Source organism: Micromonospora sp. LOL_014 (assembly GCF_048060245.1).
Taxonomy (GTDB): Bacteria; Actinomycetota; Actinomycetes; order Mycobacteriales; family Micromonosporaceae; genus Micromonospora_E.
The window spans coordinates 1-55,151 of sequence record NZ_JBHMIP010000029.1 but is presented as its reverse complement, the minus strand read 5'-3'; the positions used below and the strand labels follow the sequence as shown (position 1 = coordinate 55,151).

At 71.3% G+C, this 55,151-nt stretch carries 59 protein-coding genes, 1 pseudogene and 1 riboswitch (1 of these 61 running past the window's edge); of the genes and pseudogenes, 27 read left to right on the top strand and 33 right to left on the bottom strand.

Features of this window, described 5'->3' with window-relative positions; genetic code table 11:
* On the top strand, positions 1-441 hold the 3' portion of the coding sequence (locus tag ACFHW1_RS23315) for an SDR family NAD(P)-dependent oxidoreductase (protein ID WP_416555928.1). It extends 288 nt beyond the left edge of the window; the window shows 441 of its 729 coding nt (coding positions 289-729); its start codon lies off the left edge, out of view; the stop codon is at positions 439-441.
* A gap of 379 nt (positions 442-820) precedes the next feature.
* Complete coding sequence (locus tag ACFHW1_RS23310; protein ID WP_416555927.1) at positions 821-1,819, top strand: tyrosine-type recombinase/integrase; 999 nt, start codon at positions 821-823, stop codon at positions 1,817-1,819.
* 46 nt (positions 1,820-1,865) lie between these two features.
* Here the strand turns inward: ACFHW1_RS23310 and ACFHW1_RS23305 are convergent, their stop codons facing one another.
* Positions 1,866-2,660 (bottom strand): endonuclease/exonuclease/phosphatase family protein, encoded by a 795-nt coding sequence (locus tag ACFHW1_RS23305; RefSeq protein WP_416568657.1) that lies wholly within the window; start codon positions 2,658-2,660, stop codon positions 1,866-1,868.
* Here ACFHW1_RS23305 and ACFHW1_RS23300 point away from each other — a divergent pair.
* The 4 genes from ACFHW1_RS23300 to ACFHW1_RS23285 all read left to right on the top strand — a co-directional run bounded on the left by ACFHW1_RS23300 (position 2,653) and on the right by ACFHW1_RS23285 (position 7,419).
* Complete coding sequence (locus ACFHW1_RS23300; RefSeq protein WP_416591348.1) at positions 2,653-2,793, top strand: hypothetical protein; 141 nt, start codon at positions 2,653-2,655, stop codon at positions 2,791-2,793. The two genes, ACFHW1_RS23305 and ACFHW1_RS23300, sit on opposite strands and share 8 nt — an antisense overlap.
* Positions 2,794-2,864: 71 nt before the next feature.
* A complete protein-coding gene (locus ACFHW1_RS23295; RefSeq protein ID WP_416591347.1) occupies positions 2,865-4,493 on the top strand; it encodes an IucA/IucC family protein in 1,629 nt (542 codons plus the stop codon).
* Positions 4,490-6,235 carry an IucA/IucC family protein gene (locus tag ACFHW1_RS23290; protein WP_416555923.1) on the top strand — a complete coding sequence of 582 codons (1,746 nt, stop codon included), beginning with the start codon at positions 4,490-4,492 and terminating at the stop codon, positions 6,233-6,235. The genes ACFHW1_RS23295 and ACFHW1_RS23290 overlap by 4 nt, the downstream gene beginning before the upstream one ends.
* Positions 6,232-7,419, top strand: a complete 1,188-nt coding sequence (locus ACFHW1_RS23285) for an alanine racemase (RefSeq protein ID WP_416555922.1) — start codon at positions 6,232-6,234, stop codon at positions 7,417-7,419. Before ACFHW1_RS23290 ends, ACFHW1_RS23285 begins: the two co-directional genes overlap by 4 nt.
* 37 nt (positions 7,420-7,456) lie before the next feature.
* Here the strand turns inward: ACFHW1_RS23285 and def are convergent, their stop codons facing one another.
* Positions 7,457-7,966, bottom strand: a complete 510-nt coding sequence (gene def / locus ACFHW1_RS23280) for a peptide deformylase (RefSeq protein WP_416555921.1) — start codon at positions 7,964-7,966, stop codon at positions 7,457-7,459.
* A 276-nt stretch (positions 7,967-8,242) separates the two neighbouring features.
* Here def and ACFHW1_RS23275 point away from each other — a divergent pair, with 276 nt between their 5' ends.
* A complete protein-coding gene (locus ACFHW1_RS23275; RefSeq protein WP_278174506.1) occupies positions 8,243-8,443 on the top strand; it encodes a DUF5999 family protein in 201 nt (66 codons plus the stop codon).
* A gap of 48 nt (positions 8,444-8,491) precedes the next feature.
* On the opposite strand, the gene gcvP is transcribed toward ACFHW1_RS23275, so the two are convergent.
* The 11 genes from gcvP to ACFHW1_RS23220 all read right to left on the bottom strand — a co-directional run bounded on the left by gcvP (position 8,492) and on the right by ACFHW1_RS23220 (position 18,104).
* Positions 8,492-11,317, bottom strand: coding sequence for an aminomethyl-transferring glycine dehydrogenase (gene gcvP, locus ACFHW1_RS23270; protein ID WP_416555920.1), 2,826 nt, complete (start codon positions 11,315-11,317; stop codon positions 8,492-8,494).
* 68 nt (positions 11,318-11,385) lie between these two features.
* Positions 11,386-11,483, bottom strand: a riboswitch (glycine riboswitch).
* Positions 11,484-11,592: 109 nt separating this feature from the next.
* On the bottom strand, positions 11,593-12,162 hold the full coding sequence (locus ACFHW1_RS23265; RefSeq protein ID WP_416555919.1) for a MerR family transcriptional regulator: 570 nt from the start codon (positions 12,160-12,162) through the stop codon (positions 11,593-11,595).
* A 157-nt stretch (positions 12,163-12,319) separates the two neighbouring features.
* Complete coding sequence (locus tag ACFHW1_RS23260) at positions 12,320-12,784, bottom strand: bifunctional nuclease family protein (RefSeq protein WP_123604662.1); 465 nt, start codon at positions 12,782-12,784, stop codon at positions 12,320-12,322.
* Positions 12,785-12,876: 92 nt separating this feature from the next.
* Positions 12,877-13,578, bottom strand: a complete 702-nt coding sequence (locus tag ACFHW1_RS23255; RefSeq protein ID WP_416568688.1) for a MerR family transcriptional regulator — start codon at positions 13,576-13,578, stop codon at positions 12,877-12,879.
* Between the two features lie 123 nt (positions 13,579-13,701).
* On the bottom strand, positions 13,702-14,154 hold the full coding sequence (locus ACFHW1_RS23250; RefSeq protein ID WP_123601610.1) for an FHA domain-containing protein: 453 nt from the start codon (positions 14,152-14,154) through the stop codon (positions 13,702-13,704).
* Between the two features lie 218 nt (positions 14,155-14,372).
* Positions 14,373-14,753, bottom strand: coding sequence for a glycine cleavage system protein GcvH (gene gcvH, locus ACFHW1_RS23245; protein ID WP_416555918.1), 381 nt, complete (start codon positions 14,751-14,753; stop codon positions 14,373-14,375).
* A gap of 69 nt (positions 14,754-14,822) precedes the next feature.
* Positions 14,823-15,704 carry a DUF881 domain-containing protein gene (locus tag ACFHW1_RS23240; protein ID WP_416555917.1) on the bottom strand — a complete coding sequence of 294 codons (882 nt, stop codon included), beginning with the start codon at positions 15,702-15,704 and terminating at the stop codon, positions 14,823-14,825.
* Positions 15,705-15,714: 10 nt separating this feature from the next.
* The gene (locus tag ACFHW1_RS23235) at positions 15,715-16,047 is read right to left on the bottom strand and encodes a small basic family protein (protein WP_416555916.1); all 333 of its coding nucleotides are present in this window, start codon (positions 16,045-16,047) and stop codon (positions 15,715-15,717) included.
* Positions 16,044-16,958: a DUF881 domain-containing protein gene (locus ACFHW1_RS23230; RefSeq protein ID WP_416555915.1), complete on the bottom strand. Its 915-nt coding sequence runs from the start codon at positions 16,956-16,958 to the stop codon at positions 16,044-16,046. Before ACFHW1_RS23230 ends, ACFHW1_RS23235 begins: the two co-directional genes overlap by 4 nt.
* The gene (locus tag ACFHW1_RS23225; protein ID WP_416555988.1) at positions 16,955-17,587 is read right to left on the bottom strand and encodes a CDP-alcohol phosphatidyltransferase family protein; all 633 of its coding nucleotides are present in this window, start codon (positions 17,585-17,587) and stop codon (positions 16,955-16,957) included. Before ACFHW1_RS23225 ends, ACFHW1_RS23230 begins: the two co-directional genes overlap by 4 nt.
* Positions 17,588-17,705: 118 nt before the next feature.
* Complete coding sequence (locus ACFHW1_RS23220) at positions 17,706-18,104, bottom strand: hypothetical protein (RefSeq protein WP_416555914.1); 399 nt, start codon at positions 18,102-18,104, stop codon at positions 17,706-17,708.
* A 107-nt stretch (positions 18,105-18,211) separates the two neighbouring features.
* On the opposite strand from ACFHW1_RS23220, the gene ACFHW1_RS23215 reads away from it, so the two are divergent.
* The 4 genes from ACFHW1_RS23215 (at position 18,212) to ACFHW1_RS23200 (ending at position 22,426) form a co-directional block, all read left to right on the top strand.
* The gene (locus tag ACFHW1_RS23215; protein WP_416555913.1) at positions 18,212-18,778 is read left to right on the top strand and encodes a hypothetical protein; all 567 of its coding nucleotides are present in this window, start codon (positions 18,212-18,214) and stop codon (positions 18,776-18,778) included.
* 209 nt (positions 18,779-18,987) lie between these two features.
* A complete protein-coding gene (locus ACFHW1_RS23210; protein WP_416568653.1) occupies positions 18,988-20,196 on the top strand; it encodes a cytochrome P450 in 1,209 nt (402 codons plus the stop codon).
* A 98-nt stretch (positions 20,197-20,294) separates the two neighbouring features.
* On the top strand, positions 20,295-20,522 hold the full coding sequence (locus ACFHW1_RS23205; protein ID WP_416555911.1) for a ferredoxin: 228 nt from the start codon (positions 20,295-20,297) through the stop codon (positions 20,520-20,522).
* 323 nt (positions 20,523-20,845) lie between these two features.
* Positions 20,846-22,426, top strand: a complete 1,581-nt coding sequence (locus tag ACFHW1_RS23200; protein WP_416555987.1) for a copper resistance CopC/CopD family protein — start codon at positions 20,846-20,848, stop codon at positions 22,424-22,426.
* Positions 22,427-22,471: 45 nt separating this feature from the next.
* Here the strand turns inward: ACFHW1_RS23200 and ACFHW1_RS23195 are convergent, their stop codons facing one another.
* Genes ACFHW1_RS23195 through ACFHW1_RS23185 form a run of 3 tightly spaced genes read right to left on the bottom strand, consistent with a single transcriptional unit; the run spans position 22,472 to position 24,120 of the window.
* Positions 22,472-23,347, bottom strand: a complete 876-nt coding sequence (locus tag ACFHW1_RS23195; RefSeq protein WP_416555910.1) for a DUF1775 domain-containing protein — start codon at positions 23,345-23,347, stop codon at positions 22,472-22,474.
* 33 nt (positions 23,348-23,380) lie between these two features.
* Complete coding sequence (locus tag ACFHW1_RS23190) at positions 23,381-23,893, bottom strand: MSMEG_6728 family protein (protein WP_416555909.1); 513 nt, start codon at positions 23,891-23,893, stop codon at positions 23,381-23,383.
* A 23-nt stretch (positions 23,894-23,916) separates the two neighbouring features.
* Positions 23,917-24,120, bottom strand: a complete 204-nt coding sequence (locus ACFHW1_RS23185; RefSeq protein ID WP_416568651.1) for a hypothetical protein — start codon at positions 24,118-24,120, stop codon at positions 23,917-23,919.
* 202 nt (positions 24,121-24,322) lie between these two features.
* On the opposite strand from ACFHW1_RS23185, the gene ACFHW1_RS23180 reads away from it, so the two are divergent.
* Together ACFHW1_RS23180 and ACFHW1_RS23175 are read left to right on the top strand one after the other, a co-directional pair.
* Positions 24,323-24,985, top strand: coding sequence for a DUF4142 domain-containing protein (locus ACFHW1_RS23180; RefSeq protein WP_416616060.1), 663 nt, complete (start codon positions 24,323-24,325; stop codon positions 24,983-24,985).
* Positions 24,986-25,229: 244 nt separating this feature from the next.
* The gene (locus ACFHW1_RS23175) at positions 25,230-25,580 is read left to right on the top strand and encodes an STAS domain-containing protein (protein WP_416555906.1); all 351 of its coding nucleotides are present in this window, start codon (positions 25,230-25,232) and stop codon (positions 25,578-25,580) included.
* An 8-nt stretch (positions 25,581-25,588) separates the two neighbouring features.
* Here the strand turns inward: ACFHW1_RS23175 and ACFHW1_RS23170 are convergent, their stop codons facing one another.
* Entirely contained in the window at positions 25,589-26,140 is a 552-nt protein-coding gene (locus ACFHW1_RS23170) for a hypothetical protein (protein WP_416555905.1), read from the bottom strand.
* Between the two features lie 321 nt (positions 26,141-26,461).
* Between ACFHW1_RS23170 and ACFHW1_RS23165 the strand changes: the two genes are divergently transcribed.
* From ACFHW1_RS23165 to ACFHW1_RS23155, 3 genes are read left to right on the top strand one after another with little or no spacing between them, the layout of a single operon-like run.
* The gene (locus tag ACFHW1_RS23165; protein ID WP_416568649.1) at positions 26,462-28,246 is read left to right on the top strand and encodes an N-acetylglutaminylglutamine amidotransferase; all 1,785 of its coding nucleotides are present in this window, start codon (positions 26,462-26,464) and stop codon (positions 28,244-28,246) included.
* Positions 28,233-30,044, top strand: coding sequence for an N-acetylglutaminylglutamine synthetase (ngg, locus tag ACFHW1_RS23160; protein ID WP_416555903.1), 1,812 nt, complete (start codon positions 28,233-28,235; stop codon positions 30,042-30,044). The genes ACFHW1_RS23165 and ngg overlap by 14 nt, the downstream gene beginning before the upstream one ends.
* Positions 30,045-30,066: 22 nt before the next feature.
* Positions 30,067-31,257, top strand: coding sequence for an osmoprotectant NAGGN system M42 family peptidase (locus ACFHW1_RS23155; RefSeq protein WP_416555902.1), 1,191 nt, complete (start codon positions 30,067-30,069; stop codon positions 31,255-31,257).
* Between the two features lie 20 nt (positions 31,258-31,277).
* Here ACFHW1_RS23155 and ACFHW1_RS23150 read toward each other — a convergent pair whose 3' ends face one another.
* Positions 31,278-32,345 carry an enoyl-CoA hydratase gene (locus tag ACFHW1_RS23150; protein ID WP_416568648.1) on the bottom strand — a complete coding sequence of 356 codons (1,068 nt, stop codon included), beginning with the start codon at positions 32,343-32,345 and terminating at the stop codon, positions 31,278-31,280.
* Between ACFHW1_RS23150 and ACFHW1_RS23145 the strand changes: the two genes are divergently transcribed.
* From ACFHW1_RS23145 to ACFHW1_RS23135, 3 genes are read left to right on the top strand one after another with little or no spacing between them, the layout of a single operon-like run.
* Positions 32,331-32,666 (top strand): hypothetical protein, encoded by a 336-nt coding sequence (locus ACFHW1_RS23145; RefSeq protein ID WP_416555900.1) that lies wholly within the window; start codon positions 32,331-32,333, stop codon positions 32,664-32,666. The two genes, ACFHW1_RS23150 and ACFHW1_RS23145, sit on opposite strands and share 15 nt — an antisense overlap.
* Positions 32,663-33,748 carry an S-(hydroxymethyl)mycothiol dehydrogenase gene (locus ACFHW1_RS23140; protein ID WP_416555899.1) on the top strand — a complete coding sequence of 362 codons (1,086 nt, stop codon included), beginning with the start codon at positions 32,663-32,665 and terminating at the stop codon, positions 33,746-33,748. The genes ACFHW1_RS23145 and ACFHW1_RS23140 overlap by 4 nt, the downstream gene beginning before the upstream one ends.
* Positions 33,748-34,377: an MBL fold metallo-hydrolase gene (locus ACFHW1_RS23135; RefSeq protein ID WP_416555898.1), complete on the top strand. Its 630-nt coding sequence runs from the start codon at positions 33,748-33,750 to the stop codon at positions 34,375-34,377. The genes ACFHW1_RS23140 and ACFHW1_RS23135 overlap by 1 nt, the downstream gene beginning before the upstream one ends.
* 44 nt (positions 34,378-34,421) lie before the next feature.
* Here ACFHW1_RS23135 and ACFHW1_RS23130 read toward each other — a convergent pair whose 3' ends face one another.
* The 3 genes from ACFHW1_RS23130 to ACFHW1_RS23120 all read right to left on the bottom strand — a co-directional run bounded on the left by ACFHW1_RS23130 (position 34,422) and on the right by ACFHW1_RS23120 (position 35,730).
* Positions 34,422-34,691: a hypothetical protein gene (locus tag ACFHW1_RS23130; protein ID WP_416555986.1), complete on the bottom strand. Its 270-nt coding sequence runs from the start codon at positions 34,689-34,691 to the stop codon at positions 34,422-34,424.
* Positions 34,692-34,737: 46 nt separating this feature from the next.
* The gene (locus tag ACFHW1_RS23125) at positions 34,738-35,028 is read right to left on the bottom strand and encodes a hypothetical protein (RefSeq protein WP_416555897.1); all 291 of its coding nucleotides are present in this window, start codon (positions 35,026-35,028) and stop codon (positions 34,738-34,740) included.
* A 120-nt stretch (positions 35,029-35,148) separates the two neighbouring features.
* Positions 35,149-35,730, bottom strand: a complete 582-nt coding sequence (locus tag ACFHW1_RS23120) for a sigma-70 family RNA polymerase sigma factor (protein ID WP_416555896.1) — start codon at positions 35,728-35,730, stop codon at positions 35,149-35,151.
* 126 nt (positions 35,731-35,856) lie between these two features.
* On the opposite strand from ACFHW1_RS23120, the gene ACFHW1_RS23115 reads away from it, so the two are divergent.
* The 4 genes from ACFHW1_RS23115 (at position 35,857) to ACFHW1_RS23100 (ending at position 39,186) form a co-directional block, all read left to right on the top strand.
* Positions 35,857-36,603, top strand: a complete 747-nt coding sequence (locus tag ACFHW1_RS23115; RefSeq protein ID WP_416555895.1) for a zf-HC2 domain-containing protein — start codon at positions 35,857-35,859, stop codon at positions 36,601-36,603.
* Positions 36,604-36,750: 147 nt separating this feature from the next.
* Complete coding sequence (locus ACFHW1_RS23110; RefSeq protein ID WP_416555894.1) at positions 36,751-37,002, top strand: helix-turn-helix domain-containing protein; 252 nt, start codon at positions 36,751-36,753, stop codon at positions 37,000-37,002.
* 210 nt (positions 37,003-37,212) lie between these two features.
* Complete coding sequence (locus ACFHW1_RS23105) at positions 37,213-37,797, top strand: TetR/AcrR family transcriptional regulator (protein WP_158632114.1); 585 nt, start codon at positions 37,213-37,215, stop codon at positions 37,795-37,797.
* A gap of 1,137 nt (positions 37,798-38,934) precedes the next feature.
* Positions 38,935-39,186 carry a hypothetical protein gene (locus ACFHW1_RS23100; RefSeq protein WP_416568644.1) on the top strand — a complete coding sequence of 84 codons (252 nt, stop codon included), beginning with the start codon at positions 38,935-38,937 and terminating at the stop codon, positions 39,184-39,186.
* Here the strand turns inward: ACFHW1_RS23100 and ACFHW1_RS23095 are convergent.
* On the bottom strand, positions 39,177-39,545 hold the full coding sequence (locus tag ACFHW1_RS23095) for a hypothetical protein (protein ID WP_416568643.1): 369 nt from the start codon (positions 39,543-39,545) through the stop codon (positions 39,177-39,179). The genes ACFHW1_RS23100 and ACFHW1_RS23095 overlap by 10 nt on opposite strands.
* Positions 39,546-39,611: 66 nt before the next feature.
* On the bottom strand, positions 39,612-40,094 hold the full coding sequence (locus ACFHW1_RS23090; RefSeq protein ID WP_416555891.1) for a DUF1707 SHOCT-like domain-containing protein: 483 nt from the start codon (positions 40,092-40,094) through the stop codon (positions 39,612-39,614).
* 175 nt (positions 40,095-40,269) lie between these two features.
* Between ACFHW1_RS23090 and ACFHW1_RS23085 the strand changes: the two genes are divergently transcribed.
* Positions 40,270-42,030, top strand: coding sequence for a hypothetical protein (locus tag ACFHW1_RS23085; protein WP_416555890.1), 1,761 nt, complete (start codon positions 40,270-40,272; stop codon positions 42,028-42,030).
* Positions 42,031-42,076: 46 nt separating this feature from the next.
* On the opposite strand, the gene ACFHW1_RS23080 is transcribed toward ACFHW1_RS23085, so the two are convergent.
* Entirely contained in the window at positions 42,077-42,790 is a 714-nt protein-coding gene (locus ACFHW1_RS23080) for a GNAT family N-acetyltransferase (protein ID WP_416555889.1), read from the bottom strand.
* A gap of 86 nt (positions 42,791-42,876) precedes the next feature.
* Entirely contained in the window at positions 42,877-43,011 is a 135-nt protein-coding gene (locus tag ACFHW1_RS23075; protein ID WP_416555888.1) for a hypothetical protein, read from the bottom strand.
* 138 nt (positions 43,012-43,149) lie between these two features.
* Between ACFHW1_RS23075 and ACFHW1_RS23070 the strand changes: the two genes are divergently transcribed.
* The gene (locus tag ACFHW1_RS23070) at positions 43,150-44,412 is read left to right on the top strand and encodes a nucleotide sugar dehydrogenase (RefSeq protein ID WP_416616058.1); all 1,263 of its coding nucleotides are present in this window, start codon (positions 43,150-43,152) and stop codon (positions 44,410-44,412) included.
* A gap of 42 nt (positions 44,413-44,454) precedes the next feature.
* On the opposite strand, the gene ACFHW1_RS23065 is transcribed toward ACFHW1_RS23070, so the two are convergent.
* The 4 genes from ACFHW1_RS23065 to ACFHW1_RS23050 are packed head-to-tail and all read right to left on the bottom strand — an operon-like array spanning position 44,455 to position 48,777.
* Complete coding sequence (locus tag ACFHW1_RS23065) at positions 44,455-45,705, bottom strand: glycosyltransferase family 4 protein (RefSeq protein WP_416555886.1); 1,251 nt, start codon at positions 45,703-45,705, stop codon at positions 44,455-44,457.
* An 8-nt stretch (positions 45,706-45,713) separates the two neighbouring features.
* Complete coding sequence (locus tag ACFHW1_RS23060) at positions 45,714-46,910, bottom strand: glycosyltransferase (protein WP_416555885.1); 1,197 nt, start codon at positions 46,908-46,910, stop codon at positions 45,714-45,716.
* Between the two features lie 53 nt (positions 46,911-46,963).
* Complete coding sequence (locus ACFHW1_RS23055; RefSeq protein ID WP_416555884.1) at positions 46,964-47,626, bottom strand: NeuD/PglB/VioB family sugar acetyltransferase; 663 nt, start codon at positions 47,624-47,626, stop codon at positions 46,964-46,966.
* On the bottom strand, positions 47,623-48,777 hold the full coding sequence (locus ACFHW1_RS23050; RefSeq protein WP_416555883.1) for a DegT/DnrJ/EryC1/StrS family aminotransferase: 1,155 nt from the start codon (positions 48,775-48,777) through the stop codon (positions 47,623-47,625). The genes ACFHW1_RS23055 and ACFHW1_RS23050 overlap by 4 nt, the downstream gene beginning before the upstream one ends.
* 129 nt (positions 48,778-48,906) lie before the next feature.
* Here ACFHW1_RS23050 and ACFHW1_RS23045 point away from each other — a divergent pair, with 129 nt between their 5' ends.
* Positions 48,907-49,497 (top strand): low molecular weight phosphatase family protein, encoded by a 591-nt coding sequence (locus ACFHW1_RS23045; protein ID WP_416555882.1) that lies wholly within the window; start codon positions 48,907-48,909, stop codon positions 49,495-49,497.
* Here ACFHW1_RS23045 and ACFHW1_RS23040 read toward each other — a convergent pair.
* The gene (locus tag ACFHW1_RS23040) at positions 49,484-50,989 is read right to left on the bottom strand and encodes a polysaccharide biosynthesis tyrosine autokinase (RefSeq protein ID WP_416555881.1); all 1,506 of its coding nucleotides are present in this window, start codon (positions 50,987-50,989) and stop codon (positions 49,484-49,486) included. The two genes, ACFHW1_RS23045 and ACFHW1_RS23040, sit on opposite strands and share 14 nt — an antisense overlap.
* A 149-nt stretch (positions 50,990-51,138) precedes the next feature.
* On the opposite strand from ACFHW1_RS23040, the gene ACFHW1_RS23035 reads away from it, so the two are divergent.
* Positions 51,139-53,094, top strand: a complete 1,956-nt coding sequence (locus tag ACFHW1_RS23035; protein ID WP_416555880.1) for a polysaccharide biosynthesis protein — start codon at positions 51,139-51,141, stop codon at positions 53,092-53,094.
* A 356-nt stretch (positions 53,095-53,450) separates the two neighbouring features.
* On the opposite strand, the gene ACFHW1_RS23030 is transcribed toward ACFHW1_RS23035, so the two are convergent.
* The 3 genes and pseudogenes from ACFHW1_RS23030 to ACFHW1_RS23020 form a co-directional block, all read right to left on the bottom strand.
* Complete coding sequence (locus tag ACFHW1_RS23030) at positions 53,451-54,611, bottom strand: alanine racemase (protein WP_416616056.1); 1,161 nt, start codon at positions 54,609-54,611, stop codon at positions 53,451-53,453.
* Between the two features lie 98 nt (positions 54,612-54,709).
* Entirely contained in the window at positions 54,710-54,976 is a 267-nt protein-coding gene (locus ACFHW1_RS23025) for a hypothetical protein (RefSeq protein WP_416591328.1), read from the bottom strand.
* Between the two features lie 89 nt (positions 54,977-55,065).
* Positions 55,066-55,151 (bottom strand): annotated as a pseudogene (locus tag ACFHW1_RS23020) (RidA family protein); the annotation flags it as partial.

The window sequence follows — 55,151 nt, the reverse complement described above, 5'->3', positions numbered from 1 at the left end:
GTCGAGCTCACCGTCGAGGATCTGCGCCGCGTCGTCGACGTCAACCTCGTCGGCTACGTCCTCTGCGCCCAGCAGGCAGCCCGCCGGATGACCAGCGGCGGTGTCATCGTCAACGTGTCGTCGGCAGCCGCCACCCTCGGCAGCCCCGGCGAGTACGTGCACTACGCCGCCGTCAAGGCCGCCACCGACACGCTCACCGTCGGCCTGGCCAAGGAGCTCGGACCCCGGGGCATCCGGGTCAACGGTGTCGCGCCGGGCACCGTGCTGACCGGCATCCACGCCCTGTCCGGTGAACCGGGCCGTCCGGCCCGGGTGGCACCGACCGTGCCGTTGCGCCGGGCGGGGCGGCCCGAGGAGATCGCCGGCGCCGTCGGCTGGCTGCTCAGCGCCGAGGCGTCGTACACCACCGGGACAGTGCTGCGGGTCGCCGGCGGACTGTGAGTAGGCGTCCGCGCGTGGACACCGGGGTCTGCCCGGACGGCTGTTCCGGGACATTGCCGATATCAGTTCGATAATGAACATTATGTCAACTAGAGGCCTGGGTGAAGGCGACTGGCCGGCTCGGTTCGGCCCGAAGTGACCTCGCCGGGGGTCGGTGAATTCTTTCCCGCACCTCCCGTCACCGGACGTCCGACGACGCGACCGGCGCGCCGTCGGCGACACGTCCGCTTTCAGCCTCGCATCCGAGGTGTCGCCTGACCCGTACGGGGCGCTGGCGGATGCCGGGACGCTCGATCCGCTCCTTTGGTCGACATCCCCTGCCGGCCACAGCCCTCGGACAGCTCTGGCGGCAATCCGAGAAACATGCATAATATCCCTTATGCACCAATTTGTGGATCTGGTGGCGGTACGGCTCGTCGAGGACTTCCTCGCCGACCGCGCCTCCCGCAAACCCTCCCCGCACACCCTGGACGCCTACCGCCGCGACCTCGTCGCCGTCCTACGCCTGATCGGCGACTCCACCGAACCGACTCCCCTGCCCTGGACCGACGTACCGCTGGACGCGCTCGACCAACGACGGCTCCGCGCCGCGTTCGCCCGGTTCGCGGCCCCCCGCTCCCCCGCGTCGGTGCACCGGGCCTGGTCGACGTGGAACTCGTGGTTCAACTTCCTGGTCGCCGATGGCATCGCCGCCGGAAACCCGATGCCCGCCGTGGGCCGCCCCCGGGCCCCGGTGCCACTACCGAAGCCGCTGCGGGGCGAGGAGACGCCGGAGACGTTGCTGGCTGCCGCCGCGCGGACCGACCCCGGCCAGCGCGACCCGTGGCCGGAGCGTGACCTGCTGGTGGTCGCCCTCGCCCTGTGCGCCGGTCTGCGGCTCGGCGAACTGCTAGGGCTGCGGGTCGGCTCGGTCGCGGGACGTCCCGGTGAACGCCGGATCGAGGTAGCCGGCAAGGGCGGTCGGCTGCGGACCGTCCCGGTGGAGGCGGCCGTCGACGTCGTCGTCGACGGCTACCTGGCCAGCCGGCGGCGACGGTTCGGCCCCCGGTCGGTACGCCCCGGAGGTCCGCTGCTGGTCGACCGGCGCGGTGCCGCCCTACGACGCGGCGGCCTTCAGTACCTGGTGCGGTCGTGTTTCCGGCGGGCCGGGATCACCGAGCGGGTGCCGCGGGGGGCGCAGCTGCACGCGCTGCGACACACGTTCGCCACCCGGTTGGCCGAGGACGGGGCGAACGCCGCCGAGATCATGCGGCTGCTGGGCCATGCGAGCCTCACGGCCAGCCAGAACTACATCGAGGTGACGGCCGACCAGCAGCGGGCGGCGGCGCGGGCCAACCGGTCGAACCGGTCGCTGCGCCAAGTCGTCGGGCCGGCCTGAACCGGCGGTGACGGCGCTGGCCCCGAACCGGTCGGGGCCAGCGCCGTCACCGGGTGCCGGTCGAGACGGTGACGGTCAGTGGGCGGTGGTCGGAGACGGCGACGTCCGGTGCGGCGACGGCGGTCACGGCGGTCAGCGCGGGCGGCGCGTCACGCGGATCGAGCAGGATGTGGTCGAGTTGGATCCGGGGCCGGGCGGCCGGGTAGGTGGGCAGCCGGCCCAGTGGCCGCCAGCCGGTGGCCGCGGCGGCCACCCCGGCCGGCATGTTGAGGTCGCCGAGGAGGAGCCGCGGTGGCGGCATGGCCCGCAGGGCACGGGTGACGATCCGCAGCTGACGCAGGTTCCAGCCGGGTACGAACGACAGGTGGGTGGCGGCGACGGTGACCGGGCCGTGCGGGGTGTCGAGGACGGCGGCGAGCAGCACCCGTGGTTCGTCGCGTAGGAGCAGCAGCCGGGGGCCGGGGCCGCCGACGGCGACCGGAGCGGGTACGGGGGCCGGGCCGAGCCGGAGGGTCCGCCAGTGCCGGGCCGGGTACCGGCTGATCAGGCTGACCCCGTAGCGGGGTTCGTCGTGTCCGTCGTGGTCGTGACGGGGCACCCGGTAGGTGCTGCCGGGGGTGCCGACGAGGGCGGCGGCGAACCGGTGGGTGCCGGCGGTGAGCGCGGCGGCGGCCAGCGCGGTCAGGTCGAGGTGCCCGCTGCGGGGTTGGGCGTGGTCGACTTCCTGCAGGGCGCAGATGTCGGCGTCGAGGTCGACGATGGTGGCGGTGATCCGGTCGGGGTCGACGTGCCCGTCGTGGGGTGAGCGCCCGTGCAGCAGGTTGTAGGTGGCCATGCGCACACGGGCACCTTACGGGGTGCGGGTGGTGTGGCAGGGTGGCGGGATGGTGGTGAAGGCGTTGTGCTGCAGCGCGCTGGTGTTCCTGGCGGCGGGCTGGTGCGGGGTGTGGCTGCGGCGGCGTCGGGGGCGGTGAGGCGTGCCGGCCGTGCTGGTGGTGTGCCGGTCGGCTGTGGGCGGTGCAGGCCGAGGTCCGTGGGAGGTGCGGTGTCGACGGTGGAGTGTCCGGACGTGGCGGCGACGGTGGCGGCGGTGCGGCGGCGGCGGCCGGAGCTGGTGGATGCGGTGACGGCGGCGGTGCCGGGGGCACGGGCGGCGGTGCTGGCACGGTTGTGGGGTGCGTTGGGGCGTGAACCGGTGCCGGAGGTGACGGACCGTCGGGTGGTTGACGGACGGCTGGTGCTGGGGTTGGTCGACGGGCGGCGGGTGGTGGGACCGGCGGAGGCGGCGGAGTTGTTCGCGGCGGCGGGCCCGGGGCTGGGGGTGTCGGTGGTGGGGCCGGCCGGTGACCGGGCGGTGGCGGATCCGGCGGAGTTGTTGTCGGTGCTGGGGTGGCCCGGTGGTGGGGCGGTCGCCGGCGAGCTGGCGAACAGTGTGGCGAATCTGGCGTTGGCGCGGGGTGCGCGGGCGGTGGCGGGTGGTGGCGGGGGTCTGGTCCGGTCGGCGCACGGCTGGGAGCAGGCGGTCGTGGACGGGCATCCGGTGCATCCGGGGTGCCGGACCCGGGTGGGGATGTCGACGGAGGAGGTGCTGGCGTACGCGCCGGAGCATCGGCCGGTGGTGGAGGTTGAGTTGGTGGCGGTGCCGGGTGACCGGTGGGTGAGTTCGGGTTCGGGGTTGCCGCCGCTGCTGCCGGTGCATCCGTGGCAGCGGGATCATGTGCTGGGCGGGTACGGGTGGTTGCGGCCTACCGGCCGGGTGGTGCGGGTGCGGCCGTTGTTGTCGTTGCGGACGGTGGAGCCGGTGTCATCGGGTGGGGGCTGGCAGTGGAAGACGGCGGTGGATGTGCAGATGACCAGCGCGGTCCGGACGGTGTCGGAGGCGGCGGTGCGTAACGGTCCGGTGGTGACGGCGTTGGTGGCGCGGTTGGCGCGGCATGTGCCGGGGTTGTGGGTGTTACCGGAGGTGGCTGCGGGGGCTGTGGTGGTCGATGGGAGGTTGTGTCGGTCGTTGGCGGTGGTGCGACGGCGGGTGCCGCAGGTGGGCCCGGGGGTGCAGGTGATGCCGTTGGCGGCGTTGGCGGCGCCGGTGGCGGTGCCGGGTGGTCCGTCGGTGGCGGCGGGTCTGGTGCGGGCGGGGTACGGCGGTGATCCGGTGGCGTTCGTGTCGCGGTTGGCGCGGGTGGTGCTGGGGCCGGTGGTGAAGTTGCTGGGTCGAGGGGTGGGGCTGGAGGCGCACGGGCAGAACGTTTTGCTGGTGTGGCGTGGGGGTCGGCTGGTGCGGGTGTGGTATCGGGACGTGGGTGGGGTGCGGTTGGATGTGCGGCGGCTGGCTGCGGCGGGGGTGCCGGTGCCGGCGGTGTACGGCGATGTGGTGGCCGAGGATTCGGCGGAGGTGGCGGTGACGGCGGTGGCGGCGGTGGGAACGGCGTTGGGTGAGCCGGTGGCGGTGCTGGCCCGGGAGTTCGGGGTGGAGCCGCACGTGTTGTGGCGGGCGGTGGCGGTGGTGGCGCGGGACGTGGTGGCGGGGTTGCCGGCGGCGGTGCGGGGGTCGGTGGCATCGGCGGTGCTGGGTGGGCGGTGGCCGGTGAAGGCGATGTTGTCGATGCGGTTGGCGTCGGATCCGTTGACGCCGCGGTGGGCGTGGGTGGCGAGTCCGTTGGCGGGTGCGTGGTGAGCGGGGCTGGGTCGGCGGTGGGGGTGCTGTCCGGCGGCCGGTCGTGTGGTTGCGGGTTGGGTGTGGTCGGGGTGGACGCGGCGGTGACGGCGGCGGCGGCCGGGTTGGGGCGGGTGGCGCCGGACCTGGTGACGGGGTTCGGGGAGGCGGTGCCGTGGGCGGCGGGGGTGGTCGGTGGACGGCTGGTGGACGCGTTGTGCCGGGAGGATGTGGGTGGGGTGCGCCAGGCGTGGCGGGGCGCGGGCCGGTGGCACGGGTTCGACCGGTTCGTGGCCGACGCGGGGTCGGTGGCGGATCCGTTGGCGGTGTTGCCGGTGTCGGTGTTGGCGCGGCGGCGGGGGTGGGCGTTGGCGGCGGAGTTGACCGACGCGGTGGTGAATTTGGCGGTGGCGGCGACGCGGCCCGGTCCGGCGCGGGGTCCGGATGATCCGGACGGCTGGGGGGTGTGGGCCGAGCGGCTGGCGGTGACGGGGCACAACCTGCACCCGTGTGGGCGTACCCGGTTGGGGTGGTCGGTGGCGGATGTGGTGGCCCACGATGTGGAGTCGCCGGCGACGGGGGTCGGGTTCGTGGCGGTGCGCCGGGATCTGCATGTGGGTGAGGACGTGGCGGCGGAGTTGGCGCGCTGGTATCCGCAGGTGCCGGTGGCGCAGCCGGGCTGGGTGGTGCAGCCGGTGCATGTGTGGCAGCGGTCGGTGGTGTCGTCGCGGTACGCGGATCTGCTGGACCGGGGGGTGGTGCGGTTGTTGCCGGCGGTGGTGCCGGCGGTGCCGACGGCGGCGGTGCGAACGGTGCTGTTGCCGGCGGGGCGCGACGGTGCGCGCCGGTATCTGAAGTTGTCGGTGGACATTCAGGTGACGTCGACGCGGCGGACGATCTCGATGGCGAGTGTGCGTAACGGTCCGGCGTTGTCGACGGTGTTGGCGTCGTTGGTGGCGGCCGACGAGGTGGCGGCGCGGCGGCTGGTGTTGTTGCCGGAGGTGGCGGGTGCGGCGGTGCGGGTGGGGTCGGGGCGGGACATGTCGGTGATCGTGCGGGGCGGGTTGGCGGGGCGGCTGGTGCCGGGTGAGGTGGCGGTGCCGGGGGTGGCGTTGGTGACGTCGGCGCAGTTGGCGCGGCGGGTGGCGGATTTCGGTGGGGTGCGGGGGCTGGTGGGGGCGGTGGCCGGGTTGGGGTTCCTGGGGGCGTACGCGCGGGTGGTGTTGCCGCCGTTGCTGCGGTTGGCGAGCCGGTTCGGGGTGGCGTTGGAGGCGCATCTGCAGAACTGTCTGCCGACGTTCCGTGACGGGGTGCCGTATCGGTTGGTGGTGCGCGACTTCGCGGGGCTGCGGTTGTTGTTGCCGCGGTTGGCGCAGGCGGGGGTCGAGGTGGGGTTGGCGCCGGGTTCGGTGGTGGGTACCGACGACGCGGCGGTGATGCGGGCGAAGTTGGGGTACACGGCGTTGCAGGCGCATCTGGGTGAGGTGGTGTTGGGGTTGGTCACCGGGTGGGGGGTCGACGAGGCGGCGGCGTGGCGGGTGGTGCGGGAGGTGGTGGACGAGGTGTACGAGGGTCTGCGGTCGGCTGGTGGGGTCGAAGCCGGGTGGGCGGCCGACGATCATCGGGCGTGGACGGCGCCGATGGTGGCGCACAAGGCGTTGGTGCGGATGCGGTTGTCCGGTGCCGGGGACGTGTACGTGCCGGTGCGGAACCCGGTCGGTGATGCCGGGTTCGACGGCGGTCCGCCGGTGGGGGCGCGGTGACGGTGCCGGCTGTGGTGGTGCCGCCGCGGGTGGCGGCGGTGGTGGCGGAGTTGGCCGCCGGTGACGAACCGGTGTGTGCCTACGTGTACGACCGGGCGGTGTTGCGGGAGGCGGCGGCGCAGGTGCGGGCGGCGTTGCCGGCGGGTTCGGTGCTGCTGTACGCGATGAAGGCGAACGGGCATCCGGCGGTGGTGGCGGAGTTGGCGGCGGCGGTGGACGGGGTCGAGGTGGCGTCGGGTGGCGAGTTGGCGGCGGCGGTGGCGGCGGGTGCCGGTCAGCTGGTGTTCGGTGGGCCGGCGAAGACGGACGGGCAGTTGGCGGCGGCGGTGGCGGCGGGTGCGGTGGTGAACGTGGAGAGTGTGTTGGAGTTGCGGCGGCTGGATCTGGTGGCGCGGGCGGCGGGAGTACCGGCGGTGGCGGCGCTGCGGGTGAACCGGCCGGGTGGCGGGTTGGCGGGTAGTCACCGGATGGTGGGTGCGGCGACGCAGTTCGGGGTTGACGAGGCCGATCTGGGTGCGGTGGTGCAGGTGGCGGCGGAGCTGCCGGGGGTGCGGCTGGTGGGGTTCAGTCTGCACGCGGTGTCGAACAATGTGGATGCGGTGGCGCATGCGGGGTTCGTGGTGGATGCGGTGGGCTGGGCGGTGGCGGCGGCGCGGCGGTGGCGGGTGGGGTTGGAGTATGTGAATGTGGGCGGCGGGTTCGGGGTGGACTACCGGGGTGGGCGGCGGTTCGATGTGGCGGCGTTGCGGGCCGGGTTGGCGGGGTTGGTGGTGCCGTCGGGGGTACGGCTGGTGTTCGAGCCGGGTCGGCTGCTGGTGGCGGACGCCGGCTGGTATGTGGCGCAGGTGGTGGATCTGAAGCGGACGCAGGGCCGGTGGTTCGCGGTGGTGCGGGGCGGTACGCACCATTTCCGGTTGCCGGCGGCGTGGGGGTACGACCATCCGTTCGGGGTGGTGCCGGTGGACCGGTGGCCGTATCCGTTCGCCCGGCCGCAGGTGGCGGCGGTGGCGGTGGATGTGTCGGGTGAGTTGTGTACGCCGCGCGACGTGCTGTGCCGGGGGCAGGTGGTGGGGCGGCTGCGGGTGGGTGACGTGGTGGTGTTCGGCCGGGCCGGCGCGTACGGGTGGGACATTTCGCATCATGATTTCCTGCGGCATCCGTACCCGCGGATGGTGGTGGTGTGACGGGGCCGGCCGCCCGGCGCCGGGGTCGGGCGGGGGGTCAGCGGCGGGCCCAGTGGGCAGCGCGGATTTCACGTAGCGCCCGGCGTCGGGCGTCGCCGCGCAGGGTGTCGACGTAGAGGCGGCCGTCGAGGTGATCGGTTTCGTGTTGCAGGGCGCGGGCGAGGAATCCGCTGCCGGTGACGGTGACGGGTTGGCCGTGCTGGTCGACGCCGTGGACAGTGGCGTGGCGGGCCCGGGTGGTCGGGAAGTACAGGCCGGGGATGGACAGGCAGCCTTCGTCGTCGGTGTCGTCGGGTGACAGCTCGCCGGCGGGTGGTTCGAGCCGGGGGTTGACGACGTGGCCGCGGTGGCCGTCGGCGTCGTAGACGAACACGCGGGCGCTGACGCCGATCTGCGGGGCGGCGACCCCGGCGCGGCCGGGGGCGCCGAGCAGGGTGTCCATCAGGTCGGTGACCAGTGCGCGCAGGGTGTCGTCGAAGTCGGTGACCGGTTCGGCGGGGGTGCGCAGCGCGGCGTCGCCGATGATCCGGATCGGGCGCATGGTCATGGCGGTCAGGCTACCTGGGCGTGGTGCGGGTTGCCGGATGGCGGGCCGGGTGTGCGGGTGGTGCGAGTCGTTCAGGGCAGGCAGTGGGCGGCGGCCGGGGCCTAGGATGTGTGGGAGCGTTTCCACGCCGACCGGTCGGACATGCCTCGGCCGAAGGGAGGATTCTTGGTTCCGCAGGCCGTCACCTGCTCGGAACGGTGTCGTTCGGCTTGGTAACGTTCATCACTGGTCATGTGAACCATGACACAGCACCCCCCACAGTTCCCGGAGATCCCGATGTGCCAGCACCAACCGATCTGTCCCTCGGCTGACGCCGTCGACCGGGAAGCGGCCCGCGTCGTCGCCTGCTTCCGCGAACAGGGCTGGAGCCTGCTCTGCAACGGTGTCATCGTGTTCGAGGACACCGGCGAGCTGCTTCCCGACGGCAGCAGCATCGCCCCGCACCGCGGCCCCGCCCGGCACGCTCTCGCCGCCTGACCGGCAGCAGCCACCGCAGGCTCACCGTCGAGCCGACCCGACCTGTCCTCAGCCGGCGGCGAACGCCTCCGGCGGAGGACACGCGCACACCAGATTCCGGTCCCCGTAGGCGCTGTCGACCCGCCGTACCGGTGGCCAGTACTTCCCGGTCCGCTGCCCCGGCCCCGCCGGGTACGCGGCCACCGACCGCGGATACGGCAGCGCCCATTCGTCGGCGGTGACCAGCGCCGCCGGGTGCGGTGCCTGCCGCAGCGGGCTGTCCGCCACCGGCCACCGGCCGGCCGCGACGTCGTCGATCTCCGACCGGATCGTGATCATAGCGTCACAGAACCGGTCCAGTTCGGCCAGGTCCTCGCTCTCGGTCGGCTCCACCATCAGCGTGCCGGACACCGGAAACGACATCGTCGGCGCGTGGAACCCGTAGTCGATCAGCCGTTTCGCCACGTCCTCGACGGTCACCCCGGTCGCCCGGGTCAACGCCCGCAGGTCCAGCACACACTCGTGCGCCACCAGGCCCTTGTTACCGGCGTACAGGACCGGAAAATGCGGCCGCAGCCGCGCCGCCACATAGTTGGCCGCCAGCACCGCCGCCCCGGTCGCCCGCACCAAACCGTCGGCACCCATCAGCCGCAGATACGCCCACGGGATCGGCAAAATCCCGGCCGAACCGTACCGGGCACCCGACACCACCGGCCGGTCAGCATCGCCGCCGACCGGATCACCCGGCAGGAACGGCGCCAGATGCGCCCGCACCGCGACCGGACCCACCCCCGGCCCGCCACCGCCGTGCGGAATGCAGAACGTCTTGTGCAGATTCAGGTGCGACACGTCCGCCCCGAACCGACCCGGCCGGGCGAACCCCAGCAACGCGTTCAGGTTCGCCCCGTCGACATACACCTGCCCGCCGGCGTCGTGCACCCGGGCACACAACTCGGCGATACCGTCCTCGTACACGCCGTGCGTCGACGGATACGTCACCATCATCGCCGCCAGGTCGGCACCGTGTACGGCGATCAGCCGCGCCGCGTCGTCGACGTCGACGTTGCCGTCGGCGTCGCAGCCGACCACCACCACCCGCATGCCCGCCATCACCGCGCTCGCCGCGTTCGTGCCGTGCGCCGACGACGGAATCAGACACACGTCCCGCCGCGTCTGCCCCCGGGACCGGTGGAAGCCGCGGATCGCCAACAAACCAGCCAACTCCCCCTGCGACCCGGCGTTGGGCTGCACACTGACCGCGTCGTAGCCGGTCACCTCTGCCAGCCAACGCTCCAACTCGCCGATCAGCTGCCGGTAGCCGGCCGTCTGCCCGGCCGGCGCCAGCGGGTGCACGTCGGCGAACCCAGGCCAACTGACCGGCTCCATCTGCACCGCCGCGTTCAGCTTCATCGTGCACGACCCCAACGGGATCATCCCCCGGTCCAGGGCGTAGTCGACGTCGGCGAGCCGCCGCAGATACCGCAGCATCGCCGTCTCGCTGCGGTACGCGTGGAACACCTCGTGGGTGAGGAACTCCCCGGTGCGCCGCCACCCGGCCGGAATCAGCACCGGCGCCTCCCCCGCGTACGCGGGCACCCCGAACGCCGCCCACACCACCGCCAGGTGCTCCTCGGTGGTGGTCTCGTCGCATGCCACCGCCACTGTGTCGGCGTCCACCAGCCGCAGGTTCACCCCCCGGTCCGCCGCCCGCGCCACCACCGCGGCGGCCCTACCCGGCACCACCGCGGTCACCGTGTCGAACAACGGCCCGTCCGCAACGGCGACCCCGCCGGCGGCCAACCCGGCCCGCAACCGGGCCGCCATCGCATGGGTACGCTGCGCGATCGCCGTCAACCCCTGCGGGCCGTGGTACACCGCGTACATGGCGGCCGTCACCGCCAACAGCACCTGCGCCGTGCAGATGTTGCTGGTTGCCCGCTCCCGGCGGATGTGCTGTTCCCGGGTCTGCAACGCCAGCCGGTACGCCCGGTCACCGGCCACGTCCCGCGACACCCCGACCAGCCGGCCCGGCAGCATCCGTTCCAGACCGGAACGCACCGCCAGGTAACCGGCGTGCGGACCGCCGAACCCCATCGGCACCCCGAACCGTTGCGTGGTGCCGACCGCCACGTCCGCACCGTACGCCCCCGGTGGCCGCAGCAGTGTCAACGCCAACAGGTCCGCCGCCACCGTCACCAGCGCCCCTGCCGCGTGCGCCACCGCCACCAGCGGGGCGTCGTCCCGCAGCCGCCCCGACACGCCCGGGAACTGCAGGTGCAGCCCGAAGAACTCGTCCGGCAGGCCGGCCCGCACGTCACACACCCGCACCTGCACACCCAGCGGCTCCGCCCGGGTCCGCAGCACCGCCACCGTCTGCGGCAACGTGTCGGCGTCCACCACGTACACGTCGCTGCGTGCCTTCGACGCCCGCCGTGCCAACGTCATCGCCTCCGCCGCAGCGGTCGCCTCGTCCAGCATCGACGCGTTCGCCGTGGCCAGCCCGGTCAGATCCGACACCATCGTCTGATACGTCAGCAGCGCCTCCAACCGGCCCTGGCTGATCTCCGGCTGGTACGGGGTGTAAGCGGTGTACCAGGCAGGATTCTCCAGCACGTTGCGGCGGATCACCGCCGGTGTGTGGGTGCCGTGGTAGCCGGTCCCGATCATCGACACCGCCGCCGTGTTCGCGTCGGCCAGCCGCCGCAACGCGGCCGTCATCTCCGGCTCGCTGACCGGCTCCGGCAAGTCCAGCTGGCCCCGCCAGCGGATCACCTCAGGAATCGCGGCATCCATCAGATCAGCGACGCTGGAGTAACCGACGACATCCAGCATCCGCTGCTGGGCGACCGGATCGACGCCGACGTGACGGTCGACAAACAGGGACGAGGCACTCACCAGGCGGCTCCCGGGACGAGGTCGGCAGGCAACCTCCCCCTCTGTCGGCGCCGCCGCCTCCAGAGTCGCCAACCCGTGTGGTCCTTCTGCCTGAGAGGTTCCGGGGAGGATTTGCCCCTTCGGCGCCGCCCACCGGGTAGCGGACGGTCTCTCCCACACGGGATGTACGGCGGTCTACACGCTACCGGCAGCACCCGCCCTGCCGGGCGGTGACGTCGATCACGAAGCCAGCTTCGCCCGTGTCGCCCCGGCCGCCGCAGCTGCGGCGCGCGAATTCAGCCGGCGCGGCGGCGCGCCCGGCGCGCCGCCAACTCGTCGCCTCCGGCCACCGGCACCACCACCTCCGGCTCGGAAGTCACCGCCGGCTCCGCCGGAAGCTGCGACAACGATCCCTGGATCTCCTTGAACGCCCCGCCGATCGCGATCCCGAACACCCCCTGGCCGCCCTGCAACAGGTCGACGACCTCCTCGGGGGACCGGCACTCGTACACCGTCGTCCCGTCCGAGATCAGGGTGATCCCCGCCAGGTCCCCGACCCCGCGGGACCGCAACGTCTCGATCGCCCGACGGATGTTCTGCAGCGACACACCGGCGTCCAGCAGCCGCTTGACCACCTTCAGCACCACCAGGTCGCGGAACGAGTACAGCCGCTGCGAACCCGAACCTGTCGCGTCACGCACGCTCGGCACCACCAGCGACGTCCGCGCCCAGTAGTCCAACTGCCGGTAACTGATCCCCACCGCGTGGCAGGCGGTCACTCCGCGATAGCCGACGGCGTCGGCGTCCGATCCGGCACCGTCCACGTCACCAGACGACCCCGGCTCCGGCTCTCGCTGTGCGGGCATACGGAAACCTCCCCGTCAGGGCGGCCCACACCAGGACGGAACATGAGCCGATCGACAGGACCAGCGTAACGCCGGCAGCGGGCCGTACCAGGCAACCCGGGCCGCGACACGCCGCGTACGGGCTGCCACGCCACGGGATGACACCCGCCGGCAGCGGTCAGCCCGCGAAATCCTCTGGACGCACCTGGTCCAGAAACTCCCGGAACTTCTCGACCTCGTCCTCCTGCTCATCCGGAATCAGGATGCCCGCCTCGGACAGCACCTGCTCAGCACAACGAATCGGAGCACCGACCCGCAACGCCAATGCGATCGAATCACTCGGCCGAGCCGAAACCCGCACACTGTCACCGATGACCAGGTCCGCGTAGAAGACGTTGTCCTTCAACTCGGTGATCTCCACCGCCTGCAGCGGCGCCCGCACAGCGGCCAGCACGTCCCGCAACAGATCATGCGTCAACGGCCGCGCCGGCTTCACGCCCTGCTGCTCGTACGCGATCGCCGTGGCCTCCACCGCACCGATCCAGATCGGCAGGTAACGGTCCCCGTCCACCTCACGCAGCAGCACGATCGGCTGGTTGGTGGGCAACTCCACCCGCACCCCGACCACGCTCAGCTCACGCACCGCCGCCTCCGTGTCGTCGTCACCAAACCCGCTCCGGCCCTCCCTGCACGGTACACGGACCACAGCGCCACCGTCCGGTCCCGCCAGTCACCTCACCGGCCGAGCGCCCCCCGCAGACCTGCCCGCACCAGCGCTGCGTGAAGCTGCTGCGACAACCCGATCAGCTCCCGCGCCGTCTCCGCCGCCCGAGCCCGGGCAGCCGGATCACTCTGCCGCGCCAACGGCGCCACCAACTGGGCGAACAGACCCGACTCGCGGTCCGCCGCCGCCCGTACCGCCCGCAGATGACGCACCTCGAGGCCATGCCGCAGCAGCCCCGCCACCGCCGTGGCGATCACCAGCGCATCGGCGTCGTACCAGCCCGGCGCCACCGCGACCACCAGACCCAGCCGCTCCACCTCGGTCAACGTCACCGACTCGAGACCACTGCGGGACAGCAGCTCCGTGCGGCTCAACCGGGACTGCGCCAGCTGCCCCTGCGCCGGCACCGGCGACCGGCCCGGCACCTCACCGGACGGACCGACCGCCACCAACGTCGGACGCGACCGGCCCGCCGCCGACTCGGCGTCCCGCGCCGCCAGCTGCTCACGAATCACCCGCAGCGGAAGATACTGGTCCCGCTGCGCCGTCAGGACGAAACGCAACCGATCCAGATCGTCCCAGCTGTACTTGCGGTAACCCGACGGCGACCGCCGCGGCTCCACCAGGCCCTCGGCCTCCAGGAACCGCAACTTCGAAATCGTCGTGTCCGGAAACTCCGGGCGGAGCTGGGCCAGCACCTCGCCGATACTCATCAACGACGAACCGGCCACGTCCTCCCGGGCCGCCGCCTGCTCACTCACCACGACACCCCCGGCTCACCGACCGGCGTCACCCACACACCGCGCACGAAGCCACCTCCGTCCGCGCCCCGGACGTCAACCGCGGCCGGCCTCCTCGTCCGGCCGCGGACCGGCGATGAAGACCAGCCGGAACTTACCGATCTGGACCTCGTCACCGTTGCTCAGGGTCGCCGCCTCCACCCGCTCACGATTGACATAGGTGCCGTTCAGGCTACCCACATCGCGCACCGTGAAGGTACCGCCGTCACGGTGGAACTCCGCATGCCGCCGCGACACCGTCACGTCGTCCAGGAAAATGTCACTGTCCGGATGCCGGCCGCTCGTCGTCACATCGTGGTCCAGCAGGAACCGGGCCCCCGCATTCGGGCCCCGCCGCACCACCAGCAACGCCATCCCCGGCGGCAACGAACCCGACATCCGGCTCGGCACCACGTCGGCGTCCGGCCCCTCCAGCACTTCGTCGAGCGAACCGAGGTTCAACGTCGACGTGACGTCGAGCGGGGGGAACTCGTCGTCTGGGCGCGTCATGGACCACCTCACGGATCTGTTCGGTCGGCGTCGGGTGTGTCGGGTCGGCCACCAGACCTTGAACGATCGCAAGGCGCAAGCTCCCCCGTGCCAGGACGGCAATTTCCGCAACGCTCAACTGTTGTTGGCTTCTCGGTCGACTGGGCGAGCCTAGCCAGCGCCGAAAACAAGGGTCAACAAGACTCGCGGGCACACGATACCTCGCCGACGCCGCCGGGTCAGCGCTCGGTGAGCTCCCGGTACGCCGCGGCGTCGAGCAACCCGCTCACCGCCTGCGGATCAACCGGCGACAACTGCACCAGCCAACCGGCGCCGTACGGGTCGGCATTGACCGTCTCCGGTGCGTCCACCAGCGCCTCGTTACGGGCCACCACCGTGCCGGTCAACGGCGCGTAGATCTCCGACACGCTCTTCGTCGACTCGATCTCACCGCACGGCTCGCCCGCCGACACCTCGGCGCCGACCGCGGGCAGCTCGACGAACACGATGTCGCCCAACGCCTCCTGCGCGAAATGGGTCACACCCACCCGCACAGGACCGGCGGCGTCACCCGCCACCCACTCATGCTCCGCGGTATACCGCAGATCCTCTGGAATCACGGCCGGTCCTTCGGTCTGTGCACCACTCACCACCACTGACAACCCGCCCACCGACGACACCCCGTCCGATCAGGAGACCGGGCGGGCGTACCGCAGCTGACTCGGATCACTCAAGGCCGACACCTCGACCACGTCGCGCTCCTCGACGATCACCGTACCGCCGTCACCGGACACCGAAGCCACCACCCCACCCGGAATGTTCAACGCCGTCCGCATCGTCGACGGCTCACCGATCACCAGCACCTCGTACGGACCGGTCAACCGTACGCCGTCCACCTCCACGCCGCCGTCGACGTCCAGCAGGTAGCTGCTCGCCACGATCCGCACCGACTGCCCGTCCCCGCCGCTGACCTGCATCACCTCGGCACCCGCACCCCGCAGCTCCTGCACCGCGTCCAACAGCTCCGACGCCCGGATCGGCTCCCGACCGGCGACGAACCGCACCCGCAGGCCCGGCCCCTGCGCCGGCAGACTGCCGCCCAGTACCCCCAGCTCGTCCGCCCGACGCGACGCTTCCTCCAACGCCGCCGCCCGGCCCTCGGCACCAGAGGTCAACTGCCGCTGACTCGCCTCCAGCTCCGCGATGTCCTGCCGCAGCCGCTCCTCCCGGGCCTCCAGGTCCGACAGAATCCGTACCAGATCCTCCTGGCGGGCCGCCGCCAACGTCGGATCCGTCGACGTGCTGCGAACCTGAACGGCCAGGGTGAACCCGAGCAGCACCAGCAGACCCACGATCATCAGCCCGGCAGTGGACACCCGCCGGGAACCCCGACCCGCGCCGGCACCCGACGACCCGTCCTCACCACCGTCGACCCCAGCGCCTGGACCGTCCGGAGCTGGCACCCCGGCGGTGTCCAGCGGCTCACCGGACCCGGCCGGAACCCGCCCACCCGCACCCGGCGACCGCGCCGCGTCCGGCCAGCCCGTACCGGTACTCCTACGTTGCACCATCAGCCACGCCTCACGCCCGGAACAGGTGCCGTCGGATCGCCGCCACGTTGCCGAAGATCCGCACCCCGAGCACCACCACCACGCCGGTGGACAACTGCCCGCCCACCCCCAACTGATCGCCCAGATACACGATCAGACCCGCCACCAGAACATTCGAGATGAACGAGATCACGAACTGCTTGTCGTCGAAGATCCCGTCCAAACTGGCCCGGACCCCGCCGAACACCGCGTCCAACGCCGCCACCACCGCGATCGGCAGGTACGGCTGCAGCACCGCCGGCACCACCGGGTCGAAGTAGATCCCCAGCAGCATTCCGACGAGTAGCGCCAACACGGCGATCATCGAGGGCCTCCTCCCGAGGCGGTCACGGACGGGTCGGCGCCACCCGTCCCGGATGGGCTGGCCGACGGCGCACGGGCGTACCGCAGCTGCGGCCCACTCGCCGCCGGCAACATCAGATCATCAGCCGAACGGACCCCGAACGACAACCCGTGATCAGCCGAGACCGCCCGCAGCACCGCGGCTGCCTGGCTGGTCCTGAACGCGTCGGCCATCGACTCCGGGCCGATCGCCGACACCTCGTATGGGCCGGTCACCGGCCGGAAATCGACCAGGATGGCGCTGCCCGCCGCCCGGATCGTCGAGGTCGCGGTCAGCCGTCTGCCGTTGACCGCGACCGCCTCGGCGCCGACGCTCCACAAGGCGTTGGCCACGTCCTGCAGATCCCGGTCCAATACCCGACCCAACTCACTGACCGAGCCCTCACCGGTCACCGGATCCACCATCTCCGGCGCGTCCGCCAACTCGACGACCACTCCGTCCCCGGTCACCCGGGCCAGCCCGGCGGCGGCTTCCAGGTCACGCAGGTCCGCCGCCCGGGCCCCGTCCAGCACCGTGTCGCGCTCCCGGGCCACCTCGTCCCGCAACGCGTCCACGCGGTTCTGCAACTCGTCGGTCTCCGCCTGGCGCTGGGTCACCTGCTCCACCAGGCCGGCCCGTGCCTGCGACCGGCTCGGTTCGTCCGCCACCGTCTTCTGGTAGGCGAGCACCACCAGGAAGCCGACCGCAGCCATCGACAAGGCCATCGCCGCCCGTGCCGTCACCCGCCGCCAGCCCTGCGGTGGTCCGGTCGCCGACCGGCGAGCCGCCGCGTCGGTGTAGCCGGGATCCAGCGGCGCCCGGAACAGTTCGGTCAGAAAGTCCGGCGCGTATCCACGGTGCGGGCCGGACTCGCGGCGGTCCGCCTCGCTCATGCCCGCTCCGTTTCTGCCCCGGCGGCCCGGACCAACGCTGCGGCCTGCCGTACGTACAGCAAGCCCGCGATCCAGTACAGCACCAGACCCCACCAGGCCAGACCCCATCCGACCGCAGCCGCCACCGACGCCGCCGCAGTGAATCCCAACACTGCCGACAGCAACAGAATGGGAAACGCCGCCAAAAGTACGAAGGTTGCGGTCTTTCCTACATAGTGCACCTGCGGCGGTCCGTAGCCAAATCGGCGCAACACGACAAGGCAGCCGGCCAGTAGCACTTCGCGACTGAGCAACGCCACTGTGAACTGCCAGGGCATCACCTCGCGGGCGGTGAACGCCAGCAACGTGGCCAGGATGTACAGCCGGTCGGCGAGTGGATCCAGCAGTTCACCGAGCCGGGACACCTGACGGATCCGGCGCGCGACAAACCCGTCCACCCAGTCGCTGGTCCCGCCGACGGCCAGGACCAGTAGCGCCGCGATATCAGCACGATGCACCAGAAAAAGGTACAGAAACAGAGGTACGCCCAATAAACGGACAAAGCTGATCAGATTAGGAATGGTGAAGACCTGGCTCGCCACATCGGTCCGCGTCGACGCGGACTGCGCGGACGGACGCGACACCGACACTTCCTCTCCCCCGCTCCGACCGGCCTGTCCCACCGGACCGGAATCGAGCGGCGGCGAACGAGCCCGACGGTCCCCCAAGGGGCACTGTCACCTGGCGAGCGCCACTATAACGCGCCCCTCACCCATCACCTGCCGACTCACCGTGGCCGCCCCCGCCGACGGCCACCCGGCGACGCATGAACGACTGCCAGTAACCGATCATCCGCTCCACCCCGTCCACCCCGTCCACCAGTTCAGCCAGCCACCGGGCCCGCTCCGGGCTCCACAAGCCGTCGCTGACGATCCAGCCCTGGCCACCCAGTTCGTTGAGCACCTCCAGCCGTCGGCCGGTCAACACCTGGCACCGGTGCCCTGCGCCGTCAGCGACCACGGTGACCGTCGGCCCGGCGGCCGGCTGCCTACCCCCTTCGGCAGGTGCCACCGTCTGCACGAAGTACAGGTACCCGTACTCCCAACGATCGTCGAGCGGTGACCCGACGCCCACCGTCGGTGCCACCGCCTGCCGCTGCTCGGCCACCCGGCCCGGCTACCCGCGCGTACCGGGTGGCAAACCCCTGCCCACCCGGTACGACATCCCCGCTACCTGCGACCCCTTGCCATGGGACGGCAGTCGATCATGCTTGGATGATGGGCATGCCGGCCCACCACGAACCAGACGCCCGGCGTGACCGGTCCACGGCCGACGCCTCGCCCGGCGAAATCTCCCGCCGTCGTACGCAGCGGACCCGGTGGTACCCGGTCGACCAGCTCAGCCCGCTCGCCCGAGCGCTGCTCAGCGACGACCTCGGCGGTCGCGACGTGGTGCCGCAGCACGTCGCCGACCGGGTCAACGCGGAGGCTGACCAGTGGGCCAGCCATGGATTCACCGAGCAGACCGTCCGTCCCTGGCGGGACCTGCCCCCGGCCGCCGCCGGGCACCTCGCCGGCCGGCAGGTCGACCCGAGGGTGCTCGATCTGCCCGTCGCCGTCGTCGCCGGAACCCCGCCGGTGCCGTTGCGGATCGCGATCGTCACCGGCCGGCTGCCTGCTGAACGGGCCTACGAGCTGTTGGTGCTCACCGGCGAACACCAGCCGGCAGAGTCCCCGGTGAGCAATCCCCCGCCGACGACCCCCGAGCCTCCCCGGGCCCGACCGGTGACCCCGGTGCTGTTCTCCCATGCCCAGCCTGACGATGCCGCCGGGCGGAGCTGACCAGGTACTGCTGCGGTGTTGGTGACTTCGTTGGTGCTGTCTCATGTGTGCGGGGTCGGCATATTTCCTTGAGGAGGCTAGGACGCTAGGTTGAGTCATGCGACAACATCGCCGCCGGGCTGCGATCAATCGAGAGACTTCTCTAGTATCGGAATGTCCCGTGCCGGTCGTCGTCTTCGGTGGGCGCCCGGCTGCCAGGAGGTGAAACCATGTCCGAGCTCCGGGCCGCCGAACCCCGCAGCTACCCCTTCTCCGCGCCCGACCGTCTCCACCTCGACGACACCTACCGGCAGCTACAGCAGGACCGGACGCTGGTCCGGGTCCAGCTGCCGTTCGGGGAACCGGCCTGGCTGGCCACCCGGCACGCCGACGTCCGGTTCGTCCTCGGCGACGCCCGGTTCTCCCGCGCCGCCAGCGTCGGCCGCGACGAACCACGGATCACCCCCCGACAGATCGAGGGCGGAATTCTGTCGATGGACCCGCCGGAACACACTCGGTTACGGCGCCTGGTCGCCAAGGCGTTCACCGCCCGGCGGGTCGAACAGCTCCGACCGCAAACCCGGCAATTCGCCGACGAACTGCTGACCGACATGATCGCCGACGGGCCGCCAGCGGACCTCGTCGAACACTTCGCCACCCCGCTGCCGGTCCGGGTCATCTGCGAGCTCCTCGGTGTGCCCTACGCCGACCGGGAACACTTCCATACCTGGAGCGAAGCCGTCGTCTCCACCACGTCGCTCTCCCCCGACCAGGTACGGGGGTATCTCGAGAACCTGCACGGCTACATCGCCGGACTGGTCGAACAGCGCCGCCGGCACCCGACCGACGACCTACTCGGCGCCATGGTCCAGGCCCGGGACACCGACGCAAGCCGGCTCACCGAGGCCGAACTCGTGCAGCTCGCCGCCGGGCTGCTGGCCGCAGGCCATGAGACCACCGTGACCCAGATCCCCAACTTCGTCTACGTCCTGCTCACCCAGCCGGACCAGTTCGCCGCCCTGCGCGCCGACCCGGCCCTGGTACCGGGCGCCGTCGAGGAGCTGACCCGGTACGTCCCGCTCGGCGCCGCATCCTCATTCGCTCGGTATGCCGCCGTGGACGTCGAGGTCGGCGGAGTGCTCGTTCGGGCCGGTGAACCCGTCATCGGATCGTTGTCGGCGGCCAACCGCGACCCCGAGGTCTTCACCGACCCGGACCGGCTGGACCTGACCCGGACCAGCAACCCGCACGTCGGCTTCGGTCACGGCGTACACCACTGTCTCGGCGCCCAACTGGCCAGGATGGAGCTGCAGGTGGCAGTGGAGGCGGTGGTGCGGCGGCTGCCGCAGCTACGGCTGGCCGTACCCGAGGATCAGCTGGTGTGGAAGACCGGCCTGCTGGTGCGCGGGCTGAGCGCGATGCCGGTGACCTGGGGATGATCCTCCTTCCCGGGCCCGACGCGGGCCGTGCCGTCCATCGAAGATGAGTCGTCCCAGTCCCCTGCGGCCGATGCCATGGCTGTTCTCCGGAGGTGACGATGAACAAGCGGTCCTGGCAGGTCAGCGTCGACGGGCAACGGTGCGTCGGGACCGGCATCTGCGCCGGTACCGCCCCGGGACATTTCAGCCTGGTCGACGGGGTGTCCCGGCCGGCCGCGTCCGACATCGACCCGGCTGACACCGTCGTCGACGCTGCTGAGTCATGCCCGGTCGAGGCGATTCTGGTCCGCGACTTCGACGGCACCCCGCTGGCACCGCTGCCCTGACCCCGGCGGGTCGGGCCCGATCGACGGCCATCCGGATCTGACCGGAGGGCGGACCGGACGACCACCGGCGGTCGGCTTGCACACATCCGGCCCGGTCGACAACGATTCATCCCGGCACGCACGCGTCCGTTCCTGGCGCTCGGCCCACGAAACGACCGACGGCACCGGCGGTCGGTACGCCCACGACCCGCCCGGAGTCAATCGCGATGAACCGTTGCCCCGGTCGCACCGAACTACCAGGAGTGAGACAACGACGAGCCGCCCGGCGGGCCCGGCACGCCGCAGCCGGCGTCGCGGCACTGCTACTCGGCGGCATACTGGTGATGGTCGCCCCCGCCGGCCCGGCGGCCGCACACGCGGTGCTGGTCACGGCGGAGCCAGCCCCCGGATCGGTGCTGGGCAACTCGCCCCGGGAAGTGGTGCTGACGTTCAGCGAACCGGTCCGCCCGGTCACCGGGCGCCTGCAGGTGCTGGCGCCGGACGGTAAACGGATCGACGACGGAACGCCACAAACCAACGGGACCACCGTCACCGTCCCGGTCCGGGTCGCCGACCGCCCGCTCGGCACCTACCTGGTCAGCTACCGGGTGATCTCGGCGGACAGCCACCCGGTGGGCAGCGGTTACACGTACTCGGTGGGAGCGCCGTCCGCGACCGTGCCCGAGCCCCGCGACGGCGGACAGCGGCTGCCGGTCGCGATCGCCGTGACCACCGCGAAGTACGTCGGCTACGCCGGGGTGCTGCTCGCCGTCGGGCCCGCGCTGCTGCTGGCGCTGCTGTGGCCGCCCCGGCTGAGCCGCCGGCCCGGCAAGCTCATGGTCGGCACCGGGCTGGGGCTTGTCGGTCTGGCCACAGTGGCCGGACTGTACCTGCAGGCACCGTACTCGACCGGCAGTGGACTGCTGGAGGTCTCCGCCGGGGACCTGGCCGCCGTCGTGGACAGCGGGTACGGGCTGGCGCTGCTCGGCCGGCTGGTGGTCCTGGCCGCGGTGGCGGCACTGGTGTCACCGGCCCTCGCCGGGGTCGGTGGCACCCGTCGCGGGCTGGCCCTCGTCGGGCTGGGCGTGGCCGGCCTGGTCACCTGGCCGCTGACCGGTCACGCGGTGGCGGCGCCGCTACCGCCGGTCAGTATCGCCGCCGACACCGTGCACATCGCGGCGGTCGGGGTGTGGATCGGCGGGCTGGTGACCCTCGGCGCGGTCCTGCTGCGCCGCACCCACCCCCGTGTGCTGGGCCGGATCCTGCCGGTCTGGTCCCGGTGGGCGACGGTGGCGGTCAGCTGGCTGCTGCTGGCCGGTGCCGTCCAGGCGCTGATGGAGACCCGCGACCCGACCGCACTGGTCACCACCGCGTACGGACGGTTGGTACTGGTGAAGATCGCGCTGGTGGCGGTTCTGCTGCTGACCGCCGGGTACGCGCGACGGCTGGTCGGGCGTTGGCGGGCGTCGCAGGTGCGGCGACTCACCGGCCTGGTCGGTGTCGAGGTCGCGGTGGCCGTGGTGGCGCTCGGGGCCAGCGCGGTACTGGTGCAGACGACACCGGCCCGTACCGCCGTCGTCGAGGCCCAGGCCCTCGGGCAGGACACCTTCGCCCAGACGCTGACCAGCTCGCTGTACACCCTCCAGTTCGACATCTACCCGGTACAACTCGGCGAGCACAACACGGTGCACGCCTACGTGTACACGCCGGAGGGCGCGCCGGTACGGGTCGAGGAGTGGACGATGACCACCTCGCTGCCGGCACAGGACGTCGAACCGGTGACCACCCTGCTACTGGGGGTGGACGACAATCACGCGGTCGGCGCGGTCGCGTTCCCGGTGCCGGGCGAGTGGGAGCTGCGCTTCACCATCCGGCTGTCCGACATCGACCAGGCGACCGTGCGTACCACCGTGCCGGTGCGCTGAGCGGCGGCGGGCCGGCGTGCGGTAGGGAGACCGGGACGGCAGCGGTCACTGTTCGGTGAGCCGCCAGGGGGTCGTGCCGCCGGTGACGACCAGTTCGCCCTCGTCGTCGGCGGTGCCGGTCGGGTCCGCCGGGACGCTGCGGTGGTGGCGGCGGCTGCGCCACCAGACGACGGCCGCGCCGATCGCCGCTCCGCCGGCCAGGCCGGCCAGCAGCAGTCCCATCCCAGTGCCGGCGGCGGCGTCCGAGCCCCCGGCGGCGGCCGGTGCCGGGGGGTCCTGGGCGGCGGCCGGTGCCGGGCCGCCGTGCTGGGCTCCGTGACCGGCCGCCGCCGGGTCGGCCGGCCCGAGGGTCAGCACCGGGCCGGGCCGCTGCGCGGCCGGGCCGCCCCAGCGGACCGCGGTGCCGTCGGAGTAGGTCTGGGTCACCGCGAAGTCGATCCGGTCCGCGTCCGGCAGCGGGCCGACCGACACGGTCAGCAGCACCGGCGCCGGTTCGTCGGCGGGTGGGGCGACCAACTGCCAGATGATGCTCTCGGCGGCCTCGGTCATCAGGCCACCGTGCAGGCCGGGCAGCGGCTCCGGCAGGGTCCGGTTGATGATCCGGGGTGCCCAGTCGTCGACCGACATCGGGTAGACCTCGGCGATCGGCAGGTCCGCCGGCAGGTCGAGGCGCACCTCGGTGGTGTGTGTGTCCGGCCGTTCCTGCGGCAGTTCGAAGGTGAGTTGGATGCCGGCTCCACGAGGTGCCTGAGTCGGTTCCAGGCCGATGCCGGCCGCAGCCACTGCCGGACCGGACAGCGCGACCGCCAGCACCGGACCGGACAGCACCGCGCCAATCCGGACGGCGTTCGCGCGCAGACAGTTGACCATGAGCCTCGCCTCCCGTACGTCGGCGGCCGCTGCCGCCGGATCCTGATCCACCGGTAAGGGGTTCGGCGGACGAGGCCGAACGGTTCAATCCGACCACGGACCCTTTTCGCCGGACGGGGCGGGGGCGATCGGCGGCGGTACCGCCGGTGGGCACGGCCACACGTACGGTACGGGGGCGAGGTCGCCGAACCGGGGACGGTAGTGGTCGGGGTCCTTGTGTACCAGCGCGGCGCGGTGCGACAGGTGCAGGTCGGCTCGGCCGAGCCAGGCCGGCAGTGCGGTGGCGGCGCCGAGTTCGGCCTGGTCGCGGACCAGGGTGCGGCCGGTCGCGGCGGTGAATTCGCGGCGCAGGGTGTCGGCGACGGTGTCGGCCCGGCCAGCCCGGGTCCATTCGACGCAGACCGTCAGCCCGTACCGGACCAGTGCCTCCAGGTGGCCGTGCCACATCCGGACCGCCGGATGGTGACGCCAGCCGTACCCGGGCACGGTCAGGCCGCGCAGCACCTGCAACGCTTCGACGCGCTGTTTGCCTAGTCGTCGGGCGTCGAGCACGGCGGCGCTGGCCGCGAAGTCCGGGTACGGCAGGAACGTCTGCATGGTGCCGGGGTCGACCGGAGTGGTCAGTCCGGTTGGTCGTCGGATTCGCTGTCGTCGGCGGCGGCCGGCGGGTGAGGACCGTACGGCGAGACCTGACCGGCCGGGACGGGCCGGTTGCCGCCGCCACGGCGCCCGGGCCGGCGGTCGGCTCCGTCGGGACCCTTGCTCTCCTGGACCAGCGGGTTGTCCCCACTGCGACGCATCTCCGGTTGCTGGACGTTGGTCACGATGCCTCCCGGTGATCTGGTCGGTCATCGTCCGGTTACCCGGTACGGGCGGCGGTATTCCGTCGGCGGGTCGGGCTAGCCCGGCCGAGGGTGGTGGATCATCCGCCGTCGGCCGGCGGCGCTCATCCCGGCCGACGGGCATGGCGTCCGGGGTGCCGGGTATCTCGCTGCCCCGACGAGCGCTGAGCGAGGAGGTACCACGATGAGAAGGACCGTAGTGACCCGGCTGGGGCTGTTGGCGGGGCTGACCGCCGTCGCGTTGATCCCGGCGGCCGCGCACGCGACGGCACCGTCCGAGCAGGACAGCGAGTACCTGCGTACGATCCACCAGGTCAATCTGGCCGCTGTGCAGATCGGCCAGTTGGCGCAGGACAAGCAGGATGCCGACCAGGCGGTGAAGGACCTGGGCGGTGCCATGGTGGCCGACCACACCCGGCTGGATGAGGAGGTCACCCAGGTGGCCGGTGAGGTCGACGTCACCCTGCCCGACTCGCCCACCCGGGAGCAGCAGGACGTGGTCACCCGACTGGACGGGTTGTCCGGTGCCGAGTTCGACACGGCGTTCGTGGAGAGCCAGCTGACGGGATACGCCCAGGCGATCGAGGTGAACAACGCCGAGATCGCGCAGGGCTCCGACGAACGGGTGGTGAACCTGGCGCAGGAGGCCGGACCGGTGCTCGACGACCTGTACGCGGCGTTGCAGCGCCTCGCGGCGCAGCTCGGGCTGCCGACCTCGCCGAGTCCCGGGGTGAGCCCCACGGTTGACCCGACCGTGCCGGGCACCGCCACGCCCGAGCCGACGGTGAACCCGACCCTACCGTCGCCGACGGTCAGCCCGCAGACGCCCCTGCCGGCGCAGAGCTGACCCGGACCGTGGCCCTACGCCGGTGCGGTCGGACCGGGACGACCGCACCGGCGGGCACGGACGAGATGATCGCTCACAGTGGTCGACCGGGTTGGTGCACAGTCCGAAACGGGGCTGGCACATCAGCCGCACATACCGTAACGTGACGGCTCACACACCGCGCGCATCAGCGGATATCGGCAAATACCAATGCCTCAACACTCTCCCTCCCCGGCACCCGTCGCCACCCGACCGGAGGTACGACGTGGATTTCGTCATCACCAGGAGCTACCAGGGCACCACGGTACGACTCGCCTTGCACGGTGAACTCGACCTCGCCACAGCCGGCGAGGTCCGCGACGCGGTCACCGCGCTGCTCGCCCGGTCCGCACCCGAGCGGATCGTGCTGGACCTCACGTACGTCAGCTTCATCGACTCGACCGGGATCGGCAGCCTGGTCGCCTGCCACCAGGCTGCCGGGGTCAGCGGCAGCCGGCTCGAGCTGGAGAACATCAGCAGCTTCACCCGACGGCAGCTGTGGGCGACCGGGCTTCTCGGGCTGTTCGGCTTCCCCACCGACCACGCGACGCCGTCCGACCTGCCGGTGGGGCGCTGACCGTACGGTCACAGCACCCGGCCCAGTTGGGTGTGCCGGCTGCGTCGCGACTGCCGGCTGGCCCACCGGGCCTCCACGACTCGCAGGTAGCAGGCGGTCAACGGACCTGGGTGGTACATGGTGGCGGCGAACCCCCACTGGGCGGCCAGGCTCTCCCCTCGACGGAGGAGGTTGTCAACGTCATGCAGGGTGAGCCGCAGCCGCCAGACCGCCGTACCGATCACCGCCCGCCGTACCGCAATGGAACGACGGGATTCGATGTCAGCGATTTCGACGTGCTCCCCGAACTGGTAGCCGACGATGCGGATCACCTCGTCGGCGGAGACCGGTTCCCGGCCGGCGGCGGTCAGCCGTACCGCGGTGTCGGCGAAGCAGCGCAGCTCGGTCAGTGGGAACCCACTACGACCCAACTGGTCGACGACCGTCACGAAGGCCCCCTCGGCCACCCCGAACAGGGCGATCGGATCCAGGCCAGCGCCCCGGCGCTCCAACTGACGGATGAGCCAGGACTGGCCGAGGACGCAGGCCCGCAGGTGGTGTCCCTCAAGCGTGGTCAGCAACTAGCCCTCCCCGGTCGGCATCCGTCCCGAACCGGGACGGATGCACCCACGCCAGCCGGAAGATGGAGCTATCCAGCGTCCAGCCATCAAACCCGACCAAACGTTACCGCGAACCGTACGTCGGGACGAATCCTGGGGCCACGGCGGCACCCACCAACCATTTGATTGATTAGTCACGCAACTGCCCTGCTGCCGGGTCAGCGTAGCGAGACCCGGCACAGGGCACCGAACGGGATCGTCCGCGCTCCGGGGCACTGGTCGGGACACCGGATCCGGCCGTCAACTGGGCGATGCCGCAACGGTCTGGCAGGATGGGTACGCATGTGCGGACTTGCGGGTGAGCTGCGCCGCGACGGTTCCCGCGCCGACATTGGCGCGGTGGAGCGGATGGCGGCGACAATGAGTGACCGGGGCCCCGACGACGGGGGTTCCTGGTCACACGGAAGTGTGGCCTTCGGACACCGGCGCCTGAAGATCATCGACCTGTCTGCGGCCAGCAACCAACCGATCGTCGACTCCGCCGCCGGCCTGACCGGCGTCTTCAACGGCTGCATCTACAACTACCGCCAGCTGCGCGAACAGCTGCAGACACGGGGGCACACGTTCTTCTCCTCGGGCGACAGCGAGGTCGTCGTCAAGGCGTACGCCGAGTGGGGTGTCGACTTCGTCGACCATCTGATCGGCATGTTCGCCATCGCGATCACCGAGCGCGACAGTGGCCGGCTGGTCCTGGCCCGCGACCGGCTGGGCATCAAGCCGCTGTACGTCGACGAGCGCCCCGGCGTGGTCCGGTTCGCCAGCACCCTGCCGGCGCTACTGGCCGGCGGCGGGGTGGACACCGGCATCGATCCGGTGTCACTCGCCCACTACCTCAGCTTCCACAGTGTGGTCCCCGCGCCGCGGACGATCCTCAACGGCATCCGTAAGCTGCCCCCGGCCACCGTACGGGTCTACCAGCCCGACGGCCGGGTGGACGAGCGCTGCTACTGGGATCCGCCGTTCGGCCGGGACCCGCGCCGCGCCGACTGGTCGGAGCAGGACTGGCAGGACGCTCTGCTCGAATCGTTGACCACCGCGGTGCAGCGCCGGATGGTCGCCGACGTGCCGGTCGGCGTCCTGCTCTCCGGTGGGCTCGACTCCTCGCTGGTCGTGGCGCTGCTGGCCGAGCAGGGCCAACGTGGTCTGGCCACCTTCTCGATCGGCTTCGACGCGGTCGGTGGACGGGAGGGCGACGAGTTCGTCTACTCCGACCTGGTGGCGCAGCGGTTCGACACCGACCACCATCAGATCCGGGTGGCCGCCCGTGACCTGGTGCCGCCGCTGGAGGCCGCCGTCGCGACGATGAGCGAACCTATGGTCAGTCACGACTGCGTCGCGTTCTACCTGCTCAGTCAGGAAGTCGCCAAGCACCTCAAGGTGGTGCAGTCCGGCCAGGGCGCCGACGAGATCCTCGGCGGGTACCACTGGTACCCGCCGCTCGCCCGGGTCGGCCGTGACCAGGCACTGGACACCTACGCCACGGCCTTTTTCGACCGCGACGCCGCCGGTCTCACCCAGGTACTCAACCCGGAGTACCTCGCCGCCGGTGATCCCGCCCGCGAGTTCGCCGCCGCCCACCTGGGCCGCGCCGGCGCGCAGGACGCGGTCGACGCGGGGCTGCGGATCGACACCACCGTGATGCTCGTGGACGACCCGGTGAAACGGGTCGACAACATGACGATGGCGCACGGGCTGGAGGCCCGCGTGCCCTTCCTCGACCACGAGTTCGTCGAGCTCGCCGCCACCTGCCCGCCCGAGCTCAAGTTGGCCCAGGGCGGCAAGGGGGTACTCAAGGAGATCGGCCGCCGGGTGCTGCCCTGGGAGGTGATCGACCGGCCGAAGGGGTACTTCCCCGTACCCGGGCTGACCCACCTGGAGGGCAAGCTGCTCGACCGGGTGCGCGACGCCCTGCACGCGCCGCCGGCCCGCCGGCGCGGGCTGTTCCGCGACGGGTACGTCGACGGGCTGCTGCGCGACCCGAACGCCGAACTCACCCCGCTGCGGGGTAACAAGTTGTGGCAACTCGGACTGCTGGAGATGTGGCTGCAGAACCATGGCATTGACTGACGACACGAGCGCCCCCCGCCCCGACTCCCCCGCCCTCCGGCGGGAACGGATCGGCCCTGGTGGCGACCCGGTCGTCCCGGGCGATCCGCCGGCCAAACCCACCGACAGCGCCGACGTCATCCTGGAGTGCGGCTGGGGCCGGCTGGTCTTCGGTCAGACGTTCGCCGACCCCTCCGACGTCGCCGACGTGCTGCGTTCGGAGGCCGCCGGCTCCCGCGACATCTGCATCTACCTGCCCGACCCGCACGTGCTGGTGTCGCGGCTGCCGGACGAGTTGTTCATCGACCCGTCGCTGACCTTCCGGCTGGATCTCACCCAGGTACGCGAGCCGCAGCCGCCGGAACCGGGGCTGCGGATCCGGCTGCTGCGCGACGATTCCGACGCCGACGCGGTCAACCGGATATACGCCCACAACGGGATGGTCACCGCCCCGGTCGACATCCTGGTCGACAACGCCGCGACCGAACGTTTCGTGCACCTGGTCGCCGAGTCGGTCACCGGGCAGGTCGTCGGTACCATCACCGGCATCGACCACGTGGCGGTCTTCGACGACCCGGAGAACGGCTCCAGCCTGTGGTGCCTGACCGTCGACCCGCTGCACGCACCGCCCGGCACCGGTCAGGCGCTGCTGCTGGAGCTCGCCGGCCGGCTCGCCGACCGCGGCCGGGTCTACGTCGACCTGTCCGTGCTGGCAGAGAACGACGGTGCGATCCGTCTCTACGAACGGCTCGGTTTCGAACGCACGCCGACGCTGTGCGTCAAACGCAAGAACCCGATCAACGAACGGCTCTTCCTGGCCAGCATGCCGGACGGCTACGACGAGCTGAACCCGTACGCCCGGATCGTCGCCGACGAGGCGATGCGCCGCGGCATCCGGGTCGAGGTGATCGACGCGTCCTGGGGCGAGCTGCGGCTGACCAACGGTGCCCGCAGCATCGTCACCCGCGAATCGCTGTCCGAGCTGACCTCGGCGGTGGCGATGAGCCGATGCGACGACAAGCGGGTGACCCGGCGGGTGCTGCTCGACGCCGGGCTGGCCGTGCCGCACGGCCGTACCGCCACCGGCGACGCCGACGACGAGGCGTTCCTCGCCAAGGTCGGTGAGGTGGTGGTCAAGCCGGCCCGCGGCGAACAGGGCACCGGGATCACCGTCGGTGTCACCGACGCGACCGCCCTAAAGGCCGCCGTCGACCTGGCCCGCAGGCACTGCCCGCAGGTGCTGATCGAACAGCGGCACCAAGGGGAGGACCTGCGGGTCCTGGTAATCGACCACGAGGTGGTGGCTGCGGCGGTCCGCCGCCCAGCGGCGGTCACCGGCGACGGCGTACACACGGTGGCCGAGCTGGTCCGGCGACACAGCCGGCGGCGGGCCGCCGCCACCGGGGGCGAGTCGAAGATCCCGATGGACGGCCTGACCCGGGAAGTGGTCACCGAGGCCGGGCACACGATGGACGACGTGCTGCCGGCCGGCGAGGTGCTGACCGTACGGCGGACCGCGAACCTGCACACCGGCGGGACGATCCACGACGTCACCGACCGGTTACACGCCGACCTGGCCGCGGCGTGCGTGGCCGCCACTCGGGCGCTGGCCATTCCGGTGGCCGGGATGGACCTGCTGGTGACCGCTCCTGATCAGCCCAACCACGTCTTCATCGAAGCCAACGAACGGCCCGGGCTGGCCAACCATGAGCCGCAGCCGACCGCGGAACGCTTCATCGACCTGCTGTTCCCGGGCACCAGCGCGCAGCAGCGGCGGTGGAGCCCGCCCGGCCCCGGCGGGGCGCCGGCAACGCCGTGATCGGCGACGGTACGGTCTTGGCATGCCGGCCGACCCGAACTTCCCCGCCCCCCTGAAACTGGACCTCGACTACCTTCAGCAGGTGGTGCTGGAGCTGCTGGACATCCCCAGCCCGTCCGGCCGCACCGACCACGTGCAGCAGTACGTCGGAGAACGGCTGTCCGCTCTCGGCATCCCGTTCACGGTCACCCGGCGGGGCGCGCTCAGCGCCTCGCTGTGCGGGCCACGGACCACCGGCGCGGATCGGGCGATCGTGGTGCACACCGACACGATCGGCGGGATGGTCAAACGGTTGAAGGAGAACGGCCGGCTGGAGCTCAAGCAGATCGGCACCCACAGCGCCCGGTTCGCCGAAGGTGCCCACGTGCGGGTCTACACCGACAGCCTGGACCGGGTGATCACCGGCCAGGTGCTGCCCTTGAAGGCCAGCGGCCACCGCTACAACGAGGATGTCGACCTGCAGGGTGTCGGCTGGGAGCAGGTTGAGGTGCGGGTCGACGAGCCGGTCACCGACATCGCCGGACTCCGCGCGCTCGGCATCGACGTCGGCGACTTCGTAGCGATGCTGCCGGCGCCGACGATCACGTCCAGCGGGTACGTCAAGTCCCGGCATCTGGACGACAAAGCAGGGGTGGCGGCGGTGCTGACCGCGGTGAAGGCCATGGTCGACGCCGGCCAGCAGCCGCCGGTCACCGCCCATCTGCTGATCACCTGCACCGAGGAGGTCGGGCACGGTGCCAGTCACGGCCTCGACCCGGACGTGGCCGAGATCGTCTCGGTCGACGCCGCGGTGGTGGCGCCCGGACAGCAGTCCCGGGAGAACGCCGCGACCCTGGCCATGGGTGACGGCGTCGGTCCGTTCGACTACCACCTGACCCGTAAGTTGGCCGGCCTGGCCGCCGATCACGGCGTCGATCTGGTCCGTGACGTGTTCGACTACTACCGGTCAGACGTGGCGGCGGCGGTCGAGGCCGGCGCGCACGCCCGGGTGGCGCTGCTCGGCTTCGGAGTGGACGCCACCCACGGTCACGAACGCACCCACCTGGACGGGCTGCGTCATCTCACCCAGTTGCTCTGCCTCTACCTGCAGAGCGAGCTGGTGTTCCCGGAGTGGGACGCCGAGCCGGACGGCGACCTGGCCGACTTCCCGTCGCTGGCGGTGCAGCCGGCGCAGGAAGCCGGGCCCCGGGAAGGGCCGATCGGCGTGGCCTGACGCCCGGTCGTCGGTCGGCCTCAGCGCCGGTTGCCGAGCAGGGTGGCCAGCACCGCCGGATCGCTGGCCGACGCGGCCTGGGCCCACGCCTCGTACTGCACCGAGGCATCCAGGCCGGACGAGGCGGCGATCCGGACGCTCTGCTTGACGTGGCGGACCAGATGCGGGTCCAGGTCGGCGTAGCGGCGCGCGGCGGCCAACGCGGCGGCCAGCGGATCGTCGACCACGTCGAGCACCAGACCGAGGTCGTGGGCCCGCGCGGCGTCGAGCATCGCGCCGTCCAACAGGATCTGCATGGCCCGCTGCGGGCCGAGCGCGTCGACCAGGAAGTAGGTGCAGCCGCCGCCGGGGTGCAGGCCGATCCGGGTGAACGTCGCCCCGAACCGGGCCTGGCGACCGGCGATCCGCTGGTCGCAGCACATCGCCAGGTTGAGACCGGCACCCACGGCGGGTCCCTGTACTGCGGCGATGGTCACCAGGTCCAGGTCGCGCACCGCGAGGAAGCTGCGGTAGATCTCCTCCAGGTCGCGGCGGGTCTGGCTGACCGGCCGGATGGGGCCGCCGAAGATCTCGTCGAGGTGCGCGCCCGAGCAGAAGGCGCTGCCGGCGCCGGTGACGACCAGAACCCGGGCGTCGCGGTCGGCGGCGACGATCGACACGGCCTCGGTCAGTTCCCGCTTCATCAGGGCGCCGATCGCGTTACGCCGGTCGGGATCGTCGAGGGTCAGCACCCGCACACCCGGATGGTCGGCGGTACGCAGCGAAACGGTCTGCACGTCAGCTCCTGATCCGGTCGGTGAGGACCCACTGCCATAGGTCGCCACCCTCGGCGACCACCATGTCCAGGGTATGGGACGCCGTGCGGGTGGTGACCGGCTCGTCGCGCCGGGCGAGCAAAGGGCGCCGCGCAGCGCCGACCGGCTCTGCTCCCGCTCCCCCGCCATGGTCGCCACCGCGTACCGCTCGTCGCGGTCCGGGTCGAGCCAGCCGGCCTCGCCGAGCAGCCAGCTCGCCTGCATCGCCTCGTCAGTCGCTTCGTCGGCGCCTGCCTGGCCACCCGCCTCGACGACTACATGACCGGCAACCACCGCTCGCACGGGCACCCGATCGCCAAGGGTGCCCGGCTGGACCGGCTGATGGCCGAACCGCTGGGCCGCGCCGACGGCCGGACCCGACTGGACGTCGGTCGGGTCGCCGTGCTGACCGCCTCGTTCGACCACCGGGTCTTCGACGGCGCGTACTGCGCCGCCTTCCTCGGCCGGTCCGGCACCTGGTCGAGTCGGCCGCCGACCAGCGGTAGTCGTCACCACCAGGGGATACGCCGGGCGGGACGGTTCCGTGCCGGTCCGCCCGGCGGTAGGTTCAGACCAAACCTGCGTGACGACGACGTTTCAGGAGAGTTCCGATGAGCCAACACGTCCGGGGTGTGATCTCCCGGAGCACCGGTACGCCGGTCGAGGTCACCATGATCGTCGTACCGGACCCCGGCCCGGGCGAGGCGGTGGTGCGGGTGCAGGCCTGCGGTGTCTGCCACACCGACCTGCACTACCGCGACGGCGGCATCAGCGACGACTACCCGTTCCTACTCGGCCACGAGGCGGCCGGCATCGTCGAACAGGTCGGTGACGGGGTGACCGACGTCGCCCCCGGCGACTTCGTGGTGCTGAACTGGCGGGCCGTCTGCGGCACCTGCCGGGCCTGCGTCCGGGGCCGACCCTGGTACTGCTTCGCCACCCATAACGCCACCCGGAAGATGACACTGACCGACGGCACCGTACTCTCCCCCGCGCTGGGCATCGGCGCCTTCGCCGAGAAGACCCTCGTGCACGCCGGCCAGTGTACCAAGGTGGACGCGGCGGCCCGGCCGGCCGCCGTCGGCCTGCTCGGCTGCGGAGTGATGGCCGGGCTGGGCGCCGCGATCAACACCGGCGGCGTCGGCCGCGGCGACTCCGTCGCGGTCATCGGTTGCGGCGGCGTCGGCGACGGCGCGATCGCCGGGGCCGCCCTGGCCGGTGCGACGACCATCATCGCCGTCGACACCGACCCCCGGAAACTCGACTGGGCGCGCGGCTTCGGCGCCACCCACACCGTGGACGCCCGGCAGACCGACGTGGTCGAACGGATCCAAGAACTCACCGGCGGGTTCGGCGCCGATGTCGTCATCGACGCCGTCGGCCGCCCAGAAACCTGGAAACAGGCGTTCTACGCCCGGGACCTGGCCGGCACCGTCGTCCTGGTCGGCGTACCGACCCCGCAGATGCGCGTCGAACTGCCGCTGCTGGACGTGTTCGGTCGCGGCGGCGCGCTCAAATCCAGCTGGTACGGCGACTGTCTGCCGTCGCGCGACTTTCCGATGCTGACCGAACTGTACCGGCAGGGCCGGCTCGACCTCGACGCCTTCGTCACCGAGGAGATCCCGCTCGACCAGGTCGAGCAAGCCTTCGGCAAGATGCACCACGGCGACGTGCTCCGCTCGGTGGTGGTGTTCTGATGACCGCCCGGATCGACCACACCGTCACGTCCGGGACGTTCTCCCTGGACGGGGAGACCTTCGATGTCGACAACAACGTCTGGGTTGTCGGCGACGACACCGAATGCGTGGTGATCGACGCCCCGCACGACGTCGAGGCGATCCGCGCCGTCATCGGCGCGCGTACCGTCCGGGCGATCGTCGCGACCCACGCCCACGACGACCACGTACGGGTCGCGGCGCGCCTGGCCGACGAGACCGGCGCGCCGGTGCTGCTGCACCCGGCCGACCGGGTGCTCTGGGACCAGGTCCACCCGCAGCGGCCCCCGGACGCCGCACTGGCCGACGGGCAGCAGCTCACCGTCGGTGGCACCACGCTGCGGGTCCTGCACACCCCCGGGCACAGCCCCGGTGCCTGCTGCCTGTCCGCGCCCGAGCTGGGCGTGGCGTTCACCGGCGACACGCTGTTCGCCGGCGGCCCGGGAGCCACCGGCCGCTCCTACAGCGACTTCGGCACGATCCTTGCGTCCATCCGCGACCGGCTGTTCACCCTGCCGGACGACACGATCGTGCACACCGGACACGGCGACAGCACCACGATCGGCGCCGAACGGCCGCACCTCGACGAGTGGATCGCCCGCGGCCACTGATTGGCCACTCCGCGACCGGGCCGGCGGGGCACCGGGAATCCCGGTCAGTTCGCCGTCGACGGCGGCGTCCGGCGCCCGCTGCAGCATCCCGCCGGAGAACTCGTGCGGGTACGCCCAGGCCCGGGACCGGGCGTTCGGCACGCCGACCAGGTCGAGCAGTTCGACCGCCCGGTCGGCGGCCGTCCGGCGGGACAGCCCCCGGTGCCGGCGCACCGACTCGGCGATCTGCTCGCCGATGGTGAACGCCGGGTGCAGGTGGTGCTCTTGCCGCAGCCCGACTCCCCGACCAGCCCTACGGTCTCACCTGCGGCCACCTCGATCGACACCTTGTGAACGAGGTCGGTCCAGCCGCCGGCGGCGCTACCCACCGCGACGGTGAGGTCGGTGACCGGCGAGCACGTTCGTGGCCAGCACGGTCAAGGTGATCACCGCGCCGGGGGCGACCGCCAGCCACCAGGCGGTGTCGATGTACGGCAGCGCCCGGCCGAGCAGCGCGCCCCAGCTCGCGTCCGGCGGCTGGACACCGAGCCCGAGGAAACTCAGACCGGCCTCAGCGAGCATGGCGAACCCGCTGGCCACCGCCACCTGCACGACGACCGGGCCGATCACGCCGATCGCCGGCAGCAGCACCGCGAGTAGCCCGGTCGGCACTCCGAAGCCGACCCCGACCGCAGTCGCACGCGCCGGGTTCAGCTCGGCGGATGCCGCGAGACCATCAGGACTGGCGGACGAACGCCGCCGCCGACTCTGTCCGGGACAGGGCACGAGGGATCAGCTGATCGCTCGTAGCTGCCGGCCGGACTGCCGCCCCGAGTCCGTCATTGCGGCGACCAGGTCCTCGCGGGCCCGAGCGACCCGGGACCGGATCGTCCCGACCGGGCAGCCGCAGACCTCGGCGGCCTCGGCGTAGCTCAACCCGAGCATCTGGGTCGCCACGAACGCCTCCCGGCGGTCGGCGGCCAGGCCGACCAGCAGCTGACGCAGCGCCACGGCTTCTTCGAAGCGTGGGCCGGTGACCGCGGCCTCGGCCACCGGCTGCCAGTCGGCCAGGTCGGCGACCCGGGGCCGTACCACGACGGCGCGGATATGGTCGACGGCGACCCGCCGGGCGATGGACAGCAACCAGGTACGCGCGCTGGAGCGCCCAGCGAAGCGCGGCAACGACCGCATCGCCCGGAGGAACGTCTCCTGGGCGAGGTCCTCCGCCTCGGTGTTGTCCACCAGATGGGTGAGGAACCTCTGCACCTGACCTTGGGTGGCCCGGACGAACGACGTGGCGGCCGCCCGGTCACCGTCGCGGGCTGCGAGGGCCCAACGGGTGATCTGGGCGTCGTCCGGTGCGGCGTGCGGCATGCCTGAAGAGTATCCGGGAAGCCTCCCCCCGCCATAGTCCACCCACCGGGGTGGTGCCTGCCCTGCCGGCGCTACCCCGGTGGGAACCGTCCCGGCCGACGGGCCGACTATTGACATGTGGGGTGCGTGGACTTTCGTGAGCTGCTGTCGGCCGAACTCGACGGGGAAACCGACGCCGCCGAGTCGGCTGCGGCGCGGGACCATCTGACCGGCTGCGCCGGGTGCCGATCCTGGTACGCCGACGCCGACATGGTCACCGACCTCGCCCGGCGTACCGGCCCGGAACCGGTCGGCACCGTCGACGAGTCGGTGCTCGACGCGCTCGCGCCACCCCGACGGCTGACCGCGGCCCGGGTCGCCCTGCTGCTGCGGTACGCCCTCGGCGTGCTCGGAATCGCGCAGTTCCTGCTCGGTGCCGCCCAGATCGGCGGCGTCGCCGACGGCCATCTGCATGTGCCCGATCCGGTCGGTGGAACTGCCCCCAACCACCTGTGGCACGAGTCTGCGGCCTGGAACGTCGCACTCGGCGCCGGCTTCGTGTGGATCGCCGTCCGGCGCACCCGGCCGGCCGGGATGCTGCCGACCCTGACCGCGTTCGTCGCGGTACTGGCACTGCTGTCGGTCAACGACGTGATCACCGGGCGGGTCGACTATCCGCGGCTGCTCAGCCACGGCCTGGTCGTCGCCGGATATCTGCTCATCCTGACGCTGCGCCGACGCGGCGGCGACCCGGACACGTCACCGGGGGACGCTGGCCGCACCCGATCACGCTGGCGCGTCGAACTTGACGACGAGCCACCAGCGACCAGCCCGACACCATTGCGGGTGGTCCGGGGTGGCGCGGCCAGCATCCGCCGGGACCGGGCGGCCTGATCCGTCGGCCCGGTGCCGTTGATCTGACAACCCGGCCGGTCAACCTCCGCTCCCGCTGGCGGGACATGGTGACGACGAAACAGCCTCCGGCTTCGTCCGGGAGCATCCGCAACGACACCACCGTCCAGTACCGGCCAGGGAGCAGTCATGCCGGCCACCCCGCCCGCCGAGCGCCCGACGAACGCCCAGATCGTCAGCCGGTACCTCGCCGGAGCGCCGATCAGGCGCATCGCCGCTGAGCTCGGCGTGTCGTACAGCTACGTGCACCGGCGACTGCACTTCTCGGGCGTACCCATCCGCGGTCGCGGCGGACGCCGCCCGGATCCGACCGTCCATGCTGACCGTACGCCTGAGTCTCAGGACAGCGTCACAGGCGCTGATCAGGACACACTGGACTAGGTCACGACGCATACGGTTAATCGTCTTGCCTGGGTCCTAGACTGACGGATGCACCTCCTCCGCCCCCAAGATGACCACAAGGTCACCGATCACATTGGCCAGAGAGCCACCATGGTTGACTGCCGAATCCGGCTGGGTCCGCCAGGCCGGTTCGTCGCGGAAGGTGCCAGCAAGTGTCCGCTTCACCGCTACACGACCAGGGAGACATTGGTGACTTCCCGCAGCCGACGAGAGCACATACTCCACCGGGCTGGCGCACTGTTCGCCAGCCGAGGCGTCGCCGGCACGACCGTCCGCGAGATCGCCGACGACGTGGGCATCCTGTCCGGTAGCCTCTACCACCACTTCGAATCCAAAGAGGCGATGGTCGACGAGATCATCTCCAGCTACCTCGCCGACCTACGCGCCCGCTACCAGCAGATCCTCGACGGGCCGGACGGGCCGGACGACCAGCTGCGGCAACTCATCCGGGCCTCGCTCGAGTGCGCCGCCAGCCACCCGCACGCCACTGAGATCTACCAGAACGACGCGAACTACCTGCGTGGCCTGCCCCGGTTCGGCTATCTCAAGGGCGTGGCCAAGGAGGTGGAGAGCGTCTGGCTCACCGTCATCGACGCCGGACGCCGGGACGGCACCCTGCGCTCCGACATCGACCCGAAAACCTTCTACCGGCTCACCCGCGATGCGGTTTGGCTCACCGTGCGATGGTTCAGGCCGGGCGGCAAGTACTCGCTGAACCGGCTCATCACCGACTGCACCACCCTCTTCTTGGACGGCATCGCCGCACGCCGCTGATCAGCGGCGCTACGGCCGGCCCGGCGATGCGCCGCAGTTTACTGGGTGGTTGAGCAACGCTCCCGCCCAACCGCTGCGCCTCAGCCGCCGGTCGGCCGGTCCAGCTCTGACGCTCCACTGCAGACATTCTCGTTGGTAAGTAGCTGATGGACGTTCACGTCCGCTGGGCGGGGGCGCGCACACAGTCCCTATGGCATCCTAGGAGGCTGGGTTAGCTTCCGTACCCGCCGCTGCCGTACGCGCCCGCCCCCTCGGTACCGCGCGGCCAACCACCTCCCGCCCGGCCGGCGTCAGCCACCCACGAAACGTCACGGAGAGTCGCCCGACCACTTCGTCGTGGGCGGCGTTGGTCGCACGATCGACCATCGGCCGAGTACATCGGTGCACGCCACCGGCGAGATCACAGCGGTTCGGGGAAACGCGACAGTGCATGAGCCTCGAATGCGTGTTCACACCGAGTCATGTCGATCCGGTCCTCGGCAACACGGCGGGAGCTTACGATATCCGGCGGGAGCGCCCGACATCTTCCCTGATCGTCAGAAGACGACGCGACTCGGCATCCCCCACCTCCTGGTCCGCAATATCCGAATAGGCACCAGGCATCGACCCCTGCCGCGCCCGGTCATCGGGGAAGTATCGTCGGCCGAGCAACGTTACGACCTGTCCCGGCGATCAGAGGCAGTTTCCAATAATGCGGTACGAGCTCCGGTGAGCGGCACGGGCCGCAGCTCGCGCCTGCCACCAACCGGCACGGCGGGCACCGTGACGGCGTACCGACGAGGTGATCCGATCTGGATCCACCGTACCGGGGCCTGGCGGCCCGGAGTGGTGCTCAACTTGTCCGACACCGCGGTCACCGTCCGGTACCGGGTCACCGGCGCGGAGGGCACCGGCGTGGACACCGTGGTGCTCGGCCGCCCCGAACTCGCGCCCCGCGCCGACCGGCGGCCACCGCCCGAACCAGTGCGTGCCGCCCGAGCGGCGAGGCCCGCGACCGGGCCGGGCCCACCGAACGGCCGCACCATGACACCGACCTGCCGACCGGAACGCGATCCGCCCCGGCGTCCCCAGCGCCAACCGGCGGCACGCGTCCGGCCTCAGCCGGCCGGTCGACCCGCCCCTCCAGCCAGCGGGCCCATGGTCGATCGACGGGTCTCCGACGGCGTGGTCGAGCTGCGGGTCCTGGTCCGATCGCCGGGTGGCCGGCCTGCCGAACTACCGCTGCGCTGTGCCGTGGACCGGCGTACCGGCACGGTCGCGCTGCGGCTACCCGACGGCCGCACCGGACAGTTCGACCTCACCTTGGCGCGGGCGGCCAGCATGATCCTGCATGAAGCGGTACTGGCCTGTCTCGACCCGCAGGAGCTGCGTCTCTGGATTCAACGGTGACCACGAGCGGTATCCGCGCCGCTGTGCTGATCCGCGGCGATGACCAGCTGCGCCCGACCCGGTTCTGCCGAGGTCACCGTCACGGTCAGCGAACCGACCCCCGCCGTCTGCCCGACCGGGATGTAATAGGGCTGTCCGGCGTAGACCACGGTCACCGATCCGGCGGCAAGATCCCGGAATTCCATCTGGTGATCGAGAATCTCCACGCTTGCAGTTTCGGTTGTCTTGACGGCGACCGTACAACTGTTATTTCGGCATTTCGCGCTGGTCGCGCTGCAGGCAGACAGACACAGCAGCAGAACAAGGAGGATCCCGGCATGTCGGGCCGTTCGTGACGGGCGCATGCCATCGACGATCACATCTGTCCGCAGCGAACGGACCCGGCCGCCCCGTAGATGGCACTTTACCGGGAGACGGCCGGGCGATCAGCCGACGACGAGCAGCAGGACGACGCTCAGCACGGACCCGACCACGCCGACCAAGCCGATCACGATCGCTGCCAGCGCCCTGCCCCGCTGGTCTGGAACCCGTCGACCCGGACCCGCCAGCGCGATCGCTGCGACAGCCGGTACCGCGCCAGCGCCGTAGCAGGCGGCGAACGGCAGCGACGCGACGGCCATAACCAACGCAGCAGAGGTACGCCGGGCTCGGGACCGGTCGGCGACGGACGAACCGACGACCGGCGTACCAGGGTCCCAGTCGAACCGCCGTGGCAGATCGGCCAGTTGCGCAACGAGCTCCCCCGACGTTGTCGCCGCAGTCGCCTCAACCAGCCGCCGCTCGTACTCGGTGAGGTCCAGATAGCCCTCACCGAGCGCCTGGGCGAGCAGCTCGATGACGTGGTTGCGCTGCGCGTCACCGACCCGCTCGTCACCGACCCGCTTGCTGACCCCGTCGCCGCCTTCCACCGTGTTTCCGAGGCTACCCCATCTGACGGTCTCCGCAGGTCACGCTGGACCAGCGGGCCGAAATCCCCCATCATGACTACGTTCGGTACGCGATGCAGTCGTGGCGCCCCTCCGGGTATGGCGCAGACCGGATTCCTCTTCCTTCAGGAAGAGGACGTCAAGGGGGTCCGTCGGCATGACGCCCAGGGGTGGCAGGACCTGGCCGCTGCTGTTGGTCGCGGTCGCACTCGCCGCGCTCGGCGCGGCCACCGGCGGGATGCTGGCCCTGGCGTACCGTCCCATCGGGCTGGCGTATCTGGACGTGCTGACCCGTTGCCCGCCCTCGGCCAGCGACCAGACGATGTGCCTGACCGAGGTGACCTGGGCCGTCGGCGCCCTGATGACCTCCGGGGCGGCGATCGCGCTCGGCAGTGGTCTGGCCGGGACGCTGGTCACGACGGTACGCGCCCAACACTGGATCGCCCGGTTACCCCCGGCCCATCCGATGGCCGAGGCGCGTTTCGAGGAACTCTGCCGGCAGCACAGCTTGGTCGGTTCCCACCGGCCTCGGTTGCGGATCGGCGGCCATCGGACGGACAGCATCGCCGGTCCCGGCCAGCGGACGGCGGTCGTGCTGCCGGCGGCGGCGGTCCGACAACCGTTGGTTCCGGTGGTGTTCGACCCGCTCGTCCGCGCCGAACTGGACCGGATCACCTCCGGCCGGAGCACTCGCCGCGCCGTGCTGCGCGGCTGGCCGTGGCTACTGGCCTCGGTGAGCGCCGCACTGGCCGCAGCGGCCGCGTTCACCGGACCCGCGTTCACCGGGTTAGGGCCCGGCACGCTTGCCGGGTCGACGGCCCGCGTGCTGCTGCTGGCCGCCGCCGTCGCCGTCCTGACTGTCGGATTGCGCCGCGGCCCGGGCGGGACGCGCGGCGCCCGGGCTGCGGTCTGGTGCGCCGTGCCAGCCGCCGGGGTGATCGCCGGTGCGGGGGGCCAGGCCGGGGCGTCCGTCCTGTGGCACCTGGCACCCGCCGCGGGAGATTGGCTGGTCGCCGGCGCCGCACTGGCACCCGCTCTGCTGGTCCTGGCCGGCCTGCTGCCGGCGCTGACCGCTGGACGGCCCAGCGCGGCCGGATCCTGGGGCACAGCTGCCGTCCCGGCGATGTTGGCGGGAGTAGTCGCCGGTCTGCTCGCCTTCCCGGTGGACACCGCGGCCGCGCCGAATCTCGCCGCACCGCTGCTGGTCCAGCCGTCGCCCGCCGTCCCGGACAGCGGATCCGACCCGGGCGGCGGAGCCGACCCGGACCACGCCCGCCGTGCCCGTCCGGATGGCCCGAGGACCGCCGGTCCCGTCCCGATCGACACGACCGCGGCGGACCGGGTCGCCCGAGCCGTCGAGCTCGTGCTCGGCCCGGCGTGGCGGGCGGATCCGCTCCCGGCACCACCACCGGCTGGGAGTCGACCGGCCGGCTGTCAGCCGTCGATCGTCAACGACTATCTGCGCCGGGCGGCCGCCGGACGTACCGGGCGGGGCGTGGCGCGCTACGCGACGCTTGCACCGGGCGGCGGTGGGCTCGGCAGGACCACCCTGCAGATCGACGTCGTGTCGTACCGGCCGGACGCGATGTCCTCGACGCGGCCGGTGGAGATGGTCTTCGCCGCAGTCGAACGGGCCGGCGCGGCCTGTCGGGAGTTCACCGACCGACGATCCGGGCTACGGGTCCAGTCGCTGCCCCGCGCGGCACCGGCCGTCGGCGATCGCGCCTGGCGGATGGACCTGGTACGGACGCTTGGCCGCGGTGCCGGACGGGTCACCGCGACGACCGCACTGGCTGTCATACAGGTCGACACCACGCTGGTCGTGGTGTCGATGACCGCGTCGCTGGCCGTCGTCGACGGGGAGCTGTTCGAGCAGGCCATGCGGCGGACGGTGGCCGCGCTGGTGGCCGAGCGGTGAGCCGGGTCCAGCCTGTCGACGGCTCCAGCCTGTCGAGTCGGGTACGTCACCCGGTCAGGGCGTCACCGGGACGGTCAGTCGCCAAGCGTCGATGATCTGCACCGGCCGCATGCCCTCGGAAAGGTACAGGCGCAGCGCCAGCCGCCGGGGGTCGGTATCGACGTGCAGGAAAGGTGCCCCGCCGCTGGTCGGCGACGTCGGCGGCGAACGCCCGGCGCAGCAGCAGGCGACCCAGGCCACGCCCCTGCCATTCAGGTCGGACCGCGAGCAGCCGCATGTAGCCGCTCTGCCCGTCGGCCACGAAGGCATGCGACCGCAACACAATCGCGGCCGGGACGCCGTCCAGGTATGCGACCTCACCCAGCGACCAGTCGTGGTCACTGTGCGACTCGAGATGCCGGACCCAGTCGGGGTAGGCCTTGGCCGCGAAACCGAAGTGGTCGGCGAAGGCGGCTTGGTGCACCGTCCATGCCTGGTGACGGACCTCGAGATCGTCGCCGGTGCTGCGGATCCGCACAGCGTCGGGTTCCCCGGGGTCAGCCATCGGGCTCGCCGCGTCGTGCGGGACGAATAATCGGTTCAACACGGTCGCCACCGAGAAGCCGAGCTCGGTGCGCCGTCCGGCCGTGGCGGTGTCCTCCCGGTAGCAGCCGACGTCCAGCACGGCCCGGGAATGGCCCAGTTCGGCGGCGATCGCGACGTCGGGCCTGGTACCAGAGCCAGTCGCCGGCCGCCGGCTCGGTGTCGAGATGGTACGCATCGATGTCGGCGGTGTCGCTACTCCCCTTGCGGCACACCCAACCCCAGCCGACCGTCACGCCACCCGGGTCCTGCACCAGCCAACCGTCACGCGTCGGGTCGGCCGATGACCGCGGTGTTGCAGGTGGCGATCAACTGGAAGACGGCTGGTGCGTCATCGGGCCCGGCGGGCCGCTGGGTGTATCCAGCAGGAAGTGACGGAATCTCGGTGGTCGCTGTCATCGGGCGATTGTCGGGCCGGCCGCCACGCCGGCACGAACGAATTTCAGCTGCCCCGGAAAACCAGATCTGGGCGTATATAACCAACTTAGGGTGATTTAATGCCTATATCGATTATTAGGTTCTAGAAAGTAGGAGGACATGGCGAACACACCGGTGGTGATCGTCGGCCAGGGATACGTCGGCCTGCCCGTGGCAATGCGCGCCGTAGCGGTCGGACACCTGGTCGTCGGGCTGGACACCGACGCCGAGCGGATCCGGATGCTGCGCGCGGGCATCTCGTACGTCGAGGATGTCACCGACGCCGAGCTGCACGCCGCGTTGAGCAGCGGCCGCTACACCGCGACCACCGATTACGCCGCAGCCGCGGGATTTGACACCGCAGTGATCACCGTGCCGACGCCGTTGCGTGACGGCGCACCCGACCTGCGGTACATCGACCAGGCGGCCCGGTCGCTCGCCGAGCAGCTCACTCCCGGCGCGACGGTGATCCTGGAGTCGACGACCTACCCCGGCACCACCGACGAGTTTCTCCGGCCGCTGTTGGAGAAGGGCAGCGGTCTGCAGGCAGGGCTCGACTTCCACCTCGGGTACAGCCCGGAGCGCATCGACCCGGGCAACCGCGAATGGACATTCATCAACACTCCGAAAGTGGTCTCCGGGATCACCCCCGAGTCGTTGCGGTCGGTGCAGTCGTTCTACGACGGTCTGGTGGACCGGACGGTGCCGGTCGCCGGCACCCGGGAGGCCGAGACCACCAAACTGCTGGAGAACACCTTCCGACACGTCAATATCGCCCTGGTCAATGAGCTGGCGGTGTACGCGCACATGCTGGGCATCGACATCTGGGAGGCGATCGACGCCGCCAGCACCAAGCCGTTCGGCTTCCTACGGTTCACCCCCGGCCCGGGCGTCGGTGGGCACTGCCTGCCGGTCGACCCGTCCTACCTGTCCTGGGAAGTCAAGCGGACCCTCGGCCGCAACTTCCGGTTCGTCGAACTCGCCAACGACGTGAACAACTACATGCCGATGTACGTCGTGGAACGGTTGACCAGCGCGATGAACCGGCGCAGCCGGGCGTTGCGGGGCGCGCGGGTGCTGCTCATCGGGCTGGCGTACAAGCGCAACAGTGGCGACTGTCGCGAGTCTCCGGCTGTCCGCGTCGCCGAACTGCTGCACCTGGCCGGCGCGCAGGTGCACGTCGTCGACCCACACCTGCGCCCGGAGCAGATGCCAGCCTTCGTGCGGGCGGTGCCGCTCACCGTCGACCAGGTCGAAGCCGCTGACGCGGTGGTCGTGCTGACCGACCACGACGGGATCGACTACTCCCTGCTCAGCGATGCGCCACTGGTGCTGGACACCCGCCGGAGGCTGGCCGCCACCGCCGGCACGGAACTGCTGTGACCGGCCCGCCGCCTACCTGGGCGGCGGGGCGCTGACCCGGTCTCAGCTCGTCGGGGCGCGTTCCCGCGCCCGGGCCGCCAGTGCCACCGGCATCGGACGACCGGCCATCCGGACGGCACGGTAGAACATCGCCCGCCGAGGTGCCACGAGCTCGGTGCGGTAGCCGCGGGACCGGACCAGACCGGCCGCCGCCACCTCGACCATCCGCTGCGGCTGGTTCAGCAGCCGCCGGACCACCTCGGCCAGCGTCGCCGGATCACCGGGGCTGACCAGACAGTCCGCCTCGAACAGGTCCGGCGGGCCCACCGCCGCGACGGCGACCACCGGCAGGCCCCGGGCCATCGCCTCGACCACTACCGGGGAGTGCGCGCCGGCGGGAGTCGGCGACACGAACACGTCGGCGGCGTCCAGCCAGGACCGGATCTCGGTAGCGGGACGCTCACCCGCGATGACGACCCGGTCGGTCAGTCCCAGCCGGGCCGCACGGCGTTCCAGCTGCGGCCGGGACCGGCCGTCGCCCAGGTGGACCAGGTCGGCCCGGATGCCGTCGTCTGCCAGCCGACGCATCGCCGCCAGGACGACGTCGACGCCGTGCCGGGAGCGGTCGAGCGTCCCGGCCGAGATCAGCGTCACCGGGCCGCCGGACGCCACCGGTTCGCGTGGCTCGCAGACGAACGCGTCGGCCCGCAGGTCGACGTCCGGATAGTCGGCGGCGACGGTGTGCGGACCCGGCGGGCATCGCAGCTGCAGCGATGTTCCGGTGGTGTAGGCCACGGCGATGGCGTCCCGGCACTGCTCCAGCAGCTGGCGCGCCGCCCGGTGAGCGCGCCAGCGACGCACCGGGTACCTCGCCACCGGGCCGTCGAACATGTCCTGCGGGTCTGCCACGACCTCGACCGCGTAGCCACGGTGCGAGCGCCGCAGGATCGGTGCGAGCAGGTTGGCGGCTGGTGACGGACTCCGCAGGATGACGGCGTCGACGTCGTCTACCCCGTACCGCAACGACCTGCGCAGCGCCGCACGACCCGGCAGCAGGCTGCGGGGCCCACGACCGCACGGCAGCGGCCAGACTTCCACTCCCGCGCCGTCCACCCGGCAGGCCCCGGTCGGCGGTAGCGGTACGTCGGTGACCTCAGCGAGCAGTCGGACCCGGTCGAAGGCAGACAGGTACCGGGCCCAGAAGCCGTGCGCCGGCCCGATCACGGTCCACACGGCACCATCCGGTGTGCGTTGGAACCGGCTCTGGGTACTGACCGCGACGGTGCCCATCGCGGAACCTGGCAAGTTCTCCACTGTGCTCCCTACAGGGCGGTCGTCAGAGTCAGCCGCCGGCGCGGCACCGGCTGGCCCCCGCCGGCCGTCTCGACCAGGTCGGCCACCGCTCGGGCGCAGTCACCGCTGTCGAACCGCCGCTGGATGTGTTCCCGTGCCGCCGGTGAACGCCGGGCGAGTTGACCGGACCGGAGCTCCGCGTGTGCGCCGCGCAGCGCGGCGGCGAGCGCCTCGACGTCACCGGTCGGGACCACCCAACCGCTGTCCCGGTTGACTGTCTCCGGCAGTCCGCCGGCGTCGGACACGACACAGGGCACCCCGCACGCTCCGGCTTCCAGCGCCGCTCCGTGGTTCTCCGACCGCGACGGGCTGACGCTGACATCAGCCGCAGCGTAATACTGCCGTACGTCGATGACGCCGGCGAACCAGTCGACGGTCGGATCGGCCGTCACGTCGAAACGTCGTAGCAGGTCCTGCCGGTGCTCCTCACCGGACGTGTCCCAACCCCCACCGACCAGGATCAGCCGGGAGCGGGGACAGTCCTGGGCGAACGACCGCCACGCCGCGAGTAGCACGTCGTGACCCTTGATACCGGTTCCCCGGTGCACCATCGACTTGGGGGCGTACACGTACGCCACCATGACCGCCACGAACACGTCTGCCGGTAGACCCAGCCGGCGACGCGCGGCGGCCCGGGTGGCGGCGTCCGGCGGGCGGAACAGCCGGGTGTCCACCCCGTACGGCACCGCCGCCAGCGCGTCACCACGACTGCCGATCGACCGGTAGAGGTCGGCGGTGTGCGTGCTGCCGGCGATCACGAGGTCGTCCAGCCGGGCCAGGAGGCGCTCCGCAGTGCGGATCGGCGCCGCCTCCAGAAAGAGCGGACCGGGCACCATGAAGACCCTGACGACGTCGAGCCCGAGCAGGCTCAACCGGACCGCCAGCGCCGCGTGGTAGTGGTGGTAGTGCACCACGTCCGGCCGCAGGCGACGCAGCAGCCGACGTAGCGACAACAGCTGCATGGCCGTCGCCAACGTCGGGCGGAACCGAAACCGGAACGGCGAGTCGATCATCGGCACCCCGGCCCGGTGCAACTGTTCGCGCAACCGGCCCGGACCGGCAGGCAGCACGACCGTCACCTCGTTGCCGCGCCGACGCAGCTCCTCGACCTGGGGCACGATCCACCGGCCGCCCTCGGCTGTCTTGAGTATCACGACCACCCGCATGTCTGACGCCTCCCTCGATACCGGCGGCACCCGTCGCGACCGCCAACGGACCTTCATCGCGCGGGCACCCCCCTGACCACCGCGCCGGGCAGCACGTCACGCACGACACACGCGCCGGCGCCGACCGTGGCTGCGGCACCGACCCGGCGGCCCTGAAGAATCGCCGCAGTCGTCCCCACCAGGACGGCTTCGTGCAACGTGCAGGATCCGGAGACAGCCGCCAGCGGTCCGACCGAGCCGTAGTCCGCGACGGTCGTATCGTGGCCGACCACGCCGTTCTGGTTGATGTGCACGTGCCGGCCGAGTGTCACGTTGGTGGTCACTCGGGCACCGGCGAACAGCACCGAACCCGCGCCGATCCGGCTATCCAGACCGACCGTGGCGCTGGGATGGATCAAGGTGGCGGCAACCAGCGGTTCCGCCGCCGGCCGGGCAGCGTCGATCCGCCGGCCTACCGCCCGGCGGTACGCCGGCAGGCCGATCCCGATCACGTACGCCGGCGGGACACCCTGCCCGGTCAGCCAGTCCACGGCGCCGAGCAGCACGGCACCGAGCCGGTCGAGGCGGTCCTTGTTGGCCGGGCTGGGATCGTCGTCGACGAATCCGATCACCCGCCACGCCGGTGCCGGACCGGCCCGGTTGACGGCCTCGACGATGCCGAACACCTCACGGCCGTGCCCACCGCAGCCGACGATCACCAGGTCCCGAACGCTCATCGGCCGATCCGGTGTCCGTCGAGGAACGCCTCGATCGCCGCGAGCACCCGGCCGATCTGCTCGTCGGTCAACGACGAGCCGCTCGGCAGGGCCAATCCGGTCGCGAAGAGCCGGTCCGCCGCCCCGGTGAGGATCCGCGGCGCGGCAGCGAAGACCGGCTGCCGGTGCATCGGTTTCCAGACCGGCCGGGTCTCGATCCGCCGATCAGCGAGGTAGCAGCCCAGATCGGCGGCGTCCCAGCCGGCCTCGGCCGGTTCCACGATGATCACCGTGAGCCAGGCGTTGCCGCCGAGGTCCGCCTCGTCATCGAGATCGCCGAGCAGGCGTACCCCCGGAACGCCGGCGAGGGTCTTCGCGTACCGCTGACGGGTCTCCCTGCGGTGGGCGACCATCGAGTCGAGACGGTGCAGTTGTGCCCGGCCCAGCGCGGCGAGCAGGTTACTCAGCCGGTAGTTGTAGCCGATGTCGGTGTGTTCGTAGTGGGCCACCGGCTGGCGTGCCTGGCTGGCCAGGTATCGGCACCGGTGGGCGATCGCCTCGTCGTCGGTGACCACCATCCCACCCCCCGATGTCGTCATGATCTTGTTTCCGTTGAAGGAAAAGACCCCGGCCTGGCCGAAGCCGCCGGCGGGACGACCGCGCAGGCCGGCACCGAGCGCCTCCGCCGCGTCTTCCACGATCGGCAGGCCGTACGCCGCGCACAACGGGATGATCTCGTCGTAGTCGGCGCAGCGGCCGAACATGTCGACCGGCACCACCGCGCGTACCGGCGGCTGACCGGGCTCCCGCCGGGTCAGCGCTTCGGCCAGCAGGTCGACGTCGACGTTGCCGGTCCGTGGATCGCAGTCGACGAAGACCGGCTGGGCACCGGTGTAGACGATGGCGTTCGCGGTGGCGACGAAGGTCAGGGTGGGTACCGCCACCGCCTGGCCCGGCCCCACTCCGAGGGCCAGCAGGGCCAGATGCAGACCGGCGGTCGCCGAGTTGACCGCGACCGCGTGAGCGGCCCCGACGCGCCGGGCCAGCTCCTGCTCGAAGGCGTCCACCTCCGGACCGGACGGGGCGACCCAGCCGGAGCGCAGCGTCCGGACCAGGAACTCCTCTTCGAGCACGCCGACGTCCGGCGGGGACAGGTAGATCTGCCGGGTCATCGCGCGGCTCCGGAGAAATGTCCTGGTCGCGGGCTAGGCTGGCCTGGTCGCGGCCGGGTCGATGGCTGCGTCCGACTGGCCGGCTCGGTCCGGCGGCCGGTCGCGGAGACATCGGATTGGCTGGCGTTGATGACCACTGATCGGTTCACCATCCTGTTCGTGTGCCGGGCGAACATTTGCCGCTCGCCGCTTGCTGAACGGCTGACCCGGTACGCCGTGCAGACCCGGTTGGGCGCGGACCGGGCCGATGTCGCCGCGTACAGCGCCGGCATCGAAGCGCTGACCGGCCGGCCGATGCATCCGTATACCGAGCAGGTCCTGCGAGAACGCCAGGCGGATCCGGACGGGTTCGCCAGCCGGCAGGTGAATGCCGCCATGCTGGCCCGCGCGGATCTGGTGCTGACCGCCAGCCGCCGGCACCGGGCGTACTGCGTCGCGCTGGCCCCGGCCGCGCTGACCCACACCTTCACCGTCCGCCAGTTCGGACGGCTGGCCCAGGCCGCGCTCCTGTCACCGGCTACCTCGTCACCCGACGCCGCCGGCCGGGCCAGGTCGTTGGTGGCTGCTGCGGCGGCCGCTCGCAGCCGGGTACAGCCGGTCTCCGCCGAGCAGGACGACCTCGCCGACCCGGTGCTGCGGCCGGTCGGGGACTTCCGGATGTGCGCCAGCCAGATCGACCAGACCATCGACATCCTGCTGGACATCATCACGAAGTCTTGACCGGTACGCCAACGTCCGCCGTCGCTTGGTCCTCGGCGGCCGTCATGGTGTCGGAAACCGCGACCGCCTGACGCTGCCGGGCCGGAGCGGCCGGGTTGGCGGACCGACGCCGGCGGCCGTGCTCGTGGTAGTAGTAGTTGTAGGCACCACTGCGGTGTGGCGTCATGTTCAACACGCAGCCGAGCAGCCGGGCGTCCACCGCGCGTAGCGCGGCGACCGCCGTCCGCAGGTGCGTCTCGGTGGTCTTGGCGCACCGTCCCACCACGATCACGCCGTCCACTTGGGCGGCGATCGGCGCCGCGTCGGTGACCGGCGCCAGCGGCGCGGTGTCCACGATGACCACGTCGAACCGGCTGCGCAGCGTGGCGAGCAGGTCCGCCATCTGCTGTGAGCCGAGCAGTTCGCTCGGATTCGGCGGGATGAAGCCACTGGGCAGCAGCGTCATCCCGCTGTCCCCCCATGGTTGCAGTACGTCGTCGAGTTCGGCCTGCCCGGCGAGCACATTCGTCAGCCCGACCGCGCCCTCCATGTTCAGGTAGGAGGCCGCCTGAGGCCGGCGCAGGTCCGCCTCCACCAGCAACACGGAGTTGCCCGCCTCGGCGAAGGTCAATGCCAGGTTCGCCGCAGTGGTGGTCTTGCCCTCCTCAGGCATCGCACTGGTCACCACCAGGCTGCGCACCGGCTTGTCGACGTCGGCGAACTGTAGGTTGGTCCGCAGTTGGCGGAACGCCTCGGCCCGCGCCGAGTGTGCCTGCCGGCCGATGATCAGCGGGTCGCGCCGGGCCGCGTTGTCCAACGGGATCGTGCCGAGCACCCCGGTCGCGGTGACGTCGCGCATCTGATCGACCGTGCGCACGGTATCGTCGAGCATCCCGCGCAGCAGTGCCAGGCCGACCCCGCTGAGCAGCCCGAGGAACAGGCCCAGGCTGATGTTGCGCACCGGTTGTGGCGAGACCGGCACCGGGTTGAGTAGCGGGCCGGCGATCACCTCGACCTTGATCGCCGGCCGGTCGGCGCCCGGGGAGGTCTCCAGTTGCTGGACCAGGCGGACGAACTCAGCGACGATCGCCTCGGCGACCTGCTCCGAACGGTTCGGCGAGCTGTCGGTCACCGTCGCCTGCAGCAGGACCGTATCCGGCACCGGGCGGGCGCTGACCCGCGACTGCACCTCGCCGGCGGTCAGGCCGAGACTGTGCCGGTTGACCACGGTCTCGGCGAGCCGGCTGCTGGTGAGTAGGCCGCCGTAGGACTTGACCCGCTGCTGGGAGAAGAGTCCGCCCTGGTATGCGTCGGTCACCCCCTGGCTGCTGGAGGTGGAGACGAAAAAGGTGACCGAGGTGGCGTACTGCGGGGTGGTCCGGACATTGATCAGCACGGCGGCGCCGACCGCGACGGTCACGGCGGCGAGTACCCAGAACCATCGCTTCCGCACCGCGTCGAAGTAGTCACGCAGTTCCATCGGTACGGCCTCCCAAAGATACTGCTCCGTCATGGTCAGCACCATCTTGTACCAATCTGCACTGGCAAACGGGGTTTTCTGGTCAAATAGTGTCATTGCTGCGCTATCCATCCGGAGTGAACACCGCAGGCACTGCCGGCCGTACCCGGCGGAGGCCCGTACGCCGACTGAACGGGGCTGGAATGCAGACATCGACCCGAGCCGCTGACACCACCACCCGCCGCAACCGGGAACGCGCCGTCGCACCGATGTGGCTGGTGGACCTCGGCGCCTGGTGCGCCGGCCTGATCGTCGCCGTCTGGACCCGCTACGAGTTCGCCCTCGCCGGAACACACCTCAACGGTCTGCTCCTGGTCGCACTGGCCGCGATCGTGCTGCACACGGTGGCCGGTCACCTCAACTACCTGTACCGGGACCGGTACCGGCTGGGCAGCTTCGACGAGGTGTGGGCGGTATCCCGCTGCGTGCTGGCCACCATGGTCCTGCTGCTGCTGCTCGACCTCGCCGCACCACAACGGCCGGTGCCGGCCAGCGCACCGCTGGTCGGTGGCTGCCTGGCCCTCGTCCAGATGCTCGGCGTCCGGTACCTGCGCCGGCTGCACCGGCAACGGCGCCGTCGACCCGCCGGCCGAAACATCCAGCGGGTGCTGCTGTTCGGTGCCGGCGCCGCCGGCCAGTCGCTGCTCCGGGCGATGCTGGACGAGCCGAGCGGGCGGTACCTGCCGGTGGGGCTGCTCGACGACGACCCGGCGAAACGGCAGCTACGGCTCAGCGGGGTGCCGGTACTGGGCAGCCGACAAGACATCCCGGCCGTCGCCGCCCGTACCGGTGCCACCACCGTCGTCGCCGCGGTCGCCAACGCCGACGCCGCGCTGATCCGGGAAGTACGCCACCTCGCGAACCAGGCCGGTGCCCGGTTCAAAGTGGTCCCGTCGGTCGGCGAACTGCTGGAGAACGAGCCGGCCGTCACCGACCTGCGCGACCCCGACTTCAGTGACCTGCTCGGTCGGCACCAGATCGAGACCGACCTCGACTCGATCGCCGGCTATCTGACCGGCAAACGGGTGCTGGTCACCGGGGCCGGCGGCTCGATCGGCTCCGAGCTGTGCCGACAGATCCAGCGGTTCCAGCCCGGTGAGCTGATGATGCTCGACCGCGACGAGTCCGCGCTGCACGCCGTACAACTGTCGTTGCGCGGCCGGGCACTGCTGGACAGCCCGGACCTGATCCTCGCCGATCTGCGCGACAGCGACACGATCCGGCAGATCATGCGCGCCCGTCGCCCCGAGGTGGTCTTCCACGCCGCCGCGCTCAAACATCTCACGCTGCTGGAACGTCACCCGGGTGAGGCTGTGAAGACCAACGTGTGGAGCACCCAGACCTTGTTGGAGGCCGCATCCGGTGTGGAGCGTTTTGTGAACATCTCCACCGACAAGGCCGCCGACCCGACCAGTGTGCTCGGCTTCTCAAAGCGGATCACCGAGCGGCTCACCGCCTTCGCGGCCAGCGCCAACCCGGGTACGTTCCTCAGCGTCCGGTTCGGCAACGTGCTCGGCAGCCGCGGCTCGGTGCTGCACGCGTTCCTCGCCCAGGCGGCGGCCGGCAAGCCGATCACCGTCACCGACCCGGACGTGACCCGGTACTTCATGACCATCCACGAAGCGGTGCAACTGGTCATCCAGGCAGCCGCGATCGGCCGCGACGGCGAGTCACTGGTGCTCGACATGGGTGATCCGGTACGGATCGCCGACGTCGCCCGCAGCATCGCCGGGCAGTACGACAATCCGGTCAGTATCATCTACACCGGGCTGCGCCCTGGCGAGAAACTGCACGAGGACCTGCTCGGTACCGGCGAGCCGGACAACCGGCCACTGCACCCGCTGATCTCCCAGGTCCCGGTGCCGGCGCTGGACCCGGTGCACGTGCACCTGCTCGACCCGTACGGCCGGCCGGACGATCTCGTTGACGAGCTGGCCGCGCTCTGTGAGCCGCACCGGCCGCTGGTCGGCGCGCGTCGGCAGCGTGGCGCTGCCCCGGCCGACATGCTCGCCGCAGACAGCGACGGCAGTCTCGCCTCGCCGGACTACCCGCCCGGCACCCCAATCGTCAGCAACAACGGGTCCACCGGGACGGTCTGACCTGACCTGGTGGCCGGTCAGAGCGCCGCTGGTGGCTCGGACGGTGGGTCGGCCACCGTGGCTGACAGATGCAGGACAGCTCCTGCACCAGGTCGTCCATGCTCTGTCCGATCTGCGCCCGGACCAACGTGAGCGCCGACTCGGCGAACGCGAGGCGGTCGCCGCCACCTCATGACAAGACGATTGGGCTGGCTGCCGACCTGGTGGCGGCGAATCGGGCCGCGACGCCGCTCCAGTCGATCAGATCCCACAGGCGGTCGAGGTAGTCCGGACGAACATCGCGGTACTACAGGTAGTAGGCGTGCTTCCAGGCGCTACCGCAGTAGCAACTACACCTCAACTGCGTCAATGCCGGGTCACCTCGACGCGCCCGGCCCGATCGTCGTCCAGACCGCCTCCACCTCGCCACCGCGTACCGCCGTCACCTCGCCAAGGCCGGCGAACACCATGCAGACGTGGTTCGGAACCACCTGAACCCGCTGCCCGACCGTGAGCGGACTCGGCTGCCCCGGCCCGGCCCACCGCAGCCAACCGTGCTCCTCGGAAAGCCGGTCGATCCGCCACCCGGGCAACCCCACCAGCAGCCCGTGGCCGCCATAGGAATCGAGATGCGCCGATGCCGGCAGCCCGTCCTGGCCGAACGTCTTCGACCCCGCGTCGATGCAGGCACGGTGCGGCTCCGGATGACTGACCACGGTGGCGAGGACCCGCACCGCGCAGGTCGCAACGGTGGCATTGCCGAGCGCGATCTGCCCCAGGTCGTTGAAGGCGTAGATGCCGGGCCGGATCTCAGTCACCCCGGGCTCGGCCACCACGGTCCGGGCGGAAGCGGAAGCACCTAGCGACACCGTCGACAGGGTCAGCCCGGCCGACCGGATCGCGGCCGCGGTATCCACCATGACATCGGCCGCCTCCTGTGACCGCCGGGTCAGATCCGCACGGTCAGTCGCCGCGTACACCGATCCCTCGTACGTCATCACCCCGGTCAACCGAACGCCGGGCAGCTCGGCGATGTCCCAGGCGATCCGCGCGGCATCCGCCGGCGCCACCCCACACCGACCCAGACCACTGTCGACAATCAGCAGTACGTCCAACAGCCGTCCGGCAGCGGCAAACGCCTCCCCCAGCGTCCGGGCACCGGCGACGCTGTCCGCGCCGACGGTCAGCTCACAGCGCTGCGCCAACCGTACGGCGCGTTCGGCCTTGTCCCGGCCGACCAGCGGATAGGCCACTGTCATCCGGGTCACCCCGGCCGCGGCGAACGCCTCGGCCTCACCAAGCTTCGCCACACAGATGCCGTCCGCCCCACGATCCAGCTGCATCGACGCAAGCCGAGGCACCCGGTGGGTCTTGGCATGCGGCCGCAACCCCACCTGATGCAGTTGGCACAGTCCAGCCATCTCGTCGAGGTTGCGCTCCAAAACGTCGAGGTCGAGCAGCAGATTGGGAGTCTCCAGGCCGGCCGGCACGGCGAACAGGTCCGGCGTAGCGGTCTGCGGTCGGGTATGGGTGGTCACGGCGTCTCCGGCAGTCGTCGTCGCGGTACGAGCGTATCCGTCGCCCATCCTGCCGTACCGCGATGGTCATGCGACGACCCCGCAACGTGGTGTCGCGCTCACCCGCGCGTACCGGCCAGCGGCCAGTACGGTCGGTAGTCGTCGAGCTGGGTGTCGTGCCCAACCGGAGCGTTGCTGCCGACGTGCTCGTGCCGGCCGATCCGCACCCCGGTCTCGGAATCGAGCCGGGCCAGGCCACAGCACCGTGGGGGTCCGAGATCGGCATCCTGGCAGACCGCCACCGTGCCACGACCCGTGCAGCCGAGCACCTTGTGCGCACCCGCTGCCTCGGCGGTGGCCAGGGTTTCGCCGACTTGACCCCGCATCCGTCGAGAGCCGGCATACCCCAGATCCTTCGGACCCGAAACGGACCAGCGGCGCTTGTCCTCCGACGCGAGTCGCCACAAGTCGGACATCACTCGGGTCCATCCGGTGCTACGGCGACGGCCTGGATCTCGATGAGCAGGTGCGGGTGGGGCAGTTGGTGGACGGCGACGGTGG

Coding starts and splice junctions, on each gene's coding strand:
- ACFHW1_RS23310 (WP_416555927.1), top strand. CDS start 821: ATGCACCAATTTGTGGATCTGGTGGCGGTACGGCTCGTCGAGGACTTC.
- ACFHW1_RS23300 (WP_416591348.1), top strand. CDS start 2,653: ATGCGCACACGGGCACCTTACGGGGTGCGGGTGGTGTGGCAGGGTGGC.
- def (WP_416555921.1), bottom strand. CDS start 7,966: ATGACCATGCGCCCGATCCGGATCATCGGCGACGCCGCGCTGCGCACC.
- ACFHW1_RS23275 (WP_278174506.1), top strand. CDS start 8,243: ATGTGCCAGCACCAACCGATCTGTCCCTCGGCTGACGCCGTCGACCGG.
- ACFHW1_RS23265 (WP_416555919.1), bottom strand. CDS start 12,162: ATGCCCGCACAGCGAGAGCCGGAGCCGGGGTCGTCTGGTGACGTGGAC.
- ACFHW1_RS23255 (WP_416568688.1), bottom strand. CDS start 13,578: ATGAGTATCGGCGAGGTGCTGGCCCAGCTCCGCCCGGAGTTTCCGGAC.
- ACFHW1_RS23250 (WP_123601610.1), bottom strand. CDS start 14,154: ATGACGCGCCCAGACGACGAGTTCCCCCCGCTCGACGTCACGTCGACG.
- ACFHW1_RS23240 (WP_416555917.1), bottom strand. CDS start 15,704: ATGGTGCAACGTAGGAGTACCGGTACGGGCTGGCCGGACGCGGCGCGG.
- ACFHW1_RS23235 (WP_416555916.1), bottom strand. CDS start 16,047: ATGATCGCCGTGTTGGCGCTACTCGTCGGAATGCTGCTGGGGATCTAC.
- ACFHW1_RS23230 (WP_416555915.1), bottom strand. CDS start 16,958: ATGAGCGAGGCGGACCGCCGCGAGTCCGGCCCGCACCGTGGATACGCG.
- ACFHW1_RS23215 (WP_416555913.1), top strand. CDS start 18,212: ATGATGGGCATGCCGGCCCACCACGAACCAGACGCCCGGCGTGACCGG.
- ACFHW1_RS23210 (WP_416568653.1), top strand. CDS start 18,988: ATGTCCGAGCTCCGGGCCGCCGAACCCCGCAGCTACCCCTTCTCCGCG.
- ACFHW1_RS23205 (WP_416555911.1), top strand. CDS start 20,295: ATGAACAAGCGGTCCTGGCAGGTCAGCGTCGACGGGCAACGGTGCGTC.
- ACFHW1_RS23200 (WP_416555987.1), top strand. CDS start 20,846: ATGGTCGCCCCCGCCGGCCCGGCGGCCGCACACGCGGTGCTGGTCACG.
- ACFHW1_RS23190 (WP_416555909.1), bottom strand. CDS start 23,893: ATGCAGACGTTCCTGCCGTACCCGGACTTCGCGGCCAGCGCCGCCGTG.
- ACFHW1_RS23180 (WP_416616060.1), top strand. CDS start 24,323: ATGAGAAGGACCGTAGTGACCCGGCTGGGGCTGTTGGCGGGGCTGACC.
- ACFHW1_RS23165 (WP_416568649.1), top strand. CDS start 26,462: ATGTGCGGACTTGCGGGTGAGCTGCGCCGCGACGGTTCCCGCGCCGAC.
- ngg (WP_416555903.1), top strand. CDS start 28,233: ATGGCATTGACTGACGACACGAGCGCCCCCCGCCCCGACTCCCCCGCC.
- ACFHW1_RS23155 (WP_416555902.1), top strand. CDS start 30,067: ATGCCGGCCGACCCGAACTTCCCCGCCCCCCTGAAACTGGACCTCGAC.
- ACFHW1_RS23145 (WP_416555900.1), top strand. CDS start 32,331: ATGACCGGCAACCACCGCTCGCACGGGCACCCGATCGCCAAGGGTGCC.
- ACFHW1_RS23140 (WP_416555899.1), top strand. CDS start 32,663: ATGAGCCAACACGTCCGGGGTGTGATCTCCCGGAGCACCGGTACGCCG.
- ACFHW1_RS23135 (WP_416555898.1), top strand. CDS start 33,748: ATGACCGCCCGGATCGACCACACCGTCACGTCCGGGACGTTCTCCCTG.
- ACFHW1_RS23120 (WP_416555896.1), bottom strand. CDS start 35,730: ATGCCGCACGCCGCACCGGACGACGCCCAGATCACCCGTTGGGCCCTC.
- ACFHW1_RS23110 (WP_416555894.1), top strand. CDS start 36,751: ATGCCGGCCACCCCGCCCGCCGAGCGCCCGACGAACGCCCAGATCGTC.
- ACFHW1_RS23100 (WP_416568644.1), top strand. CDS start 38,935: ATGGTCGATCGACGGGTCTCCGACGGCGTGGTCGAGCTGCGGGTCCTG.
- ACFHW1_RS23085 (WP_416555890.1), top strand. CDS start 40,270: ATGACGCCCAGGGGTGGCAGGACCTGGCCGCTGCTGTTGGTCGCGGTC.
- ACFHW1_RS23080 (WP_416555889.1), bottom strand. CDS start 42,790: ATGCGTACCATCTCGACACCGAGCCGGCGGCCGGCGACTGGCTCTGGT.
- ACFHW1_RS23075 (WP_416555888.1), bottom strand. CDS start 43,011: ATGACAGCGACCACCGAGATTCCGTCACTTCCTGCTGGATACACCCAG.
- ACFHW1_RS23070 (WP_416616058.1), top strand. CDS start 43,150: ATGGCGAACACACCGGTGGTGATCGTCGGCCAGGGATACGTCGGCCTG.
- ACFHW1_RS23060 (WP_416555885.1), bottom strand. CDS start 46,910: ATGCGGGTGGTCGTGATACTCAAGACAGCCGAGGGCGGCCGGTGGATC.
- ACFHW1_RS23055 (WP_416555884.1), bottom strand. CDS start 47,626: ATGAGCGTTCGGGACCTGGTGATCGTCGGCTGCGGTGGGCACGGCCGT.
- ACFHW1_RS23050 (WP_416555883.1), bottom strand. CDS start 48,777: ATGACCCGGCAGATCTACCTGTCCCCGCCGGACGTCGGCGTGCTCGAA.
- ACFHW1_RS23045 (WP_416555882.1), top strand. CDS start 48,907: ATGACCACTGATCGGTTCACCATCCTGTTCGTGTGCCGGGCGAACATT.
- ACFHW1_RS23040 (WP_416555881.1), bottom strand. CDS start 50,989: ATGACGGAGCAGTATCTTTGGGAGGCCGTACCGATGGAACTGCGTGAC.
- ACFHW1_RS23035 (WP_416555880.1), top strand. CDS start 51,139: ATGCAGACATCGACCCGAGCCGCTGACACCACCACCCGCCGCAACCGG.
- ACFHW1_RS23025 (WP_416591328.1), bottom strand. CDS start 54,976: ATGCGGGGTCAAGTCGGCGAAACCCTGGCCACCGCCGAGGCAGCGGGT.